Source organism: Gilliamella sp. Gris3-2 (genome assembly GCF_001690345.1).
In the GTDB taxonomy this organism is placed as follows: Bacteria; Pseudomonadota; Gammaproteobacteria; order Enterobacterales; family Orbaceae; genus Gilliamella; species Gilliamella bombi.
In genome coordinates, this window is the sequence record NZ_LZHB01000041.1 from 1 (window position 1) to 55221 (window position 55221).

General features: G+C 35.3%; 73 protein-coding genes, 1 tRNA gene and 1 pseudogene (1 of these 75 only partly in view). 28 read left to right on the forward strand and 47 right to left on the reverse strand.

Annotated elements, in window-relative coordinates:
* Positions 1-174 precede the first annotated feature (174 nt).
* From A9G32_RS06405 to A9G32_RS06415, 3 genes are all read right to left on the reverse strand, one after another.
* Positions 175-465: a type II toxin-antitoxin system RelE family toxin gene (locus A9G32_RS06405; RefSeq protein WP_065583136.1), complete on the reverse strand. Its 291-nt coding sequence runs from the start codon at positions 463-465 to the stop codon at positions 175-177.
* A complete protein-coding gene (locus tag A9G32_RS06410; RefSeq protein ID WP_065590143.1) occupies positions 455-832 on the reverse strand; it encodes a HigA family addiction module antitoxin in 378 nt (125 codons plus the stop codon). Before A9G32_RS06410 ends, A9G32_RS06405 begins: the two co-directional genes overlap by 11 nt.
* 166 nt (positions 833-998) lie before the next feature.
* A complete protein-coding gene (locus tag A9G32_RS06415) occupies positions 999-1463 on the reverse strand; it encodes an STY4534 family ICE replication protein (RefSeq protein WP_065590144.1) in 465 nt (154 codons plus the stop codon).
* 370 nt (positions 1464-1833) lie between these two features.
* Between A9G32_RS06415 and mobH the strand changes: the two genes are divergently transcribed.
* The 4 genes from mobH (at position 1834) to A9G32_RS06435 (ending at position 4957) form a co-directional block, all read left to right on the forward strand.
* Positions 1834-3684 (forward strand): MobH family relaxase, encoded by a 1851-nt coding sequence (gene mobH / locus A9G32_RS06420; protein ID WP_065590145.1) that lies wholly within the window; start codon positions 1834-1836, stop codon positions 3682-3684.
* A gap of 26 nt (positions 3685-3710) precedes the next feature.
* The gene (locus tag A9G32_RS06425; RefSeq protein ID WP_065590146.1) at positions 3711-4028 is read left to right on the forward strand and encodes a phage integrase SAM-like domain-containing protein; all 318 of its coding nucleotides are present in this window, start codon (positions 3711-3713) and stop codon (positions 4026-4028) included.
* Complete coding sequence (locus A9G32_RS06430) at positions 4022-4669, forward strand: site-specific integrase (protein ID WP_065590147.1); 648 nt, start codon at positions 4022-4024, stop codon at positions 4667-4669. The genes A9G32_RS06425 and A9G32_RS06430 overlap by 7 nt, the downstream gene beginning before the upstream one ends.
* A 219-nt stretch (positions 4670-4888) precedes the next feature.
* Positions 4889-4957, forward strand: a tRNA-Met gene (locus A9G32_RS06435).
* A 159-nt stretch (positions 4958-5116) separates the two neighbouring features.
* Here the strand turns inward: A9G32_RS06435 and A9G32_RS06440 are convergent.
* The 27 genes from A9G32_RS06440 to A9G32_RS06560 all read right to left on the reverse strand — a co-directional run bounded on the left by A9G32_RS06440 (position 5117) and on the right by A9G32_RS06560 (position 22740).
* Positions 5117-5317: a hypothetical protein gene (locus tag A9G32_RS06440; protein ID WP_065590148.1), complete on the reverse strand. Its 201-nt coding sequence runs from the start codon at positions 5315-5317 to the stop codon at positions 5117-5119.
* A 299-nt stretch (positions 5318-5616) separates the two neighbouring features.
* A complete protein-coding gene (locus A9G32_RS06445) occupies positions 5617-5844 on the reverse strand; it encodes an ogr/Delta-like zinc finger family protein (protein ID WP_065590149.1) in 228 nt (75 codons plus the stop codon).
* 63 nt (positions 5845-5907) lie between these two features.
* On the reverse strand, positions 5908-6981 hold the full coding sequence (locus A9G32_RS06450; protein WP_065590150.1) for a phage late control D family protein: 1074 nt from the start codon (positions 6979-6981) through the stop codon (positions 5908-5910).
* Entirely contained in the window at positions 6978-7394 is a 417-nt protein-coding gene (locus tag A9G32_RS06455; protein WP_065590151.1) for a phage tail protein, read from the reverse strand. The genes A9G32_RS06450 and A9G32_RS06455 overlap by 4 nt, the downstream gene beginning before the upstream one ends.
* 1 nt (position 7395) lies before the next feature.
* Positions 7396-10362 (reverse strand): phage tail tape measure protein, encoded by a 2967-nt coding sequence (locus tag A9G32_RS06460; protein ID WP_065590152.1) that lies wholly within the window; start codon positions 10360-10362, stop codon positions 7396-7398.
* Positions 10355-10519 (reverse strand): GpE family phage tail protein, encoded by a 165-nt coding sequence (locus A9G32_RS12580; protein WP_442902644.1) that lies wholly within the window; start codon positions 10517-10519, stop codon positions 10355-10357. The genes A9G32_RS06460 and A9G32_RS12580 overlap by 8 nt, the downstream gene beginning before the upstream one ends.
* On the reverse strand, positions 10483-10782 hold the full coding sequence (locus A9G32_RS06465) for a phage tail assembly protein (protein ID WP_065574048.1): 300 nt from the start codon (positions 10780-10782) through the stop codon (positions 10483-10485). Before A9G32_RS06465 ends, A9G32_RS12580 begins: the two co-directional genes overlap by 37 nt.
* 68 nt (positions 10783-10850) lie before the next feature.
* On the reverse strand, positions 10851-11363 hold the full coding sequence (locus tag A9G32_RS06470; RefSeq protein ID WP_065590153.1) for a phage major tail tube protein: 513 nt from the start codon (positions 11361-11363) through the stop codon (positions 10851-10853).
* A 15-nt stretch (positions 11364-11378) separates the two neighbouring features.
* Positions 11379-12554 carry a phage tail sheath protein gene (locus tag A9G32_RS06475; RefSeq protein ID WP_065590154.1) on the reverse strand — a complete coding sequence of 392 codons (1176 nt, stop codon included), beginning with the start codon at positions 12552-12554 and terminating at the stop codon, positions 11379-11381.
* Between the two features lie 135 nt (positions 12555-12689).
* Entirely contained in the window at positions 12690-13139 is a 450-nt protein-coding gene (locus A9G32_RS06480; RefSeq protein ID WP_065590155.1) for a tail fiber assembly protein, read from the reverse strand.
* A 2-nt stretch (positions 13140-13141) separates the two neighbouring features.
* Positions 13142-14095, reverse strand: a complete 954-nt coding sequence (locus tag A9G32_RS06485; protein ID WP_065590156.1) for a phage tail protein — start codon at positions 14093-14095, stop codon at positions 13142-13144.
* Positions 14092-14781 (reverse strand): phage tail protein I, encoded by a 690-nt coding sequence (locus A9G32_RS06490; protein ID WP_065590157.1) that lies wholly within the window; start codon positions 14779-14781, stop codon positions 14092-14094. The genes A9G32_RS06485 and A9G32_RS06490 overlap by 4 nt, the downstream gene beginning before the upstream one ends.
* A complete protein-coding gene (locus tag A9G32_RS06495; RefSeq protein WP_065590158.1) occupies positions 14771-15682 on the reverse strand; it encodes a baseplate J/gp47 family protein in 912 nt (303 codons plus the stop codon). The genes A9G32_RS06490 and A9G32_RS06495 overlap by 11 nt, the downstream gene beginning before the upstream one ends.
* Positions 15670-16023, reverse strand: coding sequence for a GPW/gp25 family protein (locus A9G32_RS06500; RefSeq protein ID WP_065590159.1), 354 nt, complete (start codon positions 16021-16023; stop codon positions 15670-15672). The genes A9G32_RS06495 and A9G32_RS06500 overlap by 13 nt, the downstream gene beginning before the upstream one ends.
* Positions 16020-16661 (reverse strand): phage baseplate assembly protein V, encoded by a 642-nt coding sequence (locus tag A9G32_RS06505; protein ID WP_065590160.1) that lies wholly within the window; start codon positions 16659-16661, stop codon positions 16020-16022. Before A9G32_RS06505 ends, A9G32_RS06500 begins: the two co-directional genes overlap by 4 nt.
* Positions 16662-16721: 60 nt before the next feature.
* Positions 16722-17183, reverse strand: a complete 462-nt coding sequence (locus tag A9G32_RS06510) for a phage virion morphogenesis protein (RefSeq protein WP_065574055.1) — start codon at positions 17181-17183, stop codon at positions 16722-16724.
* Positions 17168-17614 (reverse strand): phage tail protein, encoded by a 447-nt coding sequence (locus A9G32_RS06515; RefSeq protein WP_065574056.1) that lies wholly within the window; start codon positions 17612-17614, stop codon positions 17168-17170. Before A9G32_RS06515 ends, A9G32_RS06510 begins: the two co-directional genes overlap by 16 nt.
* Positions 17601-17822, reverse strand: coding sequence for an Rz1-like lysis system protein LysC (gene lysC, locus A9G32_RS13605; RefSeq protein ID WP_255307548.1), 222 nt, complete (start codon positions 17820-17822; stop codon positions 17601-17603). The genes A9G32_RS06515 and lysC overlap by 14 nt, the downstream gene beginning before the upstream one ends.
* A complete protein-coding gene (locus A9G32_RS13365; protein WP_065590161.1) occupies positions 17722-18168 on the reverse strand; it encodes a hypothetical protein in 447 nt (148 codons plus the stop codon). Before A9G32_RS13365 ends, lysC begins: the two co-directional genes overlap by 101 nt.
* Complete coding sequence (locus A9G32_RS06525) at positions 18146-18733, reverse strand: N-acetylmuramidase family protein (protein ID WP_065590162.1); 588 nt, start codon at positions 18731-18733, stop codon at positions 18146-18148. The genes A9G32_RS13365 and A9G32_RS06525 overlap by 23 nt, the downstream gene beginning before the upstream one ends.
* Positions 18733-19023, reverse strand: coding sequence for a phage holin family protein (locus tag A9G32_RS06530; RefSeq protein ID WP_065579641.1), 291 nt, complete (start codon positions 19021-19023; stop codon positions 18733-18735). The genes A9G32_RS06525 and A9G32_RS06530 overlap by 1 nt, the downstream gene beginning before the upstream one ends.
* Positions 19020-19397 (reverse strand): putative holin, encoded by a 378-nt coding sequence (locus A9G32_RS06535; RefSeq protein WP_065590163.1) that lies wholly within the window; start codon positions 19395-19397, stop codon positions 19020-19022. The genes A9G32_RS06530 and A9G32_RS06535 overlap by 4 nt, the downstream gene beginning before the upstream one ends.
* Before the next feature lie 4 nt (positions 19398-19401).
* A complete protein-coding gene (locus tag A9G32_RS06540; RefSeq protein ID WP_065590164.1) occupies positions 19402-19605 on the reverse strand; it encodes a tail protein X in 204 nt (67 codons plus the stop codon).
* Positions 19605-20075 carry a head completion/stabilization protein gene (locus A9G32_RS06545; protein WP_065590165.1) on the reverse strand — a complete coding sequence of 157 codons (471 nt, stop codon included), beginning with the start codon at positions 20073-20075 and terminating at the stop codon, positions 19605-19607. The genes A9G32_RS06540 and A9G32_RS06545 overlap by 1 nt, the downstream gene beginning before the upstream one ends.
* Before the next feature lie 93 nt (positions 20076-20168).
* The gene (gpM, locus tag A9G32_RS06550) at positions 20169-20816 is read right to left on the reverse strand and encodes a phage terminase small subunit (RefSeq protein ID WP_065590166.1); all 648 of its coding nucleotides are present in this window, start codon (positions 20814-20816) and stop codon (positions 20169-20171) included.
* Between the two features lie 11 nt (positions 20817-20827).
* Positions 20828-21838 (reverse strand): phage major capsid protein, P2 family, encoded by a 1011-nt coding sequence (locus tag A9G32_RS06555; RefSeq protein WP_065590167.1) that lies wholly within the window; start codon positions 21836-21838, stop codon positions 20828-20830.
* 62 nt (positions 21839-21900) lie between these two features.
* On the reverse strand, positions 21901-22740 hold the full coding sequence (locus A9G32_RS06560; RefSeq protein WP_065590168.1) for a GPO family capsid scaffolding protein: 840 nt from the start codon (positions 22738-22740) through the stop codon (positions 21901-21903).
* A gap of 151 nt (positions 22741-22891) precedes the next feature.
* Between A9G32_RS06560 and A9G32_RS06565 the strand changes: the two genes are divergently transcribed.
* From A9G32_RS06565 to A9G32_RS06580, 4 genes are all read left to right on the forward strand, one after another.
* Entirely contained in the window at positions 22892-24673 is a 1782-nt protein-coding gene (locus tag A9G32_RS06565) for a terminase large subunit domain-containing protein (RefSeq protein WP_065590169.1), read from the forward strand.
* A 2-nt stretch (positions 24674-24675) separates the two neighbouring features.
* Positions 24676-25662, forward strand: coding sequence for a phage portal protein (locus tag A9G32_RS06570; RefSeq protein WP_065590170.1), 987 nt, complete (start codon positions 24676-24678; stop codon positions 25660-25662).
* A gap of 86 nt (positions 25663-25748) precedes the next feature.
* Positions 25749-25925 (forward strand): type II toxin-antitoxin system HicA family toxin, encoded by a 177-nt coding sequence (locus A9G32_RS06575; RefSeq protein ID WP_065590171.1) that lies wholly within the window; start codon positions 25749-25751, stop codon positions 25923-25925.
* 42 nt (positions 25926-25967) lie between these two features.
* A complete protein-coding gene (locus A9G32_RS06580; protein WP_034945528.1) occupies positions 25968-26381 on the forward strand; it encodes a type II toxin-antitoxin system HicB family antitoxin in 414 nt (137 codons plus the stop codon).
* A 388-nt stretch (positions 26382-26769) separates the two neighbouring features.
* Here A9G32_RS06580 and A9G32_RS06585 read toward each other — a convergent pair whose 3' ends face one another.
* The 4 genes from A9G32_RS06585 to A9G32_RS06595 form a co-directional block, all read right to left on the reverse strand.
* On the reverse strand, positions 26770-27690 hold the full coding sequence (locus A9G32_RS06585) for a DNA cytosine methyltransferase (RefSeq protein WP_065574065.1): 921 nt from the start codon (positions 27688-27690) through the stop codon (positions 26770-26772).
* A gap of 5 nt (positions 27691-27695) precedes the next feature.
* Positions 27696-28592: a type II restriction endonuclease gene (locus A9G32_RS12585; RefSeq protein ID WP_081296777.1), complete on the reverse strand. Its 897-nt coding sequence runs from the start codon at positions 28590-28592 to the stop codon at positions 27696-27698.
* Positions 28593-28637: 45 nt separating this feature from the next.
* Entirely contained in the window at positions 28638-28811 is a 174-nt protein-coding gene (locus tag A9G32_RS13015; RefSeq protein ID WP_174786692.1) for a hypothetical protein, read from the reverse strand.
* A 121-nt stretch (positions 28812-28932) separates the two neighbouring features.
* Positions 28933-31080 (reverse strand): replication endonuclease, encoded by a 2148-nt coding sequence (locus A9G32_RS06595; RefSeq protein ID WP_065590172.1) that lies wholly within the window; start codon positions 31078-31080, stop codon positions 28933-28935.
* A 65-nt stretch (positions 31081-31145) separates the two neighbouring features.
* On the opposite strand from A9G32_RS06595, the gene A9G32_RS06600 reads away from it, so the two are divergent.
* Positions 31146-31418 (forward strand): hypothetical protein, encoded by a 273-nt coding sequence (locus tag A9G32_RS06600; RefSeq protein ID WP_065590173.1) that lies wholly within the window; start codon positions 31146-31148, stop codon positions 31416-31418.
* Here the strand turns inward: A9G32_RS06600 and A9G32_RS13370 are convergent.
* Genes A9G32_RS13370 through A9G32_RS06625 form a run of 6 tightly spaced genes read right to left on the reverse strand, consistent with a single transcriptional unit; the run spans position 31401 to position 33458 of the window.
* On the reverse strand, positions 31401-31535 hold the full coding sequence (locus A9G32_RS13370; protein WP_255306807.1) for a hypothetical protein: 135 nt from the start codon (positions 31533-31535) through the stop codon (positions 31401-31403). The genes A9G32_RS06600 and A9G32_RS13370 overlap by 18 nt on opposite strands.
* 18 nt (positions 31536-31553) lie before the next feature.
* Positions 31554-32375, reverse strand: coding sequence for a DNA adenine methylase (locus A9G32_RS06605; protein WP_065590174.1), 822 nt, complete (start codon positions 32373-32375; stop codon positions 31554-31556).
* Positions 32376-32416: 41 nt separating this feature from the next.
* Positions 32417-32662, reverse strand: coding sequence for a hypothetical protein (locus tag A9G32_RS06610; protein WP_065590175.1), 246 nt, complete (start codon positions 32660-32662; stop codon positions 32417-32419).
* Between the two features lie 23 nt (positions 32663-32685).
* Positions 32686-32898 carry a TraR/DksA family transcriptional regulator gene (locus tag A9G32_RS06615; RefSeq protein WP_065590176.1) on the reverse strand — a complete coding sequence of 71 codons (213 nt, stop codon included), beginning with the start codon at positions 32896-32898 and terminating at the stop codon, positions 32686-32688.
* On the reverse strand, positions 32898-33113 hold the full coding sequence (locus A9G32_RS06620) for a DUF2732 family protein (protein WP_065590177.1): 216 nt from the start codon (positions 33111-33113) through the stop codon (positions 32898-32900). The genes A9G32_RS06615 and A9G32_RS06620 overlap by 1 nt, the downstream gene beginning before the upstream one ends.
* The gene (locus A9G32_RS06625) at positions 33114-33458 is read right to left on the reverse strand and encodes a hypothetical protein (protein WP_065590178.1); all 345 of its coding nucleotides are present in this window, start codon (positions 33456-33458) and stop codon (positions 33114-33116) included. It abuts the gene before it with no gap.
* Between the two features lie 119 nt (positions 33459-33577).
* On the opposite strand from A9G32_RS06625, the gene A9G32_RS13020 reads away from it, so the two are divergent.
* Positions 33578-33748 (forward strand): hypothetical protein, encoded by a 171-nt coding sequence (locus tag A9G32_RS13020; RefSeq protein WP_176701326.1) that lies wholly within the window; start codon positions 33578-33580, stop codon positions 33746-33748.
* 302 nt (positions 33749-34050) lie between these two features.
* On the opposite strand, the gene A9G32_RS06630 is transcribed toward A9G32_RS13020, so the two are convergent.
* A complete protein-coding gene (locus A9G32_RS06630; RefSeq protein WP_065585298.1) occupies positions 34051-34290 on the reverse strand; it encodes a MerR family transcriptional regulator in 240 nt (79 codons plus the stop codon).
* A 119-nt stretch (positions 34291-34409) separates the two neighbouring features.
* Here A9G32_RS06630 and A9G32_RS06635 point away from each other — a divergent pair, with 119 nt between their 5' ends.
* From A9G32_RS06635 to A9G32_RS06665, 7 genes are all read left to right on the forward strand, one after another.
* Positions 34410-34769, forward strand: coding sequence for a helix-turn-helix domain-containing protein (locus A9G32_RS06635; RefSeq protein WP_065590179.1), 360 nt, complete (start codon positions 34410-34412; stop codon positions 34767-34769).
* A gap of 26 nt (positions 34770-34795) precedes the next feature.
* Positions 34796-35212, forward strand: coding sequence for a hypothetical protein (locus tag A9G32_RS06640; protein ID WP_065590180.1), 417 nt, complete (start codon positions 34796-34798; stop codon positions 35210-35212).
* Between the two features lie 63 nt (positions 35213-35275).
* Entirely contained in the window at positions 35276-35794 is a 519-nt protein-coding gene (locus tag A9G32_RS06645; protein ID WP_065590181.1) for a BRCT domain-containing protein, read from the forward strand.
* Between the two features lie 2 nt (positions 35795-35796).
* Positions 35797-36612: a hypothetical protein gene (locus A9G32_RS06650; protein WP_065590182.1), complete on the forward strand. Its 816-nt coding sequence runs from the start codon at positions 35797-35799 to the stop codon at positions 36610-36612.
* Between the two features lie 47 nt (positions 36613-36659).
* On the forward strand, positions 36660-38087 hold the full coding sequence (locus A9G32_RS06655) for an SEFIR domain-containing protein (RefSeq protein ID WP_065590183.1): 1428 nt from the start codon (positions 36660-36662) through the stop codon (positions 38085-38087).
* Between the two features lie 2 nt (positions 38088-38089).
* Positions 38090-39094, forward strand: a complete 1005-nt coding sequence (locus A9G32_RS06660) for a phage integrase (protein WP_065590184.1) — start codon at positions 38090-38092, stop codon at positions 39092-39094.
* Between the two features lie 8 nt (positions 39095-39102).
* Positions 39103-40092: a protein NO VEIN domain-containing protein gene (locus A9G32_RS06665; protein ID WP_065590185.1), complete on the forward strand. Its 990-nt coding sequence runs from the start codon at positions 39103-39105 to the stop codon at positions 40090-40092.
* A gap of 401 nt (positions 40093-40493) precedes the next feature.
* Here A9G32_RS06665 and A9G32_RS06670 read toward each other — a convergent pair.
* Positions 40494-40823, reverse strand: a pseudogene (locus A9G32_RS06670) (IS3 family transposase); the annotation flags it as partial.
* Between A9G32_RS06670 and A9G32_RS06675 the strand changes: the two are divergent.
* Complete coding sequence (locus A9G32_RS06675; RefSeq protein WP_065639670.1) at positions 40812-41549, forward strand: IS3 family transposase; 738 nt, start codon at positions 40812-40814, stop codon at positions 41547-41549. The pseudogene A9G32_RS06670 and the gene A9G32_RS06675 overlap by 12 nt on opposite strands.
* Before the next feature lie 265 nt (positions 41550-41814).
* On the opposite strand, the gene A9G32_RS06680 is transcribed toward A9G32_RS06675, so the two are convergent.
* A complete protein-coding gene (locus A9G32_RS06680; RefSeq protein WP_065589761.1) occupies positions 41815-42216 on the reverse strand; it encodes an SMI1/KNR4 family protein in 402 nt (133 codons plus the stop codon).
* Positions 42217-42576: 360 nt separating this feature from the next.
* Here A9G32_RS06680 and A9G32_RS06685 point away from each other — a divergent pair, with 360 nt between their 5' ends.
* Positions 42577-43227: a DUF421 domain-containing protein gene (locus A9G32_RS06685; RefSeq protein ID WP_034912801.1), complete on the forward strand. Its 651-nt coding sequence runs from the start codon at positions 42577-42579 to the stop codon at positions 43225-43227.
* Between the two features lie 74 nt (positions 43228-43301).
* On the opposite strand, the gene A9G32_RS06690 is transcribed toward A9G32_RS06685, so the two are convergent.
* The gene (locus A9G32_RS06690) at positions 43302-43574 is read right to left on the reverse strand and encodes a DksA/TraR family C4-type zinc finger protein (RefSeq protein ID WP_065589760.1); all 273 of its coding nucleotides are present in this window, start codon (positions 43572-43574) and stop codon (positions 43302-43304) included.
* A 165-nt stretch (positions 43575-43739) separates the two neighbouring features.
* Between A9G32_RS06690 and msrA the strand changes: the two genes are divergently transcribed.
* Genes msrA through msrB form a run of 3 tightly spaced genes read left to right on the forward strand, consistent with a single transcriptional unit; the run spans position 43740 to position 45302 of the window.
* Complete coding sequence (gene msrA, locus A9G32_RS06695; protein ID WP_065589759.1) at positions 43740-44267, forward strand: peptide-methionine (S)-S-oxide reductase MsrA; 528 nt, start codon at positions 43740-43742, stop codon at positions 44265-44267.
* Positions 44268-44282: 15 nt separating this feature from the next.
* On the forward strand, positions 44283-44810 hold the full coding sequence (locus A9G32_RS06700; RefSeq protein ID WP_065589758.1) for a cytochrome b: 528 nt from the start codon (positions 44283-44285) through the stop codon (positions 44808-44810).
* Positions 44811-44858: 48 nt separating this feature from the next.
* Positions 44859-45302, forward strand: coding sequence for a peptide-methionine (R)-S-oxide reductase MsrB (gene msrB / locus A9G32_RS06705; protein WP_065589763.1), 444 nt, complete (start codon positions 44859-44861; stop codon positions 45300-45302).
* Positions 45303-45362: 60 nt separating this feature from the next.
* Here the strand turns inward: msrB and lptG are convergent, their stop codons facing one another.
* Together lptG and lptF are read right to left on the reverse strand one after the other, a co-directional pair.
* Positions 45363-46427, reverse strand: coding sequence for an LPS export ABC transporter permease LptG (gene lptG, locus A9G32_RS06710; RefSeq protein WP_065589757.1), 1065 nt, complete (start codon positions 46425-46427; stop codon positions 45363-45365).
* A gap of 10 nt (positions 46428-46437) precedes the next feature.
* Entirely contained in the window at positions 46438-47541 is a 1104-nt protein-coding gene (lptF, locus tag A9G32_RS06715) for an LPS export ABC transporter permease LptF (protein ID WP_065589756.1), read from the reverse strand.
* A 137-nt stretch (positions 47542-47678) separates the two neighbouring features.
* Here lptF and A9G32_RS06720 point away from each other — a divergent pair, with 137 nt between their 5' ends.
* The 6 genes from A9G32_RS06720 to ruvB all read left to right on the forward strand — a co-directional run bounded on the left by A9G32_RS06720 (position 47679) and on the right by ruvB (position 54530).
* The gene (locus tag A9G32_RS06720) at positions 47679-49157 is read left to right on the forward strand and encodes a leucyl aminopeptidase (RefSeq protein ID WP_065589755.1); all 1479 of its coding nucleotides are present in this window, start codon (positions 47679-47681) and stop codon (positions 49155-49157) included.
* 16 nt (positions 49158-49173) lie between these two features.
* Positions 49174-49629, forward strand: a complete 456-nt coding sequence (locus A9G32_RS06725; protein ID WP_065589754.1) for a DNA polymerase III subunit chi — start codon at positions 49174-49176, stop codon at positions 49627-49629.
* 515 nt (positions 49630-50144) lie between these two features.
* Positions 50145-52352 carry a DNA polymerase III subunit gamma/tau gene (dnaX, locus tag A9G32_RS06730; RefSeq protein WP_065589762.1) on the forward strand — a complete coding sequence of 736 codons (2208 nt, stop codon included), beginning with the start codon at positions 50145-50147 and terminating at the stop codon, positions 52350-52352.
* Between the two features lie 31 nt (positions 52353-52383).
* The gene (locus A9G32_RS06735) at positions 52384-52722 is read left to right on the forward strand and encodes a YbaB/EbfC family nucleoid-associated protein (protein ID WP_065561174.1); all 339 of its coding nucleotides are present in this window, start codon (positions 52384-52386) and stop codon (positions 52720-52722) included.
* 181 nt (positions 52723-52903) lie between these two features.
* Positions 52904-53512 carry a Holliday junction branch migration protein RuvA gene (ruvA, locus tag A9G32_RS06740; protein ID WP_065589753.1) on the forward strand — a complete coding sequence of 203 codons (609 nt, stop codon included), beginning with the start codon at positions 52904-52906 and terminating at the stop codon, positions 53510-53512.
* A 13-nt stretch (positions 53513-53525) separates the two neighbouring features.
* Entirely contained in the window at positions 53526-54530 is a 1005-nt protein-coding gene (gene ruvB, locus A9G32_RS06745) for a Holliday junction branch migration DNA helicase RuvB (protein ID WP_065589752.1), read from the forward strand.
* 93 nt (positions 54531-54623) lie between these two features.
* Here ruvB and cysK read toward each other — a convergent pair whose 3' ends face one another.
* Positions 54624-55221, reverse strand: partial view of a cysteine synthase A gene (cysK, locus tag A9G32_RS06750; RefSeq protein WP_065589751.1) — the 3' portion only. The gene runs 368 nt beyond the window's last position; the window shows 598 of its 966 coding nt (coding positions 369-966); the start codon falls outside the window, past its right edge; the stop codon is at positions 54624-54626.

The following is a 55221-nucleotide window of genomic DNA, read 5'->3' on the forward strand; positions in this document are numbered from 1 at the left end:
ACTCAACATCCAATAGATGTTACCAACCTGCAAGAAACAGTGAGTTTGTTGGCTGTTAGTGTGTGATCACCTTAATTAAAAGGAACATACCATTTTACTGGCTATGTCTGAGAATTAACGATCATCCTCTCGTTGTTTGCTACTAAAAGTAGCGAAAAAAATTAGTATAACGATTTAATTAATGCGCTGCTTTGCATCGTTGTAAACATTTAAAGATTCTCGCTTACCTATCGCTAACACTTTGATAATAATAAGCTCATCAATAACTTTATAGACCATTCTGAATCCAGACGACCTCAATTTTATTTTGAAACACCCAGATAGTGAACCACTTAACTTAGCTGATTCAATATAAGGGTTAATCTGAAGTTTTTTTAACTTTTTTTTAAATTGAAGCTGTATACTCCGATCTAATTTATTCCATTCTTTAAATGCCTTTTCATCGAACACGACTTTAAAGGTCATCCACATTCACCTCAATAATTTTACCTGGGTTTCTGAGTCTATCTTCGGCAATTCTAAGAATATCTTCATCTTCGTCAATACACGGAACTAAACGAATTATTTCCGGTTGGTTTGATTTATGTTTAATTTGCCATAAATCATACTGGGATTGTAATGATAACCACATTCTTGCAGTGCTAATTCCGGCTAGTTCTAATCGCCAAGCTAGGGTTGGCGAAATAGGGGCTTTACCATGTAACACTCTTGATATTGTTTCACGTGAAAAACCTAGATGTTTAGCAAAATCAGTAATAGTCATATTTAATGTATTAGGTAAAATTTCGTCTAATAAAATTTCACCAGGATGTGAAGGGTTAAACATTTCCATAAATGCTCCAATACCTCTAGTTGGACTAGTTTCAAAAGTTCCAGTCCTTTATGTTCAAAACTTTTAAGCCTTTTTCCGTGATGAATTACATCACAAATGGAGAGTTGAAGCAACTGATTTAACAATTAAAAAAGCAAGTTTCCTTGCTTTTTTGAGTTGTTAATTGTTACGCAACATTACTGAGTTCTTCATCATGTTGAGGTTCACTTTGATTTTCTAAATGCTCGATTTTATCCGAATATTTAAGTTCACCATCAATTTTAATGCTGGAGATTTTTAGTAATCGAGCTTTTAAATTGATTCCAACATTTCCTTTTTTAACTCCAGTGCTGTATGTAAATGTTTCAGCATAGATATCACCGACGCAAAAACTGATTAAGATTTTTTTGTTGGCTTTATTTGCTTCAATGCATTTTTCAACTAAGCTTTTTGCTTTTTCACCGGTAACGTTACAGTTAATGTAGGTATATTCGGCGTTTTGGCAATTTCCTCGCAGTGCGGCGATTGTACATGATAAATACGGTTTACCATTTTTGACTTTAACTTCACGGATTCGGTTTAAATAGCCAATTCCAGTTGTATGTAAATCAAAAAATTGTTTAGTTACTGTGTTATTAGTTAAGTTAGTCATAATATTCTCCAAAATTAAGTCAATAAAAAGGAGAATTTATGCCCGATAGGGATAAAATTCCCCTATGGGTGAGTAAAAGGTAAGTTAATAAGAACTCAACATCCAATAGATGTTACCAACCTGCAAGAAACAGTGAGTTTGTTGGCTGTTAGTGTGTGATCACCTTAATTAAAAGGAACATACCATTTTACTGGCTATGTCTGAGAATTAACGATCATCTTCTCGTTGCTTGCTACTAAAAGTAGCGGAAACAAACTAATTATACTAATTAAGTAAAAATTCGCAATATGAGTATTTATTTTTCTATATTAAATATGGTTCATCAAGTTTATATTGATAAACATACAGGTTTTTAAAAATTGTATTGATTATGCTTCATTTCATAAAAAAGTTAATTGTTAAAAATAAACATGAGAGTATCAGTACTAATGAGAATTTATCATCATTGGAAGACTGGTATATTCCAAAATCGGCAACAGAATTGCTTGATACACCTTCTCGAAAAAAGCTGATCTCACTAATTTGGCAACGAGTATCAATTGATCAACAAAGATTTAATAAATTATATATGGATGTTATCAATAATTATGTTGAAATAGTGCAATTACTGCCCGCTTCGGAGGCACACCATCATTCGTATACAGGTGGTATGATTGATCACGGACTTGAGGTGGCAAATTATGCATTGAAGTTGAGGCAATCTTACTTACTTGGAGCTAACGCAGAAGATATTCCAAGACAAGCTCAAGCTTGGAGTGCTGCAGTTGTATACGGTGCATTGTTACATGACATAGGTAAAGTTGTTGTAGATGTTCATGTTGAAATGAATGACGGTAACATTTGGTATCCCTGGCAAAGTAATTTAGCTTTACCATATCGGTTTAATTACAAAAAAGATAGAGATTATTCTCTTCATCCATGTGCAGCTACACTAATGGTTAAGCGAATTTTGCCAGATGAAAGTATCACTTGGTTATCTCAATTCCCAGAATTATTTAAATCATTTTTAAGTTTATGTTCTGGTCACACTGAAAAAGCTGGCGTATTATCTGAAATTATACAAAAAGCAGATATGTTTTCTGTATCGAATAATCTAGGTGGAGATCCAACAAAAATACTGAGCAAACCAGTATCATTAATGAGTAAAATGATAGTTTCGATAAGGTATTTAGTTGAGTCGGAATTAATTTTGAATGGTCCAAAAGCTTGCGATGGCTGGTTTGATGGGAAAGATGTTTGGGTTATCAGTAAGTCATTCACCGATAAAATGAAAGCTAATTTGTTGCAAAATGGTATAACTGATATACCGACTGATAATGCAAAAATATTTAATATACTAAGAGAGCATGGGATAGCAATAGCAAATGAAGATAAAACTATTTGGCCGTGTAAAATTGAATCTGAGGAGAGTGGTTGGATTGCTGAAAAATTAACACTTATCCGTATACCTGCTAATGTTGCTTTTCATAATATTACTAATGCTCCAGAACCATTCAAGGGTTCAATCACTCCACTGTTAACAGAAGCAGATGATCTTAACTCCATACGTGATAATATTTCAACGGAAGAGGTTAAAGAAGAGTCTAAATTAAACATTGCATCTGAGTCTGTAGATGACAAAGCTTCTAGAATGCAAGATACAATATTGAACCTATTTTCTAATGAACAAACAAATACTGCGATATCTGAAGTAGATATAGCTGATAATCATGATGATTGCGACAATTTTAAAGAGGATCGTCAAATAAGAGAAAATGATTTAAAAAATAATAATATTTCTATTTCAAATGAGTGTATTTCTAACACATTAGATAATGATGATATCTATAATCACCCATTTTTTAAATGGGTTAGACGTCAAATTATTGATAAAAAATTACCTGTTAATAACCAAAATGCATGCATTCATACTGTTGATGGTAAAATATTCATGATAACTCCTAAAATTTTTAAAAAATATAGTTTATATATACATGGTAATGATGATGATAGTAACTGGAAACAATATCAACGTGAATTTCAAGAGTTGAAAATTCATACAAAATTCAGTGATGAAGGATTTAATATCTGGAAGTGCCTAATTTCTGGGAAAAGAAAAAGCCATACTTTTATCAAAGGTTATTTAATTGATAACAAACCATTATTTGCTATTGAGAATAATTTGCATGATAATCCACATCTAACATTAATTCATGATGTTAATATTTACAAAAACAATTAGTGAGAAAATGAGAATCAGGAGTATTTATGGAAATAAAAAAAGAAAAAATATCTTGGCAGGAATTGCTCATAGTATATCTAGAATTTAAACAATTGCGTAAACAAACTATCTATAATTATAGAAGGTATATTGAAGCATTTACTCGATTTTTTAATAGTGATTTTACAAATATTAACTCAATTAACCATAAAACAGTATCAAACTTTAGAAGCCATATTTTGGAGGTCAGACAATGTAAACATGTAACGTGGAATAGTTATTGTCGTCATTTTAAAGCGTTAATGGGATTTGGTATAGAACAAGGCTTAGTTATTCAAAAAAAAATCCATTTGATAAGATGTTAATAAAACCAGGAAAGAAAGCTAAAAAGACTATATCACAAGCAGATATTGATATTTGTTTAAGTTTTCTTAAAGAAAAACAGCTAAAAGAATCACCAAGAGATTTTTGTTATCCCGCCCAATTTTGGATAACACTGATTAAAATTTTGCAGTATACGGGTATTCGACGTAATCAATTGTTGCATATTCGTATTTGTGATATTAATGATAAAGATAAAAAACTTTTTTTAAGAGAAGAGGGTTCGAAAACCCATAACGAAAGAGAAATTCCTCTGATTGACGATGTTTTTCAAGATATTGTTGAATTAAAGAAACAATTAAAGATGTTAAATAAAAAAACGACCATGCAGCTATTTAATATTTATCATTTTAAAAATGATAAATGTGATTATTACAAAGAAATGAATTTTGATCGAATAGATGCGTTTTTTCAGCGATTATCAAAAGTTTGCAATGTTAAAGTTAGTCCGCATCGATTCAGGCATACATTAGCAACAAATCTGATGAAACAGCCAGATCGAAATGTAACATTAGTAAAGGAGCTATTAGGGCATTCATCGTTGTCAACAACATTAGAGTATATAGTAACAGATCATGATCAATTAAGATCTTGTTTAGATGAGCATTTTAATCAATTAAAATAATGGGTAATTATATAAATAATTGTTTATTGATCATTAAAATTATTCAATAATGGCTTACTATTAGTATTCAATGTAATTGATATAGAATACTAGTAGTAATACATACAATAATGGATGATTATTAATGTTGACAAAATTTTTAATTTATTTATTATTTGTTAACAATATCTATCCCTCTATTATGAGATTTATTAATACGTAGAAATTAATTAAATATTAAAATCAATTAGTTGGTTGATTCGACTCATAATCGATTGGTCACTGGTTCAAGTCCAGTAGGGGCCACCACTCTAAATCAATATAATCAAAAGCTTACATTTAAAAATCACATTATGAAAATCAGTCAATTTTATTAAGTGGCGGTAAAATGGCGGTTAAATTTTTTATTACTATTATTAAAAAAATAAAGCCCACTAGGTGAGCTTTAATACTAATAATTCTAGTATTTTATAATTTTGCTTGCGCCATGACATTATAGAGTAGATCAGCGATACAACTCACCGCAATAATGAATTCGTTTTTATTGATATGATTTGAATTTAATAAAAATCGGGCGAGTAGTTCAGCTTGTTCGAGTTTTGCAAAGCTATCTAAGTTTAATTGAACAATATCATTTGAAGATGCAATGTTTAAAATCTGATGTTTCATGATTGAATTCCTTGTGGAGTAAATTTATTTAATCACCAACAGCACGCCAATACTGGAGGTGAACTGAACAAGGTTGGCGTACCGCTCCACAAGAATACGGCGAGCCTTTCGGCTCCCTTATCCAGCTCACCATTGAATAGGTACAACTAGATTATAGGCATAAAAATACCGCTTTTAGCGGCTATGCGCTTGTGGAATAATGCAGGACGCCAATCCTGATGTTAGATTTTGCTAACGTGGTTTTAATATACATGAAAAAAAGCGTGTTAGTCAACATAATAAAGTTGGGCTTATAGTTTTTAATTAATAGTTTGTTCTTTCTGCGTTCTTATATTTTGTGAAAAAGGTATTTTTACATTTGGGTTGGGGCAGTTACTCGGTACAATTGTTTCTGATATTGATTGCATCGCTGTAAAGGTATGGCCACAAAATATATTTGAACACTGATAATATTGTTTTCTGGTTAATTCGGATAACGCTTCACTTGAGCGAATAACGGCTTTTAGTTTACAGTGTGGGCATTTCATCGATACTTTACCTCTTTTTTAATTTTTAGTTAATTTTATATTAACTTTTAATTAAATCCAGTGTTATTCATTTTCTTCTTTAGGTTTTTCGTCATCTTCTAATTTAATTTCGAGTTCAACATAAGTGGTATAACCGCTGTTTGTGTCTAAGCTGTGCGTGCATCGGGTTATTGTCCATAGTGTTGAGTCGATTTCCTTTTTAAATCCTTCGACTGACGTTGGCATTTCTGGGTAAATGTCAGGGCGTCCTTCGGCAAGGGTGATGCTAAATTGTGATGCACCACGTTGTAATTTGTACCATTCATTACGAGCCGCTCGGTAAGCATTTTGTTTTGATGCGTATGTGTGCCGTAATATTTTTACATTTCCATCGGCGCCGACTAGCACGCCATTTTCATCTTTGTTTGTTTGGTTGTTTTTGTTTTTTGTTTTTCGAGTCGCTTTGGTTTGCTGTTTTTTCTGTTGGCGGTAGTCAATCCAATAAGCTTTTACACCCGTGTAAGCATTTCTATCGGCAATAGCAAAGCGGTGCTGGTCGCCAAGTTTGCGGGTAATTGTTGTTGTCGGGATGTCTTGACCATTTACCGTTTTTGCCAATCCTTTTTTGAAAATAATCAGCATGCCGTTTTTTAATGTTACAGCGGCATTAAAATCGTTGTATAGGCGTGTTAAAAATGAAGCATCAGATTCGTTGGTTTGGTCTATATGGGCAATGTGTTCATGCTCTATACTTTTATCTATCCTGAACAGCAGATCGTGCCGTTTTGCAATTTCTTCGGTTATTGCCCCAAGTGTTGTGTCGGAGTAGCTTTTTTCGCGTTTTTCGTTTAGTGAGTCACGCAAATTGGCGCTTTTACCACGAATTGATAATACGTCGGGCGTTCCTGAATGCTCGCATTCGTCAATGGTGAAGATATTTTGTAAAATGACGTTATCATTAACCCAGCCTAGTGATACGCTAATTTGAACTCCTCGCTTTGGTAGTTCAAGTTTGCCGTCGCTATCGTCTAGTTCAATAGATATGGTGTCAGCATCTAACCCTCGATTATCAGTAATTTGCATCGAGATAAGACGTTTATCAAAGTTAGATGTAATATCTTTGTTATCAATAGTAATTGTGTAGGTTGGTTGTTTCATATCATTCCTATAATATCCGCGAAAGGTAACCAGTCTGGAGGGTCAACTTTTGTTAGTGATATAGTGAATTCAATTTTGCGTGGTGCACCATCTTTAAAAAATTCTGTTTTTGTTTTTTTTAAATTGGTCATGACGAAGAAGCCAAGTGGTATGCTTGTACCTTCTATTAATGGCCATGAGTAACCAAGGTCGGCCATTCTTTCTAAAACGGCTAAACTTAATCTACCCCCTGTTAATTCTGGATACAATACGCCAGATAAGGTTATTGTTTCGTTATCACGGCCAATAAATTGTAATGCTGAACGCTGATTTACACGTGAATTTGCCGGAAACCGCCAATCTTTATTTTCTTCCGCAGTCTGATACGGTATTGTTTTTAAGCTGAAAACAAATAAGCCATAACACATCATCATATTAATCGATATCCCTTAAACTTGATCTGTAGCGTGCTGATTGATTGCGTTCACGTCGTTCTATCTCTTTAGCCACACAACGTGCTAATTCTTGTTCATTCATGCTTGGGGTGGCATTTATTGTTATGTAATATTGTGGTGATACACTAGAAGTACCGCTAATAGGACGACGATTATCTACGATAACACCGCTTGAAAGTTGTGATCCTGTGGTTATTATGTTGTTTGCAAGTTGGCCAACACTTTGTATTGCGTCATTTTGATTTCTTTCAATACCGTTAACATACCCATCAACCGTGTGTCCTCCAAATTTTGCAAACAAACGAGAAGGGGAGTGAATGTCTAATGTATTTTTAAATCGGTTACTGATGCTTTTCCCTAGTTGACTCATTGAGCGGAACGCATCGCTTTGGTTATGTTCAATGCCGTGTATATAGCCGTCGATAGTATAACCGCCAAACTTAGCAAAAACTCTGGATGGCGAGTGAATATCTAAAGTACTTTTAAACCAGTTGCTAATATTGGTGCCAAGATTTGACATTGTTACTTTGATATTTCCATATTTGTTATTAACCCCATCAATTAAACCATCAGCAATATAAGATCCGATTTTTGTAAATTTATTAAAGAAGTTTCCTTCTCCGGTAAGCGTTTCTTCTATTTTTTTTGCTAATTCCCCAATTTTTTGAGGTATTGAAAATAAGTCTTTAATTGTATTTACAATTATCTCCTGTAGTTTTTTAAATAACCAAATTAATGATTTAATTGCAGTTCCTATGGTGTTGCCAAAAGATTTACCCGCTTCTTTTGTTTTTTGAAACTCTTCTTTTGTTAATTCTACGGGTTTAAATAGATCACAAAACCAATTTATTAAGCCGCTTATTTTTTCTCCAAGCCATTTAAATCCATCTCCGATTGTTGTAACAAACGGTTCAAGATATGAAAATTCTTCAACTACGGGTGATAATGATTCTTTCAATCCCTCCCAAAATCCAATAAACCAAGCTTTAATTGGCTCCCAGTATTTACGAATTACTAATGCGGCAATAACAATAACAGCAATTATTGCCGTAATTGCCAACCCGATTGGAGTAAATAAAAAAGCGCGACCAACAGAAGTAAATATGAACCCTAAGCCTTTTAAAGCGGCTCCAAAGGTTTTTATCGGTGACCCCGCTATTGCAAGTAAAGCACGTCCAAGCGCTTTCAATCCTCCGCTAGCTATGTTTGTTTTAGTGAAGAAACCACCCAGAGACAATCCTAATCGTGATAATATAAATCGGGTCATCAACATTGGACCAAATACACTCATTAGCATTATTGCAAATGCGCCAAATGCCGTGGTGATTGCTGCAAGTCCTGCGCCAATAACAACCAAGGCCTTACTTAATGCGGGATGTTTTTTTAGAAATTCACCAATACCGTGCAAAAATTTAGTTAAGCCTTGGATGGCAGATCGTAGCCAGTCATTGTTTTTTTCGAATAGTTCAACGCTAATGTTTTCAAATGCGGCATGTAGCATTGTCATATCACCAGCTAAATTGTCGAGTTTTGTTTTTGCAACTCTGGCTGCTTCGCCATCATATTCCCCTTGCTCTCCACGCATTTTTTTCAAAAAGCCTGTTGATGCTTGAGTTAGCAAAACTTCAAATCCAGTTAAACCAATTTGCCCTGCAATTTGTTTATTTATTTGGGCTCGTTGTACATTGCCCATGTGTTTGGTGGCTTCAGATATTTCTGACATGATATCAATAACATCACGCATATTGCCGTTTTTATCGGCAACTTTAACGCCCAGTTTTGCTACAGCATTCGATGTGCCAAGCCGCACTAAAATTTGACGTAATGTTGTACCTGCTTGACTTCCTTGAATACCTGCATTACCCATTACAGCTGTTAGTGTTGAAATAGTCTCTAAGCTTTGTCCAAAGCTAGCTCCAACTCCTGCGCTATATTTTAGGGATTCGCCTAGCATAGGAATATCAACATTATTGCGAGTAAACATGGCCGTTAGAACATCAGCAACGTGATCCATTTTTTCTGCAGGTAATCCCATAGCCATTTGAATGTTTGATGCAATATCAGCTGTAGTGCCGAGATCAACATCACCAGCGGCGGATAGATTCAGCATGCCAGGCATTGCTTTTAATATTTGATCTGGGTTATATCCCGTTCTTCCTAAGAAATATTGTCCTTGAGCAACTTCGCTATCGGTAAATTTAGAGACTAATGGCAATTCTCGTGCTTGTTTTCTTAGCGCTAACATACGAGGATCGTTTTTGTCATCAATTCTTGTTACTGCTTGGGTTGCACTCATGCTGGCATCAAATTGGTAGCCTACACCTAATATATTCTTCATGCCTCTTGCTACGGTTCGCCCTGTTGATAAGGCTCCATAGCCAACACCGCCTAGTATGGCAACTCGTTGCATACCTGTGTCATATTTTGCACGGATATTATTCAACTTTTTTAAGTGAGTATTGTATTTATCCCATTTTAAATTTTGTTGTTCAAGCGCTTGTGTAGTAGCTACAATTTTTGATTTTAAGGTTTCCTGATGATTTATTATATTTTTGGTACTAATTCCTGCCCTTATGAATTCGGTATATTGCCTTCTTTGTTTAGAGGCTAATGAAATAAATGAGTCTTTTAATTTATTAGCTTCTTTTTTTGCTTTTTCTAACTCTCGCCTCATTTTTTTTGTTGATGACGATGTATTAGTAAATTGTTCAGAAAGTAATTTTACTTTATCCCGAGCATCATTAAATGCTTTTCGTGAATCTTTAACTTGTTGCTTTAATTTGGCAAAACCATCAAGATTTTTTTGAAGATCATTTAGTTGTGATAGTTTTTCTTTTGTTTCTTTAATTTGTTGAGCAAGTCCTTTTGCACCGCCTTTTATATTGCGAAGCGGCCGACTTGTTTTATCTATGCCGTTTAACGTAATTTTTAATTGTAAATCATTCATCAGTTGAACCGCTTCTTAGGCGGGCTTGTTCCCGCCATTCCATTAGTTCGGATAATGTAAACTCATACATAGCTGATGGTTGCCAATGAAATATTGAAGCAATATCCGCTATAGCATCTTCTACTCGGTTTGGGATCCCGTTGTTGCATTGTTCGATTTCTCTGACAAAAAACCAGCAATTACTTTTGTTATTTCGGAAAGGTCAATTAAATCTAAATTGAAAACTTCATGTTCAGCAATTGCTGGAGTTGCAATGCGTGGTAGTACTTTTGCTAGTGAATCAATATCTAGCTCGATAAAATCGACCAATTTTACTCCACGAAGATCACCCGTTAAAGGTTTGCGTATTGTTAATTCAGTAATAGTTGTTTTACCTGATTGTAAGCCTGATTTTAATTTAACTTGTTGTGTGTTTTGCATAACTTTTACCCTCATAATAATTTTATTGATAATTGTGATAGCCCTTGCGGGCTATGTTTGTTGATTTATTAAATTCCGATGGCGTGGCGTGCTTGTTTTAAACGATCTTTTCCGCCAATTTTATCTATCATATTGATATAATCGATTTCTGCGGTTTCTTCGTTGTCAATAACTTCCTTATAGTAGGTGCAGTGTGTTGTAATCTTAGTCGAGTTACTTTCGCCTTGTTTGAGTTCGCCGCGATCTTGTTCTTTGTGCCGCCCAGTCATAATAATTTCGACTTTAGTGAAATCCTCACTATCATCTTTTTGGTAAGCACCCGCAAAGCGTAATTTAACACCATTTAATAACCCACCATGTTGTTTTAGCACTTCGTATGCTAAGCCGCCGATTGACCACTCCACAACTAAGGCGTCATCGTCATAACCAAGATCGATAGGAGCAGAACCTGGCATACCACCGCCGCGGAAATTTTCAAGCTTGCGAGTTAATTTCGGTGGCGTAAATGATTCGACCTGACCGATATAAGATGTACCGTTAACATAAACGTTAAAGTATTTGAGTTTTTTAGGTAAAGCCATTTAGTTGATCTCCGCTTAATTAGTTGCTACCGAATCAGCCAGATCGACCAAATACTTGTCAGTAATGCGCTGGCGTAACATAAGGTTTTCTAATGGTGGTACTGGGGTGTAGTCGTAATCAATATAGAGCTTACCCGCTTTTAGAATGTCTGGTGTGTTCGCTTCTGGATCAAACCATGCTTTGCCATCAACAATGTAACCGTTCGATTTTAATTCACGGAATTTATTGTTGATGGATTCGACTAAGTCTTTAATTAATGATGCATGCATTGGCGCATCGACTAAGGCAAATTGTGCTTCGGCGATTGTGTCGGCCAATACTTGTGCTGTTCGTGTATAGTTTTCAAATGCAAATAGGTTATCAGCGGAACATGTGCGAGATCCCCAAAAGCGGTAACCTTGGTTACAAATTAATGTGGTTACTTCATGTTCGTTTAGGTAATTTGAATCAGAGCTTTCTTCTTGCAAATCCCAAAAGACATCATGAGAAATACCCGTTACACCATTAACGGTGACATTTGATAATGTTTTATGCCAGCCGACCTGTTGGTCGATTTTGGCACGCAAACCAATGGCCCTAGCAGTTGCGGCCAATGTGACATTTTGTTTTTGTGTTGTATCAAAACCAATAAAATCAGGCCAAATCACCATGGCTTCACGGGCGCCAAGTTGATCACGATAAAGTACTGCATCTTCTTTGGTTTTTGCTCCGTAAGCTGATAAATAACAAAATGCACGCAATTTTTGTGCTAGCGATATTAATGCGGTTGCAACTGGTAACGAATCGTAACCCGGTACACCCAAAATACGAGGTTTAACTTTAAGTTGGGTTTGCGCTGAAAGCAGGGCTTTCATGCCAGTATATTTGCCGTCGTTTGTTGTTGTACCAATGATATTTGCCGTTGTGTCGGCTTCTGTCGCACCTGTTTCAACACGCACAGCAACAATAACGGGTGAACACTGATCCGCAATGGCTTCAAGTGTTGGTTTTAGCGTGCCTTGTGAACCCGCTTTACCAATTACAGAATTAACGTTGGTAATTAAAATCGGTGTATTAAGTGGAAAGTGGTTAGCGTCCGCATCATCGCTGGTACACACAATGCCAATGACAGCCGTTGATACTGTTCTGATTGCTCGTGCACCTTCATTAATTTCGATAACTCGGACGCCGTGATGGTAATCGTTGGCCATAAGATCTCCGTAGCAGTTTACATATGTAAGGTTATAAAATAAATGTACGGAGATAGTTGCACATTAAAAAAAATGGTGTTAGTTGTTCAGGTTGTAGATTTTGTTTTTACAAGTTGAACAACTAACATCGATATTTTAAGTAACGTTTGGTTTTTCAGGCCAATTTATATCAGACTGGTTAATATCGACACGCATTAACAAGATCCGGTATTTTTTCCATTGCTTAAGTTGTTCTTCTTCGTTTGCTTCTTGCATATCAAGATCAATGGTATCTTGAAGCACTGCTATTTTTTCGTTGGCTTCATTGATTAATGTATTTTTTGTAATTGTATTTTTCTCATAAAAATGTTGATTACGCTTATTAATATCTTCAACCCATTTTTTTGTTTTTTCATTCCATTTATGAAAAGGAGAAGGTTTAGGATCAGAGTACGTTAAATCATTAAATATAACGCAACCTTTGCTCATTGCGTTATATAATTCGTCATGCTGTTCAGCTGTGATTTCAATAGAATCAACAGGGATTTCATGATTAATTTCATCTATATAAAATGATTGTGTTGTATGACTGTAAAAATGTTTCATGTTTAGAATCCTATAGCTATGTAAAAAAATCCAGTGTCCGCATACGCACCCAATGGGCTTTTACACCAGCATTTGAAATGTGATTTAGATATTGGATTAGCAGCAGTAGAATTGACGCCAGCGTATCCATCGCTTGTTATAATTGACATGCATACATTTGGGAATGTTATATAAAATGGCACAATATCTCCCTCCTGTCCTTTTGCTGATGCATATTGTGCTAGCCCCCATTGAACAAATAGCCCATTAGGTAATTTAATGTAACCATTTTTAGTAAAGGAGGTATTAAAATCACTAAGTGTGATTATTTCTGAGTTATTAAAAAAAGGTCGGTTTTTAAATACCGATGGTTCACTTATTTCATAAATAGATTTTTTCCCATCCATTTTTTTTACGGCTGGTAATGCATTAATATCGACAGCATTTAAAACGATGTCTTGCTTTAATTCCTTGTTATTAATTTTGCGTGTGATTGGTACATGCTTTTTTATACCCTCGTCAACATATTCACGAGTTGCCAACACAACAGATGGATCGATTTTTATTGCCACAGAATCAACATTATCAACAACAATAATCATTCTGATAATTTGTGTTCTGCCACTACCTTCGGCAAGTTTTGGCTTATAGGTTGAAGGACAATTACCCACAGCTATTAAATTGCCTTTATCATCATAGAGACCCACTTCGTGAATAAACCAACCTCCCTCCGTTTCGGGTATAACTTGTTCAGCAATGATTTGATTAGGATTGTTTTTATCAACAGAAAGTACATTAATTGCCGCACGACGTACTTCGTTAACAAGTGCGGTTTGAGTGGCGGTGGGTTTAGGTATTGAACCATTACCATCACCAACTGCAATACTGGTTAATTTTAGTGGGACTCCTAAAGCGGTTGCATTGGCTAAAAGTTCCGCCCCTAGTTTTGTTAATATTGTATAGTATGTTTGACTCATGGTTTTATTCTCATTGTGTCGATAAAATGTATAGCCACGCTTAAGTGGCGCTTAGATGAAGTAGAAATCGTATCTGTAATATAGGGATAAACATTAAGTGTATTAATACAATGAATTGTTGCACCTAAATGGCGTTTTGTTGTTGTATGGATGGTTTGGGTAATATACGGGTAGATATTTAATGTGTTCCCATCATAACAACTGGCTCCTATTGTTGTGCTACCGCTTGTTACCAGTTGCAGTGATAAACCTGATAAATGCCGTGAGACAGGTTTAACATCATCAATGATACGGCTTAACTCTTGGTAAGATTCATCGGTAATACCCTTATCTGATATACCAATTTCAATTGCAAATGTGCCAGGTGTTTTGCTGTTTTGCCACCATTCGATAACATTTATCAAATAACCAAATGGTTCAACTGCACGGCGAATGGCTTCCTTGGTACCTTTTAGTTTGTGAATTTCGAATGCTTCAGCAATAACTTTGCGTTTTGTTTGTTCTGGCCAGTTTTCATCCCAGCGATCAACACTATATTGCCAAGCTAAATAGGGTAATAGTTCGAATGGGCAAGTTTTTGGGTCCCAAAGTGAACGTAAATGAATAGGTGGATCACAAATCATAGCTTGTGATAGATTTTTTTCAAGTTGAGTGGCAGATGGTGGTAATAGCGTCCTATTCGTCATAACCGGCAACCTCAACGTGATAATTTGTGCAATAACTGGCTTGTTCTCGATTGATTAATATATCTTGTGCAGGTTGTAGTAATTCGACACGTTGAACGCCAGCAACATGTAATGCTGAAATTATTGCACTGCGATTAATTCTACGTCCAATGCGGTGTTTTTCGGTTATATACTCTTGCAAATTTTTGGTAGCCGCTTTTTTGATTGGTTCCGATTCGGGACCAGGATATAAATAAAGCTTGGCTTTTATTTCATACTCAATCAGGGTGACTGATTTAACCGTGACACGATCGGCAATAGGGCGACGATTATCTTGATTGACAGCATCGGCAACAATACGAATAAGATCGCTACTGGCTATACCATTATTCTCACGAGATAGAATGGCGAGAGTTACGCAAGCAGGTGCGGGGCTTTCGGCGGCGGCATCTAATACTCGACCGTCAGCACTGCGAGCATAAAACTCATAAGCGGCACGAGGACCAGCAACGGATAAACCTTCAAATGCGGCTTGAATTCGCATTCTAAAATCGCTATCTGATTCTTTTATTTCGGGGATTGATGGCGTGACTGTATTATCTTCGTGCTGAATGATTAAGCGATAAACATGAAAGTTAGCCCCTAGATTATCTAAGTCATTGCCTTTAGCGTGGGCAATCATTAATGCGTGCGATGCTTCGTTTATACGCTGGCGTATAATTAACTCATAATACGTGCTTTCTTGTAGTAGCTTAACGATTGGCTCACTTTCATATTGCAATGTTTTTGCCACTTCATTTTGTTGATCTGCTGGATATAGCGATATAAACTTTTCTTTACGTTGAGCAAATAAAGCTTCAAAGTCTAGTGACTCGATAATATCTGGTGCAGGTAGTTTTGATAAATCAGTTAACGTGGCCATGTTGCGATCTCTATATCACTGGTAAAAGTTTGATTAGGTTTGTCTGTGCGTGAGCCTGTTAATTGCATTATCAGTTTTTCTTTATCGGCAAAAACGTCTACAGCATCTAGTTTTATACGTGGTTCCCATTGATTTAATGCCATGACTGTCGCTGAAATGACACGCAATCTGGTTGCTTCGGTGTTTGGGTTGTCTAAAAGCAAAAATAAAAATGAACCATAATCACGGCGTTCTACGCGTGAGCCTATCGGTGTTGTTAAAATATCTTTAACTGATTGATTAATGTGATCCATATCAGTAATAGTTCGACCGTTCTGGCAATTCATTCCGATATAACTCATTTTTGAGGTCCCCCAGTTAGATCGCCACCAGCTTTGACTCCATTATGTTTATGCGTATCAAGTACAACCCCGTTTGATGACAATTTGCCTTGCTGATGAATTACGTTTCCAGTTAATACACCAGTATTACCGCTAGCACTGCCACCTGTTGCGCTAAATGATTTAAATGTCACATGATCACTACATTCAACAAGTGGTGTATCAAGGTGGATTTTGGTACCCGCTTTAGCGGTGATTTGTTCACTTGCTTCAATAACAGCAGTTTTTATGCCTTTTATGGTTAAACTGCTGTTTTTCGGTTCATATTCAAATGTTGCACCGTCTGGAAATGTTACTAAATAAGCATCTTCTGAAGTTGATGGCGCAGGGTTATCATTACAATAAAGGCTTGGTAATACGCAACCAAGTTCAAGATTACCATTTGGACTTAATATAAAAACCTGTTCACCAATAGAAGGGCGCCACCACGATCGGCTTTTACCTGCACGGTGAGTAAACCATGGTAACCAGGCAGTAACCAATTTGCCAGAACGCACTTTTACCCGATCGCCTTTGGTTTGACAAACAACGCCTTGGCGGATCAGGTTTTCAATTTTTCGTAATATATCGACTAGGTCGGCAGGGTGATAATTTTGCATAGCGCTATCATTATTATTTATAGGTAAACAATAAAGCTTATCGACTTGTAAAATTGATTTTTACAACTTACTAGCCAAGTGGGCGATAGTGATTTGCTCAATTATGTTATAGTCGTGTTGATTGAAGCCAAGCAACTTTCTGGACGGATATTTAATGGTCCAATCATCTTTTTTATTTACTCGTGCACGTAATCCGTAATGATGAATGTGTGTTATACGAGATACCGAATTAATAAATTTTACGGTAGCGCAGTTGCTGTTTGCTGATATGCGTAGATATTTAGTTGTTCGTAGCTTGGTAAACATTTTACGGCGAATCTTTCCCGTTTTTTTTCGAAACGCCTGTGGTCTTCTAGGTTCAAAAGAGGTGCCGTTTGGCTGTTTCTGGGCTGTAATACGTTTACGGTTACTTTCCCGTAGTTTTTTAGCAATTTCACGCGCTAATTTGGTGCGATTACTGTTATTTAGTTGAGTGAGTATGCCGTTTGCATACTCATGTAATTTATTTAATTCGTCGGCCATATTTCATTAACCCAATCAGGACGCATATCTATGGGTGGTTCGTCGGTAATGTGTTTGTATTCCAATCCGTTGCTTCCTTTTTTTACAATAACACGCTCTGTCAATTTCAGTTCAATACTGACATCGGTTGTATTATTGTTTAATTGCTCAATTTCAAATTTAATGGCACCTTTTCTTAGTTCAGGGTTTGCCATAAATTCTTGCTGATTGATATACATCCAACTCATTATTGGTACAATCAAATAATCAATGGGTTGTTCATAGTCAGTAATGATTAAATTAACTTTGTACTCATACTCAAAACTTAATGATTTGGCAGCCGTTGCTGTTATGTCACCGTCATCCACAAATATATGTAATTTATCGGGATTGTTTTTGATAAATAAATTATTGTCTTCAAGTACTTTTCGAAGTTGATTAATTTTTTTCATGCTGCTCCTGTTGGCATTGATAAATCATTTCGACTTGAACCGCACATTGATGCCATGCCGTTAAGATGGCTTGATTGTCGTCAATTAATGAGCGGTTCTGCTTTAAATTATTCATGGGAAGATAACAAGGCGTTACGGCTGGACAGCCAGTTTTGATAATCTGTACTTCCTTTGATTTCTGGCCGTGCGTACAACCGCTTAATAACATCAGGCAAATCAGTATCAGACCACATACGTAATTGTTTATTTTCATTGATAAGTTGCTCCAACTGTTGTTGATATTGACGATTTAACGTATCAACTGCTTGCAGTTGATTTTTTTGTTCTATTAGTTTTTGTTCGTTTGCTTGATATTGATCACTAAGGTTAAGCAATTCATTGTTTTTATAATCAATGATTTCGATCAATTCTTGCTTGTCGTCTTGAAGTTGTAGATTGCTTGCCTGTAATTGTTTATTTTTGGTGCTTAATAGTTGATCTCGTAAATAGCCAAACGATAAACAGAGCAGGAATAGCAACCACGGTAACAATTTATTTTTTAGTAGATTTTGCATAGCTTTCGTACGTCTCTTTGAGTTTTGTGTCATAACTGTTTTTTTTATAAGCTGGACCGTTGTAAAGTTTGGCAAACGTTGAAAAATCGTTATTTTTCATTGCTTGTAATAGCTTGCAATTCGATTTATGAGAAATAAAGCGGTAAAACGCATCTAACTGCATTACTTCGCTTTCTGTCATACATTGTTCAAATTGTTGAGCTGATTCATAACCAAGTAGTTGCCAGTGAAAGCCCATAATCTGAAATAAGCCCCAACTTGCACTTTCAATTGCCGAATCAATATCAATTTGTTTGGCCAGCGTTAGCCGATAGTTTTCACGAGCACCACCTAAATAACCACCAGCAATTGAGTTGACTAAATCTGGATAAGTATTTGTTAATTTTTCTGCATCAAAGCCATGCTTTTTAAGCTGACGGTAAAAGATATGCCTTTCAAATAGAATTACGGGCAAGCCGTTTTTAATACCTGATGAGCGAGCTTCAACTTTGGTTACTGCTTGTACCATAGCCAGCTCAACTTCTAGCTTATTAGCCACATTTTGCAATTGTTCAGTTGTTATCATTATTTATTTAACCTCTTATGATGCTGATGTTGATTTGGAGAACGGCAAAGCGTGCCAATGTTGCCTTTGCTTTTTAAAAAGCAGATCAGCAGTGCTATATTCATAACTACCTGAGCGCAGTAAGCACGGCTTAATAAACCGAAAGATGAGAATAAAAATACTGATGCACTTGATGTAATCATTAGCCATGCTAGCCAGCTATATTTGGCTTTGTATTGGCAATTTTCACGATCAAAGGTAAATAATCGAATAGCAATTAATAAACAAAGAAAAGCGTTAAGGGTTATCATGGTTTTCCCCCTTTAAATTTATCCAATAAATCAGATGGATCATCAAACTTTTTAATTAACCAAAGAAGTAGTTTGACACTTACCGCTGATGCCACTAACGCACCAAGACCAAGCGGTACCTTGGTTTGAATGTTGGATGGAAAAAGTGGTATTAGTAAATATAATGTTATTTCGGCCAACAATATTCCAAGCACAAACGATATAAAAAATAGAATGGTGCGACGAAGAACCGAGATATGCTCTTCACTAATTACCAGTAAGATTGATCCACACAGTGCGCCTAAAATAATGCCATTTTCAATATTGGGATAAATCATTGATATTGAAAATGCACTAATCACTGCGGTGAAGGTTGTTGTAGTTGGTTCTGTCATTCGGTTAATCCCATAAATTTAAGCGTTTTTTTTCTGGCTCTGGCACCACTTCAGGCACATTTACGGCGGTACCCATGGGGAGTGTTGCTGGCAGTTCACAAAGTGTTGGGTTTTGTTGGTAAATAATTTCAACAATCCCTTTAGTTTTGCCAAAAACTCGATACGCCAATGCGTCAACGGTTTCATTTTGCATTGCATAAACAATCATTAAATTAATTCCATGGTCGATCGTGATTTACCTAAAATGTCACGAATGGCATAACGTGCATTGCGGTATAAGTTGCCCACACTTTCGATGTTAGGTTCAATGTCGCCTTTGGCTTTTGCTGTTGCATCAAAATTAATGTACTGTTCATTCAATAAGGCGTTTGCCCATGAATAAACCGCATGCTTGTATAAAATCAAATATTTTGATTCACCATTAATTTGCTCATCATTTAGATCGTTAATCGATGTAATACCTGCCGCTTGCTTTGTTAGCCGCCAGTTATATAAGTCGTCATTCACTGCAATAATTGCACTGGCAATTGCTGTTTTTAATCGCTCTGTTGTGACGGTACCGTCTAGCCGTTGAGTTTTTCGAACATCACTGATATTAATTGCTGGAAAAAACGAAATATTACTGATTTCGAGATTGTCAGCTTCGTTAGCGCTTGCGATAGCAGTAAAGTCGTTCATAATTTACCTTTGTTGATCGGCGGTGGACAAAAGCGCTAATGTGTAAAATACATTTATTGCTTTTGTGCCGCCGAGGTGTGAGGGTTCACCCAGTTAAGAATCCGCCTTATTTAAGGCCTTTTCTAATTCTTTAATAGCTGTTTTTACGCCTGAACTTTCGTCAAGTTCAAGTGCTCGTTTTAAATAGCCTAAAGCTTGCTCTGGCTGTGTTTCTTTTAACACATAGCCAATAGCTTTATTTAATTTTGCTCTGACCTGATCAAACATATCTTTATCAGCCACTAATTCGGCAAATTTAAGCAAAACATCAGCGTTAACTGTTTGCTTATTGCTAATTTGTGCTAGCGTTGTATTAGCTAATTCTTCGGTAATTAGTGTGGCGGTTTGGCGTTGGTACTCATCGGGTGTAACCCAATTGTGTTTTAATGCATGCTCAGCAAGCGGGTAGGCAAGCTCAAATTGTTTGGTGTCAATCATCCATACCATTAAACGCATAAAAACATCATCTTGCTGAGCATTATCAGACTCAAGCACGCCGTTAATCCAATCCATGTATTCGGGAATAAGTTGCTTTTTAAGCTCAATTTTTGCTTCCGTTGATTGAAATTTTTTTAAACGAATACGATCGTTATTTAGCTTGGCTAGCATCATTTCGTAAGCGTTGATTGCTCGCAGGTTGTCTGTATTACGCTCCTTTTGAGCGTAATGTTTTTGTAAAAACTTTTGTGCTGGTGATATCATCTATCTTTCCCTTATCTGACTTCAATATTTTCAATTAAACAACCGGCATCATAACGTTCTACAACAAAGGCTTCGTTGGCAGATTGGAAGTCTTCAATGCGATCACGTTTAGGGTTATCAATAATTTGACGGCGAGCTGTTTCATTTTGAATATAGATAGCTAAATTGTTAAAGGATGTAATTAGCATTGCTCCTTTAGGGAAGTAGGGCACTCGGTATGCTGGTAATTCACCAATTGATTTTTTAGCAAGTAAGATTTGACCTGCTACTTTTTCGGTGTTCTTATCTGCTTCGTTAGCAATAGGGAAGTATTTATCATGAAGTAATCCACGACCACAAATAACAACTAGATCGGTGTCTTCTGAATAAACTGGATCGATTAAGTTTTCAACGGCATCATAGACTAATGCGTCAAGGTTTTTATAGTCACCACCGTTGCTGGCAATAATAATTTTACCTGGTGTTACTGTACCTTCGTTCATTACTCTTTCAGGTGCATCTTCTCGGTAATGTTGTAACCAGCCTTTATTTACATCTTGCAGTAAAGGGTATGTGGTTTTATTGGAAGTTGGTGCACGATGGGTACCATTAAATCCAATCATAATCCGATCTAATGCTTTTTGTTTAATTAGGGCATCACGCAAAAGGGTTTGAAAGTTCTTTTTGTGGCGCCATGCATCCAATTTTGCATAACGAATTGATGTATCGTAATTGGTTTGTTCACAACGGTAACTGAATTGGTTTAGATCTGAGATATCTACAGCTTCACGTTCTTGTGCTGTGGTATCGGTTGTACTGGCTGTTGTGCCTGTTACACCAACGCCAACTTTTTCACCTTCTTGGGCATCAACAAATTCAAAGTTAATTTTACTTAAGAATTCAGATGATTGTTGGGTGCGTTTTTCTAATGTCTGGTTTACCTCTGGATTGACAGCAAAACTTTCACTGGCATCATCAATGCCATTAAGCTGTGCAATGCGGTGTTTAAATCCATTAAATAACTTTCGGGTTTCATTTCTCATTATGGGTTTCCTAATTCGGTTAATCTTATTTGTTTGTTATCGTTGGTTTTAATCGTCTGCTTTTAGCAGTCGGTTTCAATATCCATGGAGCCGCCCGCCGAAATTGGACGTTCTGGCGATTCAGGAAGTTCACTCAATAGCTCGACAAGCTCAGTATTTTGTTTTTTTACTTTGGTAAGTTCGTTGGTTAATTCAACAATTTTGGCATCAAGATTAGTAAAGCGTTCAGTTGTCGCTGTTGCGAACTGTTCGATAATCTCACCAAGTTGTACAAACTTAGTAGAGTCTTTTTCTGATTTACTTTTAAATAAACCTGTTAGGCGATCTAACATGGCACTAAAAGCGGTATCACTTTGGGGATCCACCTCTTCAAAGTCGATCACTGTTTCTTCGGCAACGGTGAAAAGGTTATTTGGTGATTGTTTACGGCTAGCTAACGGGTTAACGCTTGCTTTTGCACTGAACTCTAAAAATTCGGTACCAAGGCTTGCAGGGTCGTCAGTGACAGCAAGACCAACAAGGTAAGCTTTGCCTGTGTCAGCAAATTCGGCATTAACTTCAATAGAGGTATAAACTTTTTGCTTAGCTTTATTAAGCTCAATGAGTTCATCAGTTGGTTCAATTTGTGCAAGTAATGCTAGCTTTCCTGCTAATGGACCGGTTTTGATTTCTTCGGCTCGTAATGCTAATACATCGCCATAGCGTTTAAATTGGCTATCAGGTGAATAACCTTTGATATGTTCCAAATTGATACGTGCACCATAAACATCACGATTATAATTTTCTGCCATTTGCTCGATCCATTCTTTTTGGATCTTACGGCCGTCGGTGGTAGCACCTTCGACCGCAACACGAAACCATTTTGATTTAATTTTTTTTGACTTTTTAACTTCTGTGCCCATTGTTGTAATCCTTAGCTGATTGTTTTGCCTTATGTTGAATTGACAAACAAAAGAGAGCAATTGGGGCAACTTGTAAATTAGAGTTTTACAACCAGAACAAACATAAAAAAACAAAAATCATAGGTAAATTGGCGTTACTAAAGGAGAACACATGGTAAACGTCAATTTATTAGATCATTTAATTAGCGATAATACCGATCCAAGAAAAGCGGCCAGATCGCTGTATTGGGCTGGGTATCGTATTAGCCGTATTTCTGAATTGTTGAATGAAAATATTAATACTATCCATAGCTGGAAACGGCGTGATAGGTGGGATGAGTCAACCGTATTGGATAGGGTTAACGGCGTTCTTGAAGCGCAATTAATCCATCTTGTTATCAAGCCAAATAAAGAAGGCAAAGATTTTAAAGAGATTGATTTACTTAGCCGTCAGCTAGAACGTACAGCCAGAATTGAAAAATATCAAAACGGCGGTAATGAAGTTGATTTAAACCCTAATATTGCCAACCGTAATGCCAAGCCGAAGCAAAAGCCTAAAACCAATCTTTTAACTGATGAGCAGATCGAAAAAATTAACGAACTATTTAATGATGGCTTATATGAGCATCAAAAAGTTTGGTATCGGGCTGGTATGCAAAATCGCATTAGAAACATAAATAAATCACGCCAAATTGGGGCAACTATGTTTTTTGCGCAGGAAGGGGCGGTTGATGCTGTGAATACTGGGCGTAATCAGATATTTTTATCCGCATCAAAATCACAAGCATTTCAATTTCGGCAATATATTATTGATTTTTTCCACGGTATCGATATGGATCTGAAAGGGGAAGTTATCCACTTTCCGCATAATGACGCTCGCCTTTACTTTTTAGGTACCAACTCTAAAACGGCACAAAGTTATCATGGTAATTTATATCTGGATGAATATTTTTGGATTAATAAATTTTTAGAATTGCGTAAAGTTGCATCTGGTATGTCGAGCCAAAAACGTTGGCGACAAACTTACTTTTCAACGCCTTCCAGCATTAATCATGAAGCGTATAAATTCTGGACTGGCGAGCTATTTAATAAGGGACGTAGAAAAGAGCAACGTATTAATGTTGATATTTCTCATCAAGCTTTAAAAAATGGCAAATTATGTGCTGATGGACAATGGCGGCAGATTGTTACTATTGAAGATGCCGAGCAATTGGGATTTGATTTATTCGATATTAATCAACTAAAACTAGAATATAGCCCCGATGAGTTCGCTAATTTATTTTTATGTAATTTTATTGATGATTCATCATCAGTTTTTCCGCTATCGAGTTTACAACCGTGTATGGTCGATTCTTGGGATATTTGGGATGATTATAAGCCATTTGCAATGCGCCCACTTGGTGAGCGGCCAGTATGGATCGGCTATGACCCGTCACATACGGGTGATAGTGCTGGGTGCGTTGTTGTTTCACCGCCATTGGTTGAGGGTGGAAAATTCCGAGTCATTGAAAAGCATCAATGGACAGGTATGGACTTTGCCACACAAGCCGAAGCCATTCGAAAAATGACCGAACGCTATAACGTTACCTACATTGGTATAGATGCCACCGGGCTAGGTGAGGGTGTTTATCAGTTAGTTAAGCAATTTTATCCTGCTGTAGTGGCATTTAAATATTCAATTGAGATTAAACAAAGGCTAATTTTAAAAATGCAAGATGTGATCAGGCGTCAGCGTTTAGAGTTTGATGCAGGTTGGACAGACTTAGCCCAATCATTTATGGCAATTCGAAAGACATTAACGGCCAGTCAACGTTATGTAACGTATGTGGCTGATCGTAATGAAGATGTATCACATGCCGATATTGCATGGGCAACCATGCACGCAATTTATAACGAACCGCTAGAAAGTATTAGCGGAGCTAACAGCAACAGCGGATTTATGGGAGTATTTTAGTCATGACAGAATTAACACAACAAAAAGAAAAAGTAGAGTGTTTTACATTTGGCGATCGTGAGCCTTTAGCCGATGCCAAAGACTTATTAAGTTATTTACAATGCACATCGTGCGGCAATTGGTATGAACCGCCAGTTAATTTTGATACGCTAGCCAATACCTTTAGTTCATCGTCATATCATAGCAGCCCGATATACGTTAAACGAAATATCTTAACCAGTACTTTTATTCCTCATAAATACTTATCACGTCAGGCATTCGAACGCATTGCTAATGATTTTTTAATATTGGGTAACTGCTATCTCGAAAAACGAACAAATATGCTAAAGCAAACCGAGGGGCTAAAACCAACACTGGCGAAATACACACGGCGAGGTGTTGAAGAAAACGAATATTGGTATATTGATAAATATTGGGAAGAACATAAATTTAAAAAAGGTTCAGTTTGGCATATGCTAGCACCTGATATAAATCAAGAGATTTACGGATTACCTGAATATTTAGCCGCCATTAATTCGGTTTGGCTTGATAACTCGGCTACCGTATTCCGTCAACGTTATTATAAAAATGGTTCGCATGCAGGGTTTATTTTATATTTGTCTAATCCATCACATAACGAAAAAGATATTGAAGAATTAAAGAAAGCATTGCAAAGCAGCCGTGGACCAGGCAACTTCCGCAATTTGCTCATGTACTCACCAAACGGTAAGCCAGATGGATTAAAACTGATACCCGTTGGAGAAGTGGCCGCTAAAGATAATTTTGCAGATATCAAATCAGTTAGCCAAGATGATATTTTGACAGCGCACCGAGTTCCACCGTCACTGATGGGAATTACTCCAAAAAATACGGGTGGATTTGGTGATCCTGAAAAAGCCTCTAAAGTGTTTGCTCGTAATGAAATTAAACCGTTGCAAGATAGGTTTTTACAGCTTAATGACTGGATGGGTGAGGAGGTAGTTAAATTTAATCCATATCTGCTTGAATAAAAATAAACAAAAATGTTTATTTTTAGATTGAAATAATAAACATTTTTGTTTATTATTTAACTGTCTTAAAACAGCACGGAGCAATAATGAAACAAAGTGAGTTTTTAAGATGGTTAGTTGCTCAAGGTGTTGAAGTAAAGCAAGGAAGTAATCACCTGAAACTTTATTACAACGGAAAGCAATCAACAATGCCAAGACATCCTAGCAAGGAGTTAAAAAACGGTACAATGATAGCAATCAAAAAGCAACTAAATCTAAAATAACTAAAGCCCTCGTAAGGGGGCTTTTCTTTAAAAGAGGTTATTATGTTTTATCCTGCAAAACTAACTAAAGAAGATGATGGCTATACAGTAACATTTAGGGATATTCCTGAAGCAATTACTTGTGGTGATGATTTGCAAGATGCGTTAGATATGGCTCAAGATGCATTAGTAACAAGTATGGATTTTTATTTTGAAGATCATCGCACCGTTCCATTACCAAGTAAGGCTAAAAAAGGGGAATATTTAATTGAATTACCCGTGAGTATTTTTGCCAAAGTGCTTTTACTTAATGAAATGGTTGAACAGAATATTTCTAACGTCGAGCTAGCAAAACGTATTCACGTAAAACCTCAAGAAGTGCAACGTATTGTTAATTTAGAGCATGCAACAAAAATCGATACGATCAGTAAAGCATTGTCTGCTTTGGGTAAGCGTCTTGAATTAAATGTAGCTTGACTTAATCACATAATCAAACAAATGAAAGCTCCGAAAGGGGCTTTTTTTTGTTATTAACATATATATACAATTCAGCTAACTAAATGTAATATTTAAAAATTTAATTTTAACTATAAAGCGCATAGAGAAGCGATTTTTATTTTACACATAGCTGTTCACAGATTTTGAGAACGCTTTACTATGAGCGTTTTTGGTGGGTTATATTTGATTTTTTGATCTGACCCTAGCTAAAAGTTATTGCGCCAGAGAAACCCCACGTCACCCCCACGTTAAAAGTGTGGGAAATTGTGCAAAGTTGCAAACATCACAAAAGAAGCCCTAGTATAAGGGCTTTAGCGATCCGTGATTCTTTTTAGATCTTTCATTTTCGTGCAGTGTAGGTGTGCATTTACTTTTGCATTGCTAGTATCATATTTTTTGCAATAGCTCTTATTACTGGAACGCATACACTATTTCCGAATTGTTTGTATGCTTGTACATCAGATACGGGGATTTTAAAATTTTCAGGAAATCCTTGTAATCTTGCTGCTTCTCTAGGTGTTAATTTCCTAGGATTTTTATTTTTTTGCTCGATTAAAATTTCACTTCCATCTTTATAATACCTAGCAGAAATTGTATTAGTATATTCGGAATCAAAATTGACGAGGCTATAACCAAATCCTTTACCTTTGGCTTTATTTTCAATTTTTCGCCTCTGATGTCCAGCCCACAGTCTATCGGAAATAGTGTATTTTTGATCAACATTCTTTTCCAAGATATCACCAACTTTTGTCGGTTTATTCAGCGGTTCAGGAAAAGAGAATTGAACTGCATGGTCAAGAAAACCAATGATATAAATTCGTTCTCTATTCTGAGGAATGCCAAAATCTCTAGCTTTTAAAACATCATAATAGACTTTATAACCGGCCTGTTCTAAATGCATCAGAATAGTTTTTAATGTATTACCTTTGTCATGTCCTTTTAGTTGCTTTACATTTTCTAGCAAGAAAGCTTTAGGTTTTCGTTTAAGTAAAATACGTTCGATATCAAAAAACAACGTTCCTCTTGTATCTGAGAAACCTTTTTTTAGTCCAGCTTGAGAAAATGGCTGACAGGGAAAACCTGCTAATAAAATATCATGCTCAGGAATATCCTCTTCACTAATCATGGTTATATCACCAAAAATATTTTCATTACCATGATTTTCAACATATGTTTTTATAGCATGCTGATCTATTTCTGATGTAAATACGCATTCAATATTATTAGATGCCAACTCAAAACCTAAACGTATGCCACCAATACCGGCGAATAAATCTATAATTTTCATAAAATTTAATTATCAATCCAATAACTTAATACACTAGGGATGTCCCTGTTGAAGTAAGTTTCAAAATCTATAACATTATGTCTAGATGCTAATTTTTTAGATATTTTGACAGAATTTAAAACAACAATAATAATATTATGTTGTCCCATTTGTTCTGCTTTGCTTTCAGAAATATCATCGTCAACAGTTAATAAATAAATATTTGGCAAATTAGAACGTTGAATTTCTTCAACTACTTCTTGCCAACGTTCCCTTAAAGTTGTTTTCATTGACCCGACGATAGTTCTATTTCTTAATTTTTTAAATGCCTCAACGCTTGGAAGAATGGAATCAACGACTTTACCTAATCCAAGATTATCAAAGGCTTTTTTACCAATATTAGCTTGTGACTCAAAAGAATATCCAAAATAATCGTATAATGAATAAATTATACCTTCAAATACTTTTCCTGCACGAGATCTTCTTGATTGTGTGTTACTTAAGCAAAGCTGATAAATATATGGACTTATATAACCAGAATAAACACCAAATAACTGATTTAAGCGAGTATAAAAATCCTCTTTTGACACACCAGATAGTGTTAATAATTCATCACTAATTTTATTTAATAAATTTTTAGGAGCATCAAAAATATTAGCAATTTCCTTCAAAATTTCGCCATTAAAAATTGATTCTTGTTTTAAAAATTCATCGTAAGATAATTCTCTCAACTGTACAATTGCCTCTGAAATTCTTCCATTTTCAAGCAATTTATTTATAAAATCATGGTGGTTATTTCTTGCAATCGTAGTTGTTTCTTTTGGTGGAAGAATCAATTCTTTTCTTTTTGCTTTAATAAATTCTGAAAAACGTTTTTCTTCATCTTTGGGTAACCGAATTAGCGGAGTAAAATTATTAATCATTTTTTGCCTATAAGATAAAAATAGTCGGACAATATTACAGTAAATTTAATTTTTTATCTCGTTATTATTAGTGACAAATTCTTTTAAAGGTTCCAATAAATCACGAATCCAAAATAGTGTGATATCTTTATCACGCTCTGTTAGATGTTCGGATTCTGTTACAACACGGATAAGTAATTCAGCTCTCTCTACTTTTTTTGCTTTTTCTAATTCGTCCATTTCTAATACCTCACTGTTTTTATATACAGTATATTTATACAGTAATTTTTTAGCAAGAAAAAAGTAAAAAAATGTGATCAATGTCTAGTTGCATGATTTTATTACATAAAACAATATAAAGCTAAAAATAAAACTCAACAAAATCATTTTTAACGGGCTTTCTAGGCCGACTTGGCGAATTGCTAACGATGAGATGTACACCGTTTAAAGTGTTATCTAATTTTAAATATTGATTGTGGCTGATTTTTATACTTTCACGTAAATAAAGCCGGTTCACAGTGAAATTATCGTCAGGCAGACCGATTATTTTTAACTGTTTTCTAATTTCTTCACGCTGATCGTCTAGCGATGATTTTTTAACCTGCGTACAGTTATTGACAGAACTCCAAGGCGTGCGTGCCGCACGTTTTTTAAGGTCAAGGTCCTTGCTTGTTTTTTCTTTCTTAACTATTTTCCATTTAATAAGCCTTGTGCAAATAAAGGACGTTAGCCCCGATAATGGTGAAAATACGCCTTTTATTTTTTTAATTACTTCCTCATATTGATTCAATTCTTCTTCGTAAGATAGCCTAACTTTTAAATCTTTGCGCAAAACCATTGGACCACCTTGGTGATTAGTATATGCGGCCCAATCACCAATATCAGCGGACGCTAAAACAGGATCGATAATTTTATCTTCCACTTTTTGGCTTTTTAATCTTCGTAGTTCCCGCCAAACGGTGACAGGTGCGCCGCCTAATTGTTGGAATTGGCGTATTTTCCAACGGCTTGCCCATGCAGTAACAGCTTTAGATGTTTCTTTTAAGTTTTCGCCAGTTTCATCATCTACTTCATTATCCAACGCATAACCATCAATATTTTTAGAAATATATTTAGCAATGTAGCCAGTTGCTGAGCCTTTTTCTTTATCGATCATGGTAAATTCAAAGCGGTTTTTTGCGGCCCCTTTTTCTTGTCCGTCTTCATCCATGGCATAGATCCACATTACTTTAAAAGCTGTTTGCAAATCTTCGGGACGCATAAAAACTAAAATATGCCAATGAGGTGTGCCGTCGTGATGAGGTTCTGCGACGCGGAAGCCAAAAAACTTAATATCTTCACGATTGAGCTTTGCTCGAATCCTTGACCATACTTTACACAAATAGGCTTGGGTTTCACGTGGATTATTACCTTGCCAGTTTTCGACAAATCCACCTTTTGAGTAGGCGCTATGGTATTTTGAAGGGGCCGTTAGTGTAATAAATGCACCGGTATACCCCATTTCATCAGCCAAATCTTCAAAGCCCCTCATGCGGGTCATTAGCTCAGCACGACGAATAGCTGGATTGGAAATCGATTTATATACCTGCAAATCAAGTGCTATTTGTTCGCCAGTTTCTTGATTTTCAATTGCCATTTGTTCTAAATATTTTTTATTGCGTCGCTTTTGTTCTTTCCATTCTGATTGGCAAGATTGACTGGCATACGGGGTAGCTTTCTTTTGTACTTGCCCAACTGCAATGGCTAAATGTTCATGTTGAAAATCTCGACGGGTTTTTAACTTGTTATACCACCAATCCTCATTGGTTAATTTTGCCAACGCTCTAACAATATTTTCATTGGTTAACTTTCCATTTTTATAATCGGCAAAGTAGGGCGGTACCATATTGATGCCATCAAGTTCATTTAAAACAGATTTATAAAGTTGATACTCAAGCCCAAGCTGATTAACCTCATTGGCAGATAAACAAAACTCATGATCTGCTAATAAGTGTTGTATAAGTTTATCTATATAACGGGCTATTTCTACGCTAAGTTCAGCAATTCGCTCTCTGCCAAATATAGGCAAGTTCTCAAACTCAGCAGAAAAGTTAATAGATAGTGCGCTTGGTTTAATAAATTCATATTGTTTATTAACCAAATCAAGCCTTGATTTAATATTACCGCCAAGTGTTTTACGCAAAAATGTATTGGCGGCTTTTCGGCTTTTTGTTTGAAATAATTTGATGTATTCATTTGCAAAATAGCTACTTAAAAAATCTGGCAAACCAGAAAAATAATTAGCTCTAAAATTATGATCTTCGGTATCTACTTGCCATAACTTTATTTCACTATATGAAAGCCCTTGTGGCATTTTAGGTGATAATGCATGTGGATTAACTGGCGTTCTGATAACTTCTTTATTTGGTAAAAACTTGCCGACCGTATCGTAAAAATCACGCATACCAGAAAGCAGGGCGTGTTTAACTCTATCACTTAATATTGGTAGGTTTTGCGTGATTGTGGTCATGTGATTTTCTCTAATCTTGTATGTTATACTGTATTTAAAAATACATAACAAAAAAGGTAGCCAATATGGAAGATAAATACATTAAAGGCGTTGCAATTAGTAAAATTGATAGTGAAATAACCAAAATCATTGAACAAGTTGATGCAAGAGGTCTTGGCGGCAACCCAATGGTTATTGGAATACAAAATGAAGATGGTGTTGTATATCGAAAAATCATATCTTATGGCCTCGGTTCATATTTGGATTTAGTTCAAAGTATTACTCGTTTGGGGCTTATCGATTTATATAAAGATGATTTAACCCCGCATAAATACGATAGTTTATTTGTGCATCCCTAAGATAATTTTTCTCAAATGGTCGCTTTCATCTGTGCGGCCATGTTTATGTTCATATTTTGCAATATATTTAAGTTTGTCATTAGCTTGCGCTTTATTGTTCATCTGTTTGTTTTTCATAGTTTTTCATCCTTATTGTTAAATCATATCCGGCGTTAACACGCCAATAATCTCTTTTGCTGGCTGACGATTGCCATTTGCCGCAACTGAACGAGGTGCGTCGATTTCGTAGATTTCGAAATCACTAAAAATACCCTTTACTATAGTGTTGTTACTGTTTGATACGATCGCAGTTGCTCCACGTCTAACGGCATGAACCAGTAAATCACGTAACAATTTTGTAACTGGGTAATTGAACTTATGGGGAGTGTAGCCAGTAAAAATATCGTTTTTAGTTCCTGAAATGTACGGCGGATCGCAATAAATAACGTCGCCATCCTCGGCCATTTCGATCGCCGCTCTAAAGTCTGCCGCCATTAATGTAACTGGGACGGAGATCAGATTATTGCTAAATGCGATTAGTTCAGTTTTTGGGAAGTAAACCTTTTTATATTTGCCATGCGGCACGTTAAACTCACCTTTTTGGTTATAACGGCAAACACCGTTAAAGCAATGGCGATTTAAATAGATAAACTCAGCAGCACGCTCTAATGTGAATGGTTGCGTTATATTGCAATTAAAGCGGCAGCGAATTTCATAAAAATCGATATTACTATCAAATAATGATTGAGTAGTATTTATTAATCCCGCTAAATCATCACGCAACCATCGATAAACATTAATTAAATCACGGTTTTTATCAGCTAGTATATAGCTACTATAATTTGTATTGATAAACACATTACCCGCCCCAACAAACGGCTCTATTAGCCGCTTGCCGTCTGGCAAGTGAGGTAATAATTGAGGAATAAGCCGACCTTTACCGCCGACCCATTTTAAAAAAGACTTTTCTACACACATTTTTTGAGCCTTAAAGATTTGGGGCTGATTGCCCCGATTGATTATTGATTTAATTCAAATTCAATAACATTTGTACTATTTTCAACGTTTGAATCGTATGAACCATCAACCTCGCAAATAATTACTGCATCGTGACATGTGATAGCAAAAGTTGCTCCGGCAGTTAATTCCCGTGATTGTTCTTTAGAAACGCTAATTGCTCGCACTCCGTAAGCCGCAACTAGCTCGAATGTATGCTCGTCTACAATGATGCTTTTGTGAGCATTATTTTTAAATTTATCAAACATCTGTTTTCTCCTTTATTGATAATTTATTGCCCGTGCTTACCTTTTGCTTCTGAAATTTGCTGACAATAAACACACAAACTACAACCTGGCACAGCTTCACGCCGTGCCTCAGGTATCGGCTCGCCACATTCACAGCAATAAAGTGATGATTTGCCGGTGTAAACTTTTCTTTTTGCAATCAAGTTATCAAGCTCTAATTGAGCAATATCATTGGCTCGGTCGATAACATCACGCATCAGTTCTGGTTCTCATAATGTTGATTGCGTATTGCTTCGGCTTCTTGCTCTAACAGCTCCGCCGATTCGGTCGGTGTTAAGTAGTTGGTGCGGATATGTGTAGCTAGTCGTTCCAGCTTTGCCGTAAATACGTCACAAAGTCCGCTTTTTGTTTCTTCTTTTGCCTGATTTAAGGCTTGCAATAATGCATCGCCCGATAATGCTGTCATTTTCATTTATGCCACCTTTTTGGTTTCTTTTTTAAAATCTTCTTCTTCACATAATGCGAATGCATCAATAATTGCTTGCAACCGACGTAAACCCTTTTTCAGGTCGTCGACTTCGTTATCTGTCAGATTGTCATATTGCATTTGCCAAGCATGAGTAAATTGACTATCTGAGTTATAAATTGTTGTTTTACGCAGTTCGATGCCTGATGCGTTCAGCAGTAAACGTTTTTGCCCTGGCTTTAAATTGTTAAAAGCAGAACGGGCTAAACTGCGCTTATTGCTTAATATTTGGTGAAACTCACGCAATAGACTGCGTGGTTCAATGGTTTGATTAATTTGTATTGTGTTCATGTAACCCCCCCTGCAATGGCTAGGATTGAGTGCGCCTAGCCTCGCACTTCTTTTTTTGTTCCCCAACAAAAAAAGAACCTGTTATAATCAAATCCCCCAACAAAAAAGAGGAATTAAGTATGGAAAAAGATAATGCTGATAAATTTGCAGTTGAATTAACCAAAGCCTTACTTGCTAGCGATCATGTTGCAGTTATTACAAATAATGCAAAATTAAAAGCTGCCAAGGATATCGCTGTATTTGTTAAGACTCTTTCGGCGGTTCTTCAATCTGGTCCTGAAAATAATTAATAAACCCAATCGCTTCAATTAACCAAGTTGCAATAACAAACGGATGATTTTGCGAATTCTCCGCATTCTTAAAAATGGCATTTTTTATACGGTCTACATCATAACTTGATAAATTCATGTTTACTTTTCCCCCTTTTTATCTGTTCACTTGATTAATTCGCAATTAACTTCTTATGCAACTTGATTACTTGCCCGTTTGACTTTTCGATATAGCCTTTCGGATTGTGTCTATTAGTCTGGATATAAATTAAAGTCGACTTATTAGCCGACTTTGGGCTTAAATAGATTGCGTGGCTCATTACTTATTCCTCTTTAATATTTAACTCAGGATTAAAGGCTTTAGCTCCCTCAAGGGTTAAAGCCACCATATTGATAAAAGTTGTAGAGCGGTCGTACTTGCCTGTGATTTGCTTTTTACGGATAGGAAGCTTGCCTTCACTAATATATTTTTTTACTGTGCGAGGATTCATGCCTGATACACGGGCAAATTCATCAACAGTGACATAAGGCGCTGAAATAGCTATTGATATTCTTGGCGTCATAGTGCATTATTCCTAGTTAGGTGTTTATATGTGTTTTTATGTGATTTTTCTAATCTGAGATTAGATTAATTTAATCTAAAAACGATGTCAATTAATTTTTCTTATTTGAGATTAAATTTATGCAGGTTAATTTTGATAGTGGCGGAGCCGTCGTAATAGATCGAATAATTAAGGCCTATGGATTTCGTACAAAGCTACAACTTTGTAAACACTTTGGTACAACATCGGCAAATCTGTCTCTGAGATATAAAAGAGATTTTTTCCCTTCTGATTGGGTTATTCGTTGTATGGCTGAAACAGGAGCTTCATTAGAATGGTTAGCTAATGGTGAAGGTGAATTTTTACCAACTGAACAACAATCAAAAGAAACAATTCTTTCTGATGATACGTTGGAAAAATTAGAACGACTAGCTGCGCTCAAAAAAGAAGGTGCAATCACTGAGCAAGAATTTAATGCATTAAAGGCTAAATTGATTTAAGAAAATTAAAAAATAGGAGAGAAACAATGAAAAAAGTATTTAGAATAGTTCTATCACTTGCAATCTGCTTGTTATTTTCTTCAATGAGTTATGCTAGCCCAAATGGTGTGGCAAGAGAGTTAGCCCGCCTCACTAAGCAACAAATTCAAAAGCAATACGGCCAACAGTTTCCAATAAAGATGAATGACAAAACATCGTTAGCAAATATCACTGCTGATGGGCAATATATTATTTATGATTATCTTTATGACGATAACAGTAAAAAGTACACACCAGAGATTCTTGCCTTATATGTGCAAATGACATTCGACCAAAGGTCGTGTAAAAACCATGATTTTGTATCATTGTTCCAAGATAACGATCTTCAGTTTGTTTATCGCTATACATTTAATGATAAAAAAAACATGTTCGTATCTTTTCGAATTGATGAGGTTTGTAATTAAAGAAACTCAATACAGCAGGAGAAAAAGTTTTATCTGATGAAGCATTAACAGGATGGGGAAAGAATGAGCGGTAAATTAATATTTGCATATATCAATGTAAAAAAAGAATTTTCAATTCATGTTGTCCATTATATTCGGCAAGATGAAAAATATATTCAAGGTATATATATAACGAATGGTGACAATGGGCAGTTTAGAACGTATCGAAAAGATCGAATAATTGCAAAATTTGATAATGAACTAGATGCTAATTTATATGATCTTGCCGACAATCTAGAACATGCCCTTGATGTTTTAGAAGCAACAATTCCCAGTTCAAAAAGCACATCAGCTTCACTTAATACATTTGACATTCACTTCACCGGCTTTAAACAAGCCGACAAACAACGCTTAATCAAACTGGCAGAAGAAAAAGAACTGACTGTACGCAAAAGTGTGACTTTGACCTTGCAATTACTCTGTGTTGGCTATAACGCAAGCATCAAAAAAATTGAAAAAGCACAAGGAATGGGAATTAGTATCATGAATGAAAGCGACTTCTTAAACTTTTTAGAAACTGGTGAGATATTGTTGGGGGAGTGATTGTGGCCAAAAAAAATAAATCAAAGAAAACAATATCTAATAAAGAACAACATTCAAAGCGATTAGACGATAGTGATATTCAAAACCACAGGATTTTATTAAAAGATTTAGGATTATTTATTCTTATTTCAACATCATTGATGTATCTTATTTCTTATGAAGTTGAAATACTTACAGCTATTCATTATGGATTTGATATAGAGTTTATTTCTTTATCAACAGCCATCATCATAAGAAATAATTTGTTATATCTATTTACACTAATTTTATGTCTTATTCTAATTATCTTTGATTATTTATATAGTCCACAAAAAAATGTATTGAGTAAAAAATTTGTGATTAAAGGACGTTTTAAAAAAATATTGTTGATTATTTTGATGATCGTTTTTTTATTTATTGCTTATCTGATTGATTTACTTATGTTTTGTGGTGAATTTTTTCTGCCAGTAATTTTTGCTCCAATCCTTTTGGTGGTTATTTTTTATTTTTCAAGGATATCTAAATCAAGTGATTTTATGAATTTATTTTCTAATACAGCATTTTTTGTTCTAGCTTGTACTATTTCAGTCTATTTAATGCTTGAAATTTTTATTTTTACTGACAAAGATAAAATTTACCAATCTTTTAATTACAATGAACAACGTTATGTTTTATTAAGGATATATGATAATAATTTAGTTGCAAAAAAAATTGACACAAAGGAGCACGATGGCCAAAAGAAAAACTATTTTAATAATGAAATATTGTATTTGCCAACAGCTACATTAGAACAAGGATTAATTTTTAAAAGCATAAAGGTATCAAGCGGTAGTGAATAATAAAAATGAGCTCAAAGAATAATTCTGAAAATATCAACAGGTGAAAAATGACAGAAATACAACCAATAAAAGCTTTTATTTCTTATAGTTGGTCGAGTCCAGAACATGAACAGTGGGTAATGGATTTAGCCGAACAATTATGTAATGATGGTGTAAACATTAAATTAGATAAATGGGAGTTAAAAGAAGGTCATGACAAATATTCTTTTATGGAAACGATGATCACAGATCCAGAAATAAAAAAAGTAATTATTATAAGTGACAAAATTTATGCAGAAAAAGCAGATCAAAGAGCTGGCGGTGTGGGAACTGAAACCCAAATTATTACCCCAGAACTGTATGGTAAGACTGAACAGAATAAATTTGTTATTGTGACAACTCAGAAAGATGAAAATGGTAAAGCTTATACTCCAATTTATTATAAATCAAAAATCTATATAGATTTATCTGATGACAATAATTACGACGAAAATTATGAACGATTGCTTAGATGGTTATTTGATAAACCTGTATATCAAAAACCTATATTAGGAAAACCTCCAGCTTTTTTATTTGATGACAATTCTATTTCAATAGGGACTAAAACTTATTACACTCGCTGTATGAATGCCATTCGTGATGGAAAAAATAATTCGTTGGGATGTTTTGACGAATATTGTAATGTTGTCATCGAAAATCTGGAGCGATTTAGAATGAATTTTGATGGAGTTACAAAAGAAAATCCAGCAGATGAAATTTTTTATAAGAATGCAACCTCACTATTGACAGTTAGAAATGAAATATTAGAGATATTTAAGGCTATTTTAAACTATTCCCCAACAACTGAATTTGTTCATAAAATTCATGTTTTTTTTGAAAAAATATATAATTATAACAATATACTAAAAACTGAACATAGCTATAAACAATATGAAGTAGAAAATTATAAAATACTTAATTATCAATTATTTTTGTACACAGTTTCATTATTTATTCGTTATGAACGTTTTACTGAACTAAGTGATTTTTTATCAAGCAAATTTCTTCTGAATGATTCTAAATATAACGGAAAAAAAATGCATTATTTTGTTCATTTTAATGTTTTTAATGATCAACTATTTAGAGATCGTTGTAATCGACTAAATTTTAATACATGTTGTCTATTAGCATCTAAACTTTTTTCGGAGTGGAAACATAAAGCAATTACACACGATGAGATAGTTCAAGCAGATTTATTGTTGCATATTTTTTGTGCAACAAAATTATCTGGTGAATTATCTCATTGTTGGTTTCCTCGTAATTTTTTTCTTATCGGTTTTAATTCTCCCCTAGATATTTTTATTAGGGCTGAATCAAAAATATACCTAAATAAATTAAAAGAATTATTTACACTTAATGAGTTGCAAAAATTTGTTAAACAAGAGAGAAAACCGATAATACCTCACCTTTTTGTAAGTAATTATATTAATATTTTGAGACTAGGAACACTTGACTAAATATGAGTGTTAGAAAACAACAATCAGGCAAATGGTTATTCGAAAAATACCTTGAGGGCGGTCGTAGAGTTCGTAAGACCTTTGCTACCAAAGGCGAGGCGCTTGCTTATGAAAATTATTTAGAAGAGCAAACTAACCAAAAGCCTTGGTTAGGTGAAAAGATTGATAAACGCCATTTATCGGATTTAATTAACAGTTGGTATTCATTACATGGGCAAACGCTTAAAGACGGGCAAACACGCCTAAAAGCGATGTTATTTGCTTGTGAATGCATTAATGATCCATTATCTACTCATTTTACAGCCAAACAATTTACTAACTATCGTCAAAAGCGTATTGATGGCGAAATATTTCGGACTGATAGAATAAAAAACGTTGCCCCACGTACAATGAATCTTGAACTAACTTATTTTAAAGCCATGTTTAATGAGTTAATTAGACTAGGGGAGTGGCAACATAACAATCCGCTTGAAAGAATACGCCCATTTAAAACCGATGAGCAAGAAATGGCTTATCTTACTAAAGAGCAAATTCACGAACTCCTATTATCTTGTGGGCAAAGCACAGCCACCGATTTAACCATTATTGTTAAAATTTGCCTAGCAACAGGAGCAAGGTGGAGCGAAGCCGAAAGCCTAAAAGGTGCTCAAGTAAAAGATGGTAAAATCACCTACATTAACACCAAAGGCAAACGTAATCGAACCATTCCAATTAGTGATAAACTCTTTAACGAAATTCCCAAAAAGAATGGTAGCTTATTTACCCCCTGTTACTCGGCGTTCCGTTCAGCAATCGATCGTGCAGGAATAGAATTACCAGATCGACAACTAACTCATGTATTACGCCACACTTTTGCCAGCCATTTTATGATGAATGGTGGCAATATTTTAGTTTTACAAAAAATACTCGGCCACACCGATATCAAAATGACCATGCGCTACGCACACTTTGCCCCAGATCATTTTGAAGATGCGGTAAGGTTGAATCCGTTGAATGTAATTGAATAGGTAATTTTATGAAAATATTGTTCTGTAATATTGGTTGGATGAAGAATTATCAAGGGCAAGCTGATGACGATCTTTTAATTGGCGGCGGTTCTTTCGTTAATGAGCATGGGTATGGTGGGGAAGTAACAAATTTTTATTCAATGAATGGGAATTGTTATGGATACGTTCGAGTGGATAAAAAAACTAATAGTCTAAATTTAGAAAGAATTGAAAAAGTAAACAAAGTAGATAAAGATTTTATAGATGATGTCTGTGTTGTATGGGTTGCCAGAGATCCTATAGAAAAAAAAGGGAATGTTATTGTTGGGTGGTATAACAATGCTAGGGTATACCGTTATAAACAAGAATTCTCTTTTTTAGAAAGTGATAGTGGTTATTGGTTTAAATCTAATGAAGATAATTGCGTTCTACTTCCATTTGAAGAAAGAGATATTATTTGCCCGAGATTTAAAAAAGGTTTTATGGGGAGGACCCAATATTGGTATGCCGATAGTGACGAGAGTATTGACTTTATAAAATCAATTAAAGAATTCATTAGCAACTATACAAAATTTGTTGCGTCAACAAAATCAAAAAAAGGAATTTTTAACACTAATCCAGAGTTAAAAAAGAAGACAGAAAAAAAAGCTGAAAAACGAGTAATACAATATTATAAAAAAAATGGATATACAGTTGATAATGTAGCTAAAGAAAATAAAGGCTGGGATCTGGAAGCAAAGAAAAATAACACTACAATTTGTATTGAAGTCAAAGGATTATTTGGTGATGGAAAACGAATTATACTCACACCCAATGAATATAAACATTTTATGGAAAAAGATAGTAACTACAAATTATGTATTGTTAATAATGTTATGTCAGATAAACATTACAATCTGTATATTTGCTATTTTTGTATTAAAAATAAAAAATGGGTTGTTATCCATCATAAAAATAACACAATAGATTTAAAACCTAAAATTGAAGAAAAAATATCAGCTATTGTTACATTAGAATAATGGCGATAAAATGGCGGTTGATTATATCCTTATATAGTAAAATATGTCTATATATGTATTTCTAACCGCTTGATTTAATTATAAGTTATTGATTTTAAATACAGCTTTAAAGAACTCATAATCGATTGGTCACTGGTTCAAGTCCAGTAGGGGCCACCATCGCAGGAATCAAGTAAGTTTAAAAACGTTCAAAAAACCTTTATCTAACAAGCTTTCCAGTTAATTTACTGTTCAACTAAGTTCATCCTGATTTAGCAAAATTCAAACTTTTATGTTATATATTATGTTATACGTTTGAATATAACATCGAGTTGTATAACATGGTAAAAATAGTTAAGCCTCTTACTAATACACAAATTAAAAACGCCAAGCCAAAAGAAAATTTGATCCTCGCCAAAATATTAGACAGTGCCCGCCTCTATCATTTTTTCGTTTTGGTAATATTGTTGTTCATATTGTTCAGGTGATACCCAGCCATTGGCTGAATGACGGCGTATCCGATTATAATAGATTTCAATATATTCAAATAGTGCTTTATTAGCCTGCTTCCTCGTTTTGTAGTAACAGTCATGAATAATATGTGTTTTGAGTGTATGAAAAAAACTCTCAACAACCGCATTATCAAAGCAGTTGCCTCTTCGACTCATGCTTTGCCTTAGCCCATATTGTAACAATAATTGCTTGAAATCAGCACTGCAATATTGGCATCCTTGGTCACTATGAATGAGTACAATCAACCTAAGTTACAGGATGATTCGGTGATTGTTTCGGTGTTGAATGCTATCACAGACCGGCATTTACGCTGGGGCTTTCCTAAATGCTTTAATCGTATCAAAAAGCTCGGCTATAAATGGAATCATAAACGGGTATATCGGGTGTATTGTGAATTAAAGCTTAATCTCAGGATAAAGCGTAAACAGCGCATTCCTCCACGAAGCCCAGAAAGGCTATCAGCACCCAATAAACAAGGTGAATGCTGGTCAATGGATTTTATGAGTGACAGTAGTCGTAATCAGCGTCGCTTTAGGACATTCAATGTCATCGATGACTTTAATCGTGAGGCGTTAGGGATTGATATTGCAGTAAGCTTACCAGCAGGAAGGATTACCCGTTACTTAGATAAACTGGCCGAATATCATGGATATCCATTAAAAATACGGGTCGATAATGGGCCAGAATTTACAGGAAAAACTTTTATAAACTGGGCTAAATCACATAATATAACCATTGATTATATCCAGCCTGGTAGCCCTTATCAAAATGGCTATATTGAACGATTTAATCGTACCTATCGTACCTATCGTACTGAAGTACTCGATTTATATCTTTTTAACAACTTAGCACAAGCAAGGAGAATAACCGAAGAATGGTTAATGATTTATAATACCGAAAGACCGCATGAGGCATTAAATAACATGACACCGATTGAGTATAAAACACTAAAACAAGCAGCATGATTTTCTACGTGAGTTGTGTACTAAGTTTGGGGTATTTACATTTATCTGTTAGCATTGTTCTTGGCATGATGAATCGAGTTATGGTTGTTTTTGGCAGAATTATTATAACTCACATCATGCCGTCTAAAAATAATCACGAAAGATCAACACGCCCTAATATTTTATGATTAAAATACTCAACTGAAAACTTATAAGGCGTTAATTTTGTTTTTATGTATATTCATTGCAACATTTTTTTAATTACTTTAAACAATGCGATTAATTCCTACAGCTTATTTATAAAACTATCAAATGATTCAGATACTAAAACTAATTCTTTTTCATCCATCAGCCATATATATATTTCTCCATAATTTTCATTTTTTAATGAAAGTAAAAAACAATTTCCACCCTCATCATAAGCAAAAGGAATCATATCTTTTAAATTAGAAAAGTCATCAATTAAATTAGTGTAAATATCTTCTATAGTTAAATCGCCATATTTTATTGGATTAAAGCCACCTAATAAAAAGAAATTATGTTCACCGTTTTCGGGAGGGTAACCACCATTAAATTTAATGTAAAAATCAATAAATGAAAGTGGAATTTCTTTATCAAAATAGTTGCTAAATTCTTCAATTTCTTCAAAAGATAATTGTTTTTCCGATTCTTCGATTATTAGTTGCATTTGTTATTATCCTTTTTAACTGGAAATATATACTTTTTGATTGTTTTTGTGGGTAAATATTTTACCTTCATTTCAAACTTAAAACACACCGATTTACAACATTGCATAATAGAAATTAGTTATCGCAATCAAAGTAATAATCTTATAATTTGTGTGAATTTTAGAGTAAAATACAATCAATAAATTATATTAATAATCATACTTTGTTTTAGTCATGAAAATAGAACCGTATTGATCATTAATCAAACAAAAATTATACCAGTTTTACATAAATTATTACCCGTTTCGATACAGAAGTTTCTATTGATTCTGCATTTGGAATTGTAGTTCAACATATTTTGTTTAGCTTGGAGAAAGGAAATGTATTTATTAGAAATGGCACCAAAATTTTTATTAGCTTTAATTATTTTACTTGTTTATGTGAAGTTATCGGGTAAAAGCCAAATAGCACCTATGTCACAGCTTGATCAGGTTGGTAGTATGGTTATTGGTGCGTTGGTTGGGGGGGCCTTACTTAGTCCGACAGTATCTTCTTGGGAATCGGCTGGATTAGTGGCAATTTGGGCTGGCTTACTTGTTTTAATTCGATTTATCAAATCTAAAAACTCACGTTTACGCGATGCTATAGATGGCGAACCAATCCAACTTGTTAAAAATGGGCATTTAATAACGGATAATTTTGTTAAAGCCAACTTACCAGTAAGGGATTTTGAAACCTTAGTCAATATACAAGGCATAGCTTCTTTTGATGAGTTAAAAGAGGTTTGGTATGAATTAAATGGTTCGTTAACTGTTATCAAAAAAGGTGATAAAGATATTGCCGTGCTAATCATCGAAAATGGCGGTATTAGCCATGACAATTTAGAACAACTTAAAAAAGATGAAAATTGGGTTAAACAAGAAATTGCAAAACAAGGTTATGAAAAATTAGAAGATATTTTTTGTGCTGAATGGTTTGATAATAAATTAATTGTTTATCCTTATGACGCTGTTCGTGAAGGTAAAAAATAACTATTGTTTGTATCTTAGGGTGGGTAATAATCCACCCATCTTTTAGCTCAATTGGTTAAAAATGTATCTTCAAATTAACGTAGTTGGCTATCTTTGCTGCCACGACGATTATATAGACTTGATGTTTTAGCTAATTGTTTATCGATTTCTTGTTGGCAAGACAAACAATATTGTACGCCAGGCAATGCTGACCTTCTGGCTTCTATAATAGGCTCTCCACATTCAATACAAAAATGAGCACTAATTGTACCGTGATTGAGTTGTCTTCTTGCGTTTTCGATGGCATCAGCAATAGTGCCTTCGATTTGTTGATTAACGGCATCGTCAGACGCCCATCCACTTGCCATAAATGAATCCTTCTATAACTGAAATAGTTGACCAATGATATGGTGTTTTTTTAAACATTTTCAAGTAGTATGCTAATTTAAAGCAGTGTATTTTAGTGTTAATGATTATGCTGAAGTTAAGCAATAAATAGAAGAATTGTTTAACATATTAAGAGGGAGGTTATTATGCAACAATATGAACAAGCAACATTTGCTGGTGGTTGTTTTTGGTGTATGGTTAAACCCTTTGATCAGTATGAAGGGGTTATTAGTATTGTAGCAGGATATACTGGGGGGAATGTTATCAATCCAACCTATCAGCAAGTTTGCTCAGGCACAACAGGGCACATCGAAGCGGTACAAATTAAGTTTGATCCAAAAGTTATTAGTTATAAAAAATTGCTTGAAATTTTTTGGAAACAAATCGATCCAACGGATTCACAAGGGCAATTTGCTGATCGAGGTGATTCTTATCGTCCTGTTATTTTTTATCATAATGAATATCAACATAAAGTAGCATTATCGTCTAAACAAGCATTACAAGATAGTAAGAAGTTTAATAAGCCTATAGGTGCCGCTATCGAGCCAGCAGTTGCCTTTTACCTAGCTGAGGATTATCACCAAAATTATTATACAAAACAATCCCAGCATTATAATCAATATTATCAATTATCAGGGCGATCAAAGTTTTTAGCCCAGCATTGGCAAAAATAAAGAGGCAATTGAATTATGCAAAACTATCCGCAATATAGTAGTAAACAAAAATGGATTCATTGGTTAACATTGATACTGATTGTATTAACGTTTTTATTAGTGTTATTTAAGGTGACATTGTCACATTATTTGGGTGGTATGTCCACTATTTATTTATTGCATAAATCTTTTGGTGTGTTGATATTTGTAATAACATTGTGGCGTTTTACAATTATTAAAACCGAAGGTGTGCCTAATGTCTTGCCCAAAAATCAAAAACTACAACGTATTTTATCTAAGTCCATACAAGGATTTATTTACATTTTTTTAATTATTGTGCCTCTGTCTGGGTACTTAATGAGTAGTCGGTCGCTGAATTTTTTTGGCATCATTTCTATTCCGGCTATTGATATGCCTAACATGTTTTATGATTTTTTTCATATTATGCATAAGTTCAGCCCATATTTATTAGCAATTTTACTTATTTTACATATAGCTGGCGCCTTATATCATTATTTTTGGATTAAAGATAAAGTATTGCAATCAATGTTAAGTCGTAATTAATTCTATTATTTAAAATAAATAACATAAAGGTGACTTATGAATAAAACAATGAAAGAAAAAGCACTGTCTATATTAACACCTATGCAATATCACGTAACTCAAAAAAATGGGACTGAACCACCGTTCGAAAACGAATTTAATTCCAATAATGAGGAAGGGATATATGTTGATATTGTGTCTGGCGAGCCGTTATTTACTTCGTTAGATAAATTTGATTCAGGATGTGGCTGGCCTAGTTTTGCTAAACCGATAAACAAGAGCAATATTGTTGAAAAAAAGGACACCAGTTTTGGTATGCGACGTATTGAAGTGCGATCTGTGGAAGCTGATTCTCATCTTGGGCATGTCTTTAATGATGGTCCAAAAGAGTTAGGTGGATTACGTTATTGTATTAACTCGGCTTCCTTACGATTTATACCTAAAGAGGAACTGGAAGATGCAGGTTATGGGCAATATTTAAACCTGTTTGATAAACAATCACAGACAGCATAATCGTTACAATATAAAAATCCTATCATCTAAATCAGATGATAGGATAAAATTTTAAAAAACCTAGTTTTTTCGTTTAAATAAAATATAACTAATCAATAAAAATACGAAACTGGTTATAAGCGAACCAATAATAGGGTAAATACCAATAACAATACTTACTTGGGCAAACAAATTATCGGCAATATAAAATAAAAAGCCAAAGCTGATACCTATCACCACACGAATCCCCATTGATACGCTACGCAATGGACCAAAAATAAACGATAAAGCTAACAACATCATCACAGCAACTGAAATTGGTTTAATGATCTTTTTCCAAAACAGCAAATCATAATACTTAGAATCTTGCCCAGAGTTTTTTAGATATTGTGAATATTCATAAAGTCCTGAAGCCGACAACGAGTCAGGATCAAATGCGACAATATTTAATTTATCAGGAGTAATGCTTGTTTTCCAAGGTATGGATATCGTATTTACACCAACTACTTTATTGGGCACTGTTAGATCATTTTTTTCAACTTGCGATAATGTCCAAGTATCATTTTCATACACTCCATAAGCAGCATAGGTAATGGATTGAAGCTTATTTTGGTCAACTGAATAAATATAAACATTCGAAATCGAATTATCGTTATTTACATGGCCAATAAAAACATAATCATTACCATCTTTAGCCCAAAGACTGCCTTGTTCAGCCATTAACGAATTACCATAAAGCTTTTCAGAACGCATATTGCGTGCAGTTTGCTCGCTAACTGGAGCAACCCATTCACCAATCGCCATTGTAATTAGTACTAGTGGTAATGCTGTTTTCATAACCGCAAATGCAATTTTGAAACGACTAAAGCCAGATGTTTCCATTACAATTAATTCACTGCGGGATGCTAACAATCCTAAACCAATCAATGCACCCAATAACGCTGCCATCGGGAAGAATACTTCTAAATCTTTTGGAGCCATTAAAAGCGTATAAATACCGACAGAAAACGCATCATAATCAACTTTAATTTTTCGAAGCTGATCAATAAAACGGATGATACCCGACAAACTAATAAGTAAAAAAAGACTAACACCAATGGTGCTTAAAATAGTTTTACCGATATAACGATCTAAAATCGAAAACACGCTTTGCTCCTTAAGATGCCGAATATTTTAAGCGAAGTTTACGCATAAATAGGTTATCCCAACAATTCAATATTATCGCTAACACAAAATATCCTAAATTTAATATATAAAACCACAATTCGGGATCTAACCGACCTTTACCAGCATTAGCCTTAATTGAACTGGCCGATAAAAAGTAAACTAAATAGATCAGTAAAGCTGGTAAAACTTGCGCAAGGCGTCCTTGTCGTGGGTTTGATACGCTCAGTGGAATAACTAAAAAGGCCATTAATGGTACTGAAATAATTAGCGTTATCCGCCAATAAAATTCCGCAACAGCTTTAGGTGTATTAGTGTTAATAAGCTCTAATATTCCCAATTGCTGAACATCGATTTTATCGTTATCCTCGTTAGTATTTAACTCTTTGGGTTTTATGATACCTAAATAATTATGAAAGTTTGAAATTCTAAAATCTTTTAATTGTGCTGTTCCTTCATAACGATTAGCATTTTCAAGTGTAATAATTTGGTTACCTTCGTTATCGTGTCCAGTCTTACCTTTATTAGCAATAATAATAGAAGGTCGTTGATTTGCTTTTGGATTGATTTGAGCAATAAAGACATTCTCTAAATTGTTATTATCCACATTACCAATGTAAATAACTGAATTACCATCTGGCGTTTGTTGGAATTGTCCTGCTAATAATCCAGCTAAACTAGGATTGATCTTAGCATTAGCAACCAATTGATCTTGCTTAACGTTAGACCAAGGACCAAACCAGAGTGAATTCATTACGGTTAATATACTAGTTAAAATGCATAGAAGAAATACTACTTGATAAGTTAAGTTTTTCTTAACACCACATGCATGCATTGCTACCATTTCACTATCAGAATAAAGTCGCCCGAAAGTAACAAGTACACCAAGAAAAAGGCTCAGCGGCAAAATAAGATCGGCCATATTTGATACGCCTAAAACTAGTAACGGCATAATTAATTCACGAGGGATTGAACCATCGATTGCGCTCGACAAAATTCTAATTAATTTTTGAGAAAAGAAAATCAGCAACAAAATAAATAAAATTGCCCCTTGGGTTTTCAATGTTTCTTTCACTAAATATCGACGAATTATCACATCTTACCTTTATCTGTTGGCACAAAACCAGACTATTATAATCTGATTTGTTTCGTTTTAGTTATCTTTTTGTTGCTATCCAACAATGAACCGATAGAATATAAATTATCTGCACTAATTCATAAACGAGAAGCACCATGGAATTTCAAATAAAAAACAGTACTATTATAACTAAACAAAAAACAGAGTGTTTAGTTGTTTCAATTGATTCAAGAAAAAACCAGTCTGATTTTGTCAAAGATATCGATAAATCAACCAATGGTTTAGTTAGTCAACTTATCAAATCAGGTGATATAAGTTGCGAACTAGGTAAAACTACTTTGCTATATCCAAATAACAATTTAAAACAAAAACTTTTATTTGTTGGTTGTGGCAAAGCAAAAACATTTGACTCAGTTCAAGCTAAAACCGTTATTAAAGCGGTAATAAAAGAACTACTAGCCAAAAAAATTAAAAATATCGCATGGGATCTATTAGCGTTCAATGAAGTAAATAGCCTTGAAATAGCCAAACAATTGCCGCAAATTATTAGCGATATAACTTATCGGTTTGATGATTTTAAAACGACTAAAGATCCTGTACCAAGCTTAACTAAAGTGACATTATTAATTCATAATAAGAAAGCGTTATCAGCATTAACTGATAACTTGTTACAAGGGCAAATTATTGCTAATGCTATTACCGTAACAAAAACAATTGCCAATATGCCGTCAAATATTTGTAACGCAAAATACTTAGCCGAACAAGGTAAACAACTAGGCAAACAGCATTCATCATTAAAAGTAACCTGCCTTGGCGAAAGCGAATTGGCAAAATTAAACATGAACGCTTATTTAGCAGTAGGGCGGGGTTCGCAAAACGAATCAATCATGACTATTATTGAATACAAAGGTGCTAAAGATAAAAAAGCCCAGCCGTATGTTTTAGTCGGCAAGGGACTAACCTTTGATTCAGGAGGAATATCAATCAAACCATCTGCAGGCATGGACGAAATGAAATACGATATGTGCGGTGCGGCAACCGTTTATGGTGTTATGCAGGCTGTGGCAGAGTTAAAATTACCTATTAACGTTGTTGGAGTCATGGCGGGTTGTGAAAACATGCCTGACGGCAACAGCTACCGTCCTGGCGACATATTGACAACCATGTCAGGTACTACAGTTGAAGTGATTAACACTGATGCTGAAGGTCGCTTAGTCTTATGTGATGCTTTAACATATGTTGAACGTTACAATCCAAAAACTGTTATTGATATTGCCACTTTAACTGGCGCTTGTATCGTTGCACTAGGACATCACTATACTGGAGTAATGGGTAATAACGACAAATTAGTTGCACAATTGATCTTATCATCCAACAAAGCAGGCGACAAAGCATGGGCGCTACCGATTGATAGTGAATTCCAAGAACAAATCAAATCAACCTGTGCTGATATTGTTAATACTGGTGGTCGAGATGGCGGCACCATTACTGCGGCATGCTTCTTATCACGTTTTACCGAAAAATATCAATGGGCACATCTAGATATTGCTGGCACAGCGTGGAAATCTGGTGGGCAAAAAGGAGCAACGGGTCGTCCAGTTGCCATGTTGATTCAATATCTACTAGATCAATAAATCGAGCTAAGATTTTATGAAAAAAGTGATCTTCTATTTACTTGAAAACCAAACAGAAGCCGACGAGTCTGGCGTGCTTTTTTACGAAAAACTAGCATGCAAAAAAATAGTTGAAGCATGGCACGCCAATCAGCGCGTGCAAGTTGCTTGTCAAGATCAGGGTCAAGCAGAACGAATAGACGAGTACCTATGGCAACTCGAAACCGACAATTTTGTTCCGCATAATTTGGCTGGTGAAGGCATGAAAGGGGGAGCACCTGTTGAAATTAGCTGGCCACAAAAACGCAGCAGCGGCACACGTCAGCTACTTATTAATTTACAAGAACAATTTCCTGAATTTGCAGGTGTTTATCGTGATATTATCGATTTTGTGCCAGTGGATGAGCAGCTAAAGTCATTAGCAAGGAAACGGTACAAGTTATATAAAGAGGCAGGATTTAATCTTAAAACGATTTCAATTAATTGTGAATAATATTAGGGAAGTTTTTTTATTTCTTCACTGATTATTTTTTCTAAAACTTAACATGAAAATTAAATAAAATCAATAGCATACCTGAATGTTTTTTAATGGTGAAATCTGTGCATTATCCAAAAACTCAAAATTCACGCCAACCCTTTTTTTATTGATGGGTAAAAATTAATGAAAAACAATAAATTAAAATCATCTTGTAGAAAAGGGTATTTTAAAGTAGAAAACCTGTTTTGCTTTTGCAAAACTATGTTTATAGTATATCTGTTTCTCTATTAACGCCATATAGGTGGTTTAGAAAAACGCTCTTTTTTCGTTGTGCTTTCTTATATATTCCATTTTATAATTTGTTAGGTATGTTTAGGTTAGCACTATTACACTTTTATTTTTTAATAGCAAATTTAGGTTTTCTCAAGCTAAATTTTGTTGATTAATATTGCATCGAACTGTATCAAGACTATTTTGCCAGTTTATGATATGATTAGTGCCAAATTCAATGGCAATGAGTTATGGTGATTATGAGTTATCAAGTTCTGGCACGCAAATGGCGACCAAAATCATTTTCTGAGGTTGTGGGGCAGCAACATGTCCTTAAAATTTTGTCTAATGCACTTTCGCTAGGGCGAGTTCATCATGCTTATTTGTTTTCAGGCACTCGAGGAGTAGGTAAAACGTCAATTGCGCGTTTGTTAGCAAAAGGGCTGAATTGCGAAACAGGCATTACTGCTACACCATGTGGAGTTTGTGATAATTGTCGTGATATTGAACAAGGTCGTTTTGTTGATTTACTTGAAATTGATGCCGCATCTCGTACCAAGGTCGAAGACACTCGTGAAATACTTGATAACATCCAATATTTACCAACTAAAGGGCGCTTTAAGGTTTATTTGATTGATGAAGTGCATATGTTATCGCGCAGTAGCTTTAATGCACTTCTTAAAACCCTAGAGGAGCCACCTGAGCATGTTAAGTTTTTATTGGCAACTACAGATCCGCAAAAATTACCTATAACTATTTTATCACGTTGTTTGCATTTACATTTAAATGTATTAGATACAACATTAATTGGCCAGCAACTTGAACATATTTTAAAATTAGAGCAAATCAGCAGCGATCCGAAAGCGATTGGGTTATTAGCTAAAGCAGCTAATGGTAGTATGCGTGATGCGCTGAGTTTAACCGATCAAGCGATTGCTCTTGGTAACGGTAAGGTCGATGCAGAATCAGTGTCGGTAATGCTTGGTACACTTGATAAGTCGGTTCCTTTTGCAATTGTTGAAGCATTACATAATAGTGATGGTAATGCCTTAATGCAACAAATTGAAGCAGCTGCTATACAGGGCGCTGATTTGGATAATCTGTTAGCCGAAACCATTACTTTATTGCATCAAATTGCGTTATTACAAGTAGTGCCAACTGCTTTGGGTGATTATATTGATAATGAAGAGCGCATACGTTTTTTAGCACAATATATGGCACCTAACGATGTGCAGTTGTTTTATCAAATTTTGCTAATGGGTCGTAAAGAGCTTTCTTTTTCGCCTGATAAAAAAATTGGTGTCGAGATGAGTTTTTTACGCGCTTTAGCCTTTATGCCAAAGGTGTTTGATGCTGTTACACCACCAGTTATGGCTAGTTCGGCATCTGTTCAAGGCAATAAGCAGACTCAAACACAAAAGCAAACTAAAGAGCCGCCTAATACCCAATCGCAATCACAAGCAGTAATGCATGCGAATGTATCAAGGCAAGCAGAAGCTAATAATCAGGCTGTAAATCAAACTAAAAAACAATCTCGAATTCAGCAATCTGATCCTATACTTGCAACAGTGGGCCAGCCAGTTAATCATACCGAACAGAATACACCACAACCAGTGGTAAGTTCGCCATTAACAAATGAGCAAAGTCAGCACCACGACTTAAACGATTTAACTGTTTTGTCTTCAAAAACAGCTTCAACATCTAAAGCTAAACCAGTAACGGCGGATCTAACGATTCCTGATGATGTGTCGTCGGTGACTAAAAGTGTTTTAGAAATGCGTATGCAGTTGATGAAAGAGGAACAAAATCCAAAAAAGTCTGAATCGGTTGATGCAAATCAACCACAAAATTTAATAATAAACAAATCATTAACACGAATTAAACAGAGCGTTGTGTCAGTAAACAATATCGATAACAACGATAACGGCAATAGCAAAGAAGAAATTACCGCTGAAAATTATCGATGGCAAGCCAGTGGTCTAATTGCAATGAAGGAAGAATTGCTGGTCGATACTAAGGCTTTTCGTGAGTCACTAAATGGTGATAAAACTCCTGAAATGACTAAGAAATTAATTACCGAAATGGCTCAAAAAGATGCCTGGTGTGCCGAGATTGAGCAATTAGATTTACCGCCGTTAATTAAGCAAATCGTAGCTAATTCAGCTTTTGAACAAGTAGATAGTGGAACGATTGTGTTGCATTTGCGTTCAACCGTTAAGCATTTGATTAATTCGATATCGAATGTGATAAAGATAAAAAAAGCGCTATGCAAACATCGTAACCAAGAGCTTGATGTAGATATTATTATTGATGATGTAAATTATAAAACACCAGTTGAAATGCGCGAAGAGTTATACCAAGAAAAACTTGCGCAGGCGAAGATAGCCATTGCCGAAGATTCAAAAGTGGCTACAATTTGTCGATATTTTGATGCTAAGATTGATGAATCCAGTATTCGTCCTGTATAATGCAGACTATATTTTTTAATGAGGAATTATTATGTTTTCAGGTGGAAAAGGTGGTTTGGGCAATTTAATGAAACAAGCCCAACAAATGCAAGCTAAAATGCAACAAGCACAAGAGGAGATCGCTAAATTAGAAGTTACTGGCGAATCAGGTGCTGGTTTAGTTAAAGTCACCATTAATGGTACTCATAGTTGTAAGCGCGTTGAAATTGATCCATCACTTATGGCTGATGATGATAAAGAGATGTTAGAAGATCTTATTGCTGCGGCTTATAATGATGCGGCTCGCCGTTTAGATGAAGCACAAAAAGAAAGAATGGCTCAGGTTACTGGTGGCATGCAATTACCACCAGGTTTTAAAATGCCGTTTTAAGTTAATGCATTAATTCAGTTAGTTAAACTTTTTGCATTGCCGACTTTGAGTACCAAGTCGGCGATATTTTTTTGTTATTGCCTGTCTATTTATACAGTTTTTCTTTATTATTTTTTTGCTATCGGGTAAACTACACCTTATTATTTGCTTATTTGTTATGCTTTATTATTAAGGATATATTGTGATTGGTCGTTTACGTGGTACCATTATTGAAAAGCAACCACCTAAAGTCTTGATAGAAGTCGGTGGCATCGGTTACGATGTGTTTATGCCGATGACCTGTTTTTATGAATTACCCGAAAATGGACGAGAGGTCATTGTGTTAACACATTTTTCCGTGCGTGAAGATGCCCAAATCCTATATGGTTTTAATCAAGAACAAGAGCGTGAATTGTTTCGTGAACTTATTAAAGTTAATGGAGTTGGTCCTAAGTTGGCGTTAGCCATTTTATCGGGCATGTCAGCAGCACAATTTATTAGTGCTGTTGAACAAGGTGAAATTAAAACGCTAGTTAAATTGCCAGGCGTAGGTAATAAAACTGCACAACGATTAATTGTTGAGATGAAAGATCGCCTCAAACATTTTGGTGAGCAATCATCAAATGTTAGCTTGGTTTCTGATGTAGATAGTGTTCAAAAGTCAGCTAATCAAATTGAAAGCGAGGCTGTTTCAGCTTTAATTGCATTAGGTTATAAACCACAAGAAGCTAGCCGTATTATTAATAAAGTAATTAATCCTGATATGGATTGCGAAACGCTGATTCGTGAAGCCTTAAAATCAGCATTGTAAATAGAGATTTATTATGATTGAAGCGGATCGTTTGATTGCACCACAAGCGCAAAAGGAAGAAGAGTCATTAGATCGTGCAATTCGTCCAAAATATTTAGACGAATACATTGGTCAACCGCATGTTCGTGAGCAAATGAAGATATTTATTCAAGCCGCTAAACAACGCAGTGATGCACTTGATCATGTGCTTATTTTTGGTCCTCCAGGGCTTGGAAAAACTACATTGGCTAATATTGTCGCAAACGAAATGAATGTAAATTTACGCACTACATCAGGCCCTGTTTTAGAAAAAGCCGGCGATTTAGCCGCTATGCTAACTAATCTAGAGCCAAACGATGTGCTGTTTATTGATGAGATTCATCGGCTTTCGCCTGTAGTTGAAGAAATTTTATATCCAGCTATGGAAGATTATCAATTAGATATTATGATTGGTGAAGGACCTGCTGCACGTTCAATCAAAATCGATCTTCCCCCCTTTACATTAATAGGTGCAACAACTCGTGCAGGGTCGTTAACTTCGCCATTGCGAGATCGTTTTGGTATTGTACAAAGACTTGAGTTTTATCGGGTTGGGGATTTGGAATATATTGTTAGCCGTAGCGCTAAATTTTTGGGCATGGATCTGTCAGACGAAGGTGCGCATTTAATTGCCCAACGTTCACGCGGTACCCCTCGAATTGCAAATCGACTTTTGCGCCGAGTGCGCGATTATGCCGATGTAAAATCAAAAGGTGTTATCGACAAAAAAATTGCTATTCAAGCGCTAGATATGCTTGATGTTGATAATGAAGGTTTTGATTATATGGATCGCAAATTATTACTGGCCATTATAGAAAAATTTATGGGTGGCCCTGTTGGTTTAGATAACATTGCCGCGGCAATTGGTGAAGAGCGTGAAACGATCGAAGATGTACTTGAACCTTTTTTAATTCAGCAAGGTTATATTCAAAGAACGCCACGTGGTAGAATTGCAACACCACATGCTTATCGTCATTTTGGGATAATTCAGGATAATTGAACAGTTAAAATTATACTAGTTTATGTCAACAAAAAGCGTGGCTATTTGATCAGCCACGCTTTTTTATTAATCAAGTTTAATTCTATTTGGAATTTAACCGAGCTCTTTTTCAGTAAACATGCCACTAAATAAGTCAGTACTTAAGTAGCGTTCACCAGAAGAAGGTAAAATGACTACAATAGTTTTATTAGCATTTTCTGGTAATTTTGCTAATCGATCGGCAGCATAAACGGCGGCACCAGATGAAATTCCTGCTAAAATACCTTCTTTTTCCATCAAATTACGGGCTGTTTTGATCGCTTCTTCATTTGATACTTTTTCCACCACATCAATTAAACTTAAATCAAGATTTGCAGGAATAAAACCAGCTCCAATACCTTGAATTTTGTGAGGTCCCGGCTTAATTGGTTCACCTGCTAGTGTTTGACTGATTACTGGTGAGTTGGTTGGCTCAATGGCAACAGCAGTTATATTTTTACCCTGCGTTTTTTTGATATAACGTGTTACACCTGTAAATGTACCGCCCGTTCCTACTCCAGCAATAAAAATATCGACTTTACCATCGGTATCTTGCCAAATTTCAGGACCCGTTGTTTTTTCGTGAATTTCTGGATTAGCAGGATTACTAAATTGTTGTAGCATCAGGTTCTTTTTAGGATCCCTTGCCATCATTTCCTCTGCTTTTTCGATT

Excerpts from the sequence above, each read along its gene's own strand:
- A9G32_RS06405 (WP_065583136.1), bottom strand. The coding sequence starts at position 465 with ATGACCTTTAAAGTCGTGTTCGATGAAAAGGCATTTAAAGAATGGAAT.
- A9G32_RS06410 (WP_065590143.1), bottom strand. The coding sequence starts at position 832 with ATGGAAATGTTTAACCCTTCACATCCTGGTGAAATTTTATTAGACGAA.
- A9G32_RS06415 (WP_065590144.1), bottom strand. The coding sequence starts at position 1,463 with ATGACTAACTTAACTAATAACACAGTAACTAAACAATTTTTTGATTTA.
- mobH (WP_065590145.1), top strand. The coding sequence starts at position 1,834 with ATGCTTCATTTCATAAAAAAGTTAATTGTTAAAAATAAACATGAGAGT.
- A9G32_RS06425 (WP_065590146.1), top strand. The coding sequence starts at position 3,711 with ATGGAAATAAAAAAAGAAAAAATATCTTGGCAGGAATTGCTCATAGTA.
- A9G32_RS06430 (WP_065590147.1), top strand. The coding sequence starts at position 4,022 with ATGTTAATAAAACCAGGAAAGAAAGCTAAAAAGACTATATCACAAGCA.
- A9G32_RS06440 (WP_065590148.1), bottom strand. The coding sequence starts at position 5,317 with ATGAAACATCAGATTTTAAACATTGCATCTTCAAATGATATTGTTCAA.
- A9G32_RS06445 (WP_065590149.1), bottom strand. The coding sequence starts at position 5,844 with ATGAAATGCCCACACTGTAAACTAAAAGCCGTTATTCGCTCAAGTGAA.
- A9G32_RS06450 (WP_065590150.1), bottom strand. The coding sequence starts at position 6,981 with ATGAAACAACCAACCTACACAATTACTATTGATAACAAAGATATTACA.
- A9G32_RS06455 (WP_065590151.1), bottom strand. The coding sequence starts at position 7,394 with ATGATGATGTGTTATGGCTTATTTGTTTTCAGCTTAAAAACAATACCG.
- A9G32_RS06460 (WP_065590152.1), bottom strand. The coding sequence starts at position 10,362 with ATGAATGATTTACAATTAAAAATTACGTTAAACGGCATAGATAAAACA.
- A9G32_RS06465 (WP_065574048.1), bottom strand. The coding sequence starts at position 10,782 with ATGCAAAACACACAACAAGTTAAATTAAAATCAGGCTTACAATCAGGT.
- A9G32_RS06470 (WP_065590153.1), bottom strand. The coding sequence starts at position 11,363 with ATGGCTTTACCTAAAAAACTCAAATACTTTAACGTTTATGTTAACGGT.
- A9G32_RS06475 (WP_065590154.1), bottom strand. The coding sequence starts at position 12,554 with ATGGCCAACGATTACCATCACGGCGTCCGAGTTATCGAAATTAATGAA.
- A9G32_RS06480 (WP_065590155.1), bottom strand. The coding sequence starts at position 13,139 with ATGAAACATTTTTACAGTCATACAACACAATCATTTTATATAGATGAA.
- A9G32_RS06485 (WP_065590156.1), bottom strand. The coding sequence starts at position 14,095 with ATGAGTCAAACATACTATACAATATTAACAAAACTAGGGGCGGAACTT.
- A9G32_RS06490 (WP_065590157.1), bottom strand. The coding sequence starts at position 14,781 with ATGACGAATAGGACGCTATTACCACCATCTGCCACTCAACTTGAAAAA.
- A9G32_RS06495 (WP_065590158.1), bottom strand. The coding sequence starts at position 15,682 with ATGGCCACGTTAACTGATTTATCAAAACTACCTGCACCAGATATTATC.
- A9G32_RS06500 (WP_065590159.1), bottom strand. The coding sequence starts at position 16,023 with ATGAGTTATATCGGAATGAATTGCCAGAACGGTCGAACTATTACTGAT.
- A9G32_RS06505 (WP_065590160.1), bottom strand. The coding sequence starts at position 16,661 with ATGCAAAATTATCACCCTGCCGACCTAGTCGATATATTACGAAAAATT.
- A9G32_RS06510 (WP_065574055.1), bottom strand. The coding sequence starts at position 17,183 with ATGGCCGACGAATTAAATAAATTACATGAGTATGCAAACGGCATACTC.
- A9G32_RS06515 (WP_065574056.1), bottom strand. The coding sequence starts at position 17,614 with ATGAAAAAAATTAATCAACTTCGAAAAGTACTTGAAGACAATAATTTA.
- lysC (WP_255307548.1), bottom strand. The coding sequence starts at position 17,822 with ATGTTATTAAGCGGTTGTACGCACGGCCAGAAATCAAAGGAAGTACAG.
- A9G32_RS13365 (WP_065590161.1), bottom strand. The coding sequence starts at position 18,168 with ATGCAAAATCTACTAAAAAATAAATTGTTACCGTGGTTGCTATTCCTG.
- A9G32_RS06525 (WP_065590162.1), bottom strand. The coding sequence starts at position 18,733 with ATGATAACAACTGAACAATTGCAAAATGTGGCTAATAAGCTAGAAGTT.
- A9G32_RS06530 (WP_065579641.1), bottom strand. The coding sequence starts at position 19,023 with ATGATAACCCTTAACGCTTTTCTTTGTTTATTAATTGCTATTCGATTA.
- A9G32_RS06535 (WP_065590163.1), bottom strand. The coding sequence starts at position 19,397 with ATGACAGAACCAACTACAACAACCTTCACCGCAGTGATTAGTGCATTT.
- A9G32_RS06540 (WP_065590164.1), bottom strand. The coding sequence starts at position 19,605 with ATGATTGTTTATGCAATGCAAAATGAAACCGTTGACGCATTGGCGTAT.
- A9G32_RS06545 (WP_065590165.1), bottom strand. The coding sequence starts at position 20,075 with ATGAACGACTTTACTGCTATCGCAAGCGCTAACGAAGCTGACAATCTC.
- gpM (WP_065590166.1), bottom strand. The coding sequence starts at position 20,816 with ATGATATCACCAGCACAAAAGTTTTTACAAAAACATTACGCTCAAAAG.
- A9G32_RS06555 (WP_065590167.1), bottom strand. The coding sequence starts at position 21,838 with ATGAGAAATGAAACCCGAAAGTTATTTAATGGATTTAAACACCGCATT.
- A9G32_RS06560 (WP_065590168.1), bottom strand. The coding sequence starts at position 22,740 with ATGGGCACAGAAGTTAAAAAGTCAAAAAAAATTAAATCAAAATGGTTT.
- A9G32_RS06565 (WP_065590169.1), top strand. The coding sequence starts at position 22,892 with ATGGTAAACGTCAATTTATTAGATCATTTAATTAGCGATAATACCGAT.
- A9G32_RS06570 (WP_065590170.1), top strand. The coding sequence starts at position 24,676 with ATGACAGAATTAACACAACAAAAAGAAAAAGTAGAGTGTTTTACATTT.
- A9G32_RS06575 (WP_065590171.1), top strand. The coding sequence starts at position 25,749 with ATGAAACAAAGTGAGTTTTTAAGATGGTTAGTTGCTCAAGGTGTTGAA.
- A9G32_RS06580 (WP_034945528.1), top strand. The coding sequence starts at position 25,968 with ATGTTTTATCCTGCAAAACTAACTAAAGAAGATGATGGCTATACAGTA.
- A9G32_RS06585 (WP_065574065.1), bottom strand. The coding sequence starts at position 27,690 with ATGAAAATTATAGATTTATTCGCCGGTATTGGTGGCATACGTTTAGGT.
- A9G32_RS12585 (WP_081296777.1), bottom strand. The coding sequence starts at position 28,592 with ATGATTAATAATTTTACTCCGCTAATTCGGTTACCCAAAGATGAAGAA.
- A9G32_RS13015 (WP_174786692.1), bottom strand. The coding sequence starts at position 28,811 with ATGGACGAATTAGAAAAAGCAAAAAAAGTAGAGAGAGCTGAATTACTT.
- A9G32_RS06595 (WP_065590172.1), bottom strand. The coding sequence starts at position 31,080 with ATGACCACAATCACGCAAAACCTACCAATATTAAGTGATAGAGTTAAA.
- A9G32_RS06600 (WP_065590173.1), top strand. The coding sequence starts at position 31,146 with ATGGAAGATAAATACATTAAAGGCGTTGCAATTAGTAAAATTGATAGT.
- A9G32_RS13370 (WP_255306807.1), bottom strand. The coding sequence starts at position 31,535 with ATGAAAAACAAACAGATGAACAATAAAGCGCAAGCTAATGACAAACTT.
- A9G32_RS06605 (WP_065590174.1), bottom strand. The coding sequence starts at position 32,375 with ATGTGTGTAGAAAAGTCTTTTTTAAAATGGGTCGGCGGTAAAGGTCGG.
- A9G32_RS06610 (WP_065590175.1), bottom strand. The coding sequence starts at position 32,662 with ATGTTTGATAAATTTAAAAATAATGCTCACAAAAGCATCATTGTAGAC.
- A9G32_RS06615 (WP_065590176.1), bottom strand. The coding sequence starts at position 32,898 with ATGCGTGATGTTATCGACCGAGCCAATGATATTGCTCAATTAGAGCTT.
- A9G32_RS06620 (WP_065590177.1), bottom strand. The coding sequence starts at position 33,113 with ATGAAAATGACAGCATTATCGGGCGATGCATTATTGCAAGCCTTAAAT.
- A9G32_RS06625 (WP_065590178.1), bottom strand. The coding sequence starts at position 33,458 with ATGAACACAATACAAATTAATCAAACCATTGAACCACGCAGTCTATTG.
- A9G32_RS13020 (WP_176701326.1), top strand. The coding sequence starts at position 33,578 with ATGGAAAAAGATAATGCTGATAAATTTGCAGTTGAATTAACCAAAGCC.
- A9G32_RS06630 (WP_065585298.1), bottom strand. The coding sequence starts at position 34,290 with ATGACGCCAAGAATATCAATAGCTATTTCAGCGCCTTATGTCACTGTT.
- A9G32_RS06635 (WP_065590179.1), top strand. The coding sequence starts at position 34,410 with ATGCAGGTTAATTTTGATAGTGGCGGAGCCGTCGTAATAGATCGAATA.
- A9G32_RS06640 (WP_065590180.1), top strand. The coding sequence starts at position 34,796 with ATGAAAAAAGTATTTAGAATAGTTCTATCACTTGCAATCTGCTTGTTA.
- A9G32_RS06645 (WP_065590181.1), top strand. The coding sequence starts at position 35,276 with ATGAGCGGTAAATTAATATTTGCATATATCAATGTAAAAAAAGAATTT.
- A9G32_RS06655 (WP_065590183.1), top strand. The coding sequence starts at position 36,660 with ATGACAGAAATACAACCAATAAAAGCTTTTATTTCTTATAGTTGGTCG.
- A9G32_RS06660 (WP_065590184.1), top strand. The coding sequence starts at position 38,090 with ATGAGTGTTAGAAAACAACAATCAGGCAAATGGTTATTCGAAAAATAC.
- A9G32_RS06665 (WP_065590185.1), top strand. The coding sequence starts at position 39,103 with ATGAAAATATTGTTCTGTAATATTGGTTGGATGAAGAATTATCAAGGG.
- A9G32_RS06675 (WP_065639670.1), top strand. The coding sequence starts at position 40,812 with ATGAATGAGTACAATCAACCTAAGTTACAGGATGATTCGGTGATTGTT.
- A9G32_RS06680 (WP_065589761.1), bottom strand. The coding sequence starts at position 42,216 with ATGCAACTAATAATCGAAGAATCGGAAAAACAATTATCTTTTGAAGAA.
- A9G32_RS06685 (WP_034912801.1), top strand. The coding sequence starts at position 42,577 with ATGTATTTATTAGAAATGGCACCAAAATTTTTATTAGCTTTAATTATT.
- A9G32_RS06690 (WP_065589760.1), bottom strand. The coding sequence starts at position 43,574 with ATGGCAAGTGGATGGGCGTCTGACGATGCCGTTAATCAACAAATCGAA.
- msrA (WP_065589759.1), top strand. The coding sequence starts at position 43,740 with ATGCAACAATATGAACAAGCAACATTTGCTGGTGGTTGTTTTTGGTGT.
- A9G32_RS06700 (WP_065589758.1), top strand. The coding sequence starts at position 44,283 with ATGCAAAACTATCCGCAATATAGTAGTAAACAAAAATGGATTCATTGG.
- msrB (WP_065589763.1), top strand. The coding sequence starts at position 44,859 with ATGAAAGAAAAAGCACTGTCTATATTAACACCTATGCAATATCACGTA.
- A9G32_RS06720 (WP_065589755.1), top strand. The coding sequence starts at position 47,679 with ATGGAATTTCAAATAAAAAACAGTACTATTATAACTAAACAAAAAACA.
- A9G32_RS06725 (WP_065589754.1), top strand. The coding sequence starts at position 49,174 with ATGAAAAAAGTGATCTTCTATTTACTTGAAAACCAAACAGAAGCCGAC.
- dnaX (WP_065589762.1), top strand. The coding sequence starts at position 50,145 with ATGAGTTATCAAGTTCTGGCACGCAAATGGCGACCAAAATCATTTTCT.
- A9G32_RS06735 (WP_065561174.1), top strand. The coding sequence starts at position 52,384 with ATGTTTTCAGGTGGAAAAGGTGGTTTGGGCAATTTAATGAAACAAGCC.
- ruvB (WP_065589752.1), top strand. The coding sequence starts at position 53,526 with ATGATTGAAGCGGATCGTTTGATTGCACCACAAGCGCAAAAGGAAGAA.